The 40,680-nt window shown below is 71.6% G+C and carries 31 protein-coding genes, 1 tRNA gene and 2 pseudogenes; 14 read left to right on the forward strand and 20 right to left on the reverse strand.

Annotated elements, in window-relative coordinates:
• Positions 1-254: pseudogene (locus tag ACWDAK_RS03330) on the forward strand (IS5/IS1182 family transposase); the annotation flags it as partial.
• A gap of 15 nt (positions 255-269) precedes the next feature.
• Here the strand turns inward: ACWDAK_RS03330 and ACWDAK_RS03335 are convergent.
• Positions 270-497, reverse strand: coding sequence for a hypothetical protein (locus tag ACWDAK_RS03335; protein ID WP_449806443.1), 228 nt, complete (start codon positions 495-497; stop codon positions 270-272).
• Positions 498-778: 281 nt separating this feature from the next.
• On the opposite strand from ACWDAK_RS03335, the gene ACWDAK_RS03340 reads away from it, so the two are divergent.
• The 3 genes from ACWDAK_RS03340 (at position 779) to ACWDAK_RS03350 (ending at position 6,114) form a co-directional block, all read left to right on the forward strand.
• Positions 779-3,337 (forward strand): helix-turn-helix transcriptional regulator, encoded by a 2,559-nt coding sequence (locus ACWDAK_RS03340; protein ID WP_427394343.1) that lies wholly within the window; start codon positions 779-781, stop codon positions 3,335-3,337.
• Positions 3,338-3,709: 372 nt separating this feature from the next.
• Complete coding sequence (locus tag ACWDAK_RS03345) at positions 3,710-4,852, forward strand: serine hydrolase domain-containing protein (RefSeq protein ID WP_427394344.1); 1,143 nt, start codon at positions 3,710-3,712, stop codon at positions 4,850-4,852.
• Between the two features lie 173 nt (positions 4,853-5,025).
• Entirely contained in the window at positions 5,026-6,114 is a 1,089-nt protein-coding gene (locus ACWDAK_RS03350) for an alpha/beta hydrolase (RefSeq protein ID WP_344634505.1), read from the forward strand.
• A gap of 188 nt (positions 6,115-6,302) precedes the next feature.
• On the opposite strand, the gene ACWDAK_RS03355 is transcribed toward ACWDAK_RS03350, so the two are convergent.
• From ACWDAK_RS03355 to ACWDAK_RS03370, 4 genes are all read right to left on the reverse strand, one after another.
• A complete protein-coding gene (locus tag ACWDAK_RS03355; RefSeq protein ID WP_344634506.1) occupies positions 6,303-8,240 on the reverse strand; it encodes a multicopper oxidase family protein in 1,938 nt (645 codons plus the stop codon).
• 163 nt (positions 8,241-8,403) lie between these two features.
• Positions 8,404-9,333 carry a ferritin-like domain-containing protein gene (locus ACWDAK_RS03360; RefSeq protein ID WP_427394345.1) on the reverse strand — a complete coding sequence of 310 codons (930 nt, stop codon included), beginning with the start codon at positions 9,331-9,333 and terminating at the stop codon, positions 8,404-8,406.
• Between the two features lie 31 nt (positions 9,334-9,364).
• Complete coding sequence (locus ACWDAK_RS03365) at positions 9,365-9,913, reverse strand: gluconate 2-dehydrogenase subunit 3 family protein (protein WP_344634508.1); 549 nt, start codon at positions 9,911-9,913, stop codon at positions 9,365-9,367.
• Between the two features lie 69 nt (positions 9,914-9,982).
• Positions 9,983-11,701 (reverse strand): GMC family oxidoreductase, encoded by a 1,719-nt coding sequence (locus tag ACWDAK_RS03370; protein ID WP_427394346.1) that lies wholly within the window; start codon positions 11,699-11,701, stop codon positions 9,983-9,985.
• 244 nt (positions 11,702-11,945) lie between these two features.
• Here ACWDAK_RS03370 and ACWDAK_RS03375 point away from each other — a divergent pair, with 244 nt between their 5' ends.
• Positions 11,946-12,305, forward strand: coding sequence for a nuclear transport factor 2 family protein (locus tag ACWDAK_RS03375; RefSeq protein WP_344634510.1), 360 nt, complete (start codon positions 11,946-11,948; stop codon positions 12,303-12,305).
• 119 nt (positions 12,306-12,424) lie between these two features.
• Here ACWDAK_RS03375 and ACWDAK_RS03380 read toward each other — a convergent pair.
• The 3 genes from ACWDAK_RS03380 to ACWDAK_RS03390 form a co-directional block, all read right to left on the reverse strand.
• Positions 12,425-12,542 (reverse strand) — tRNA-OTHER (locus ACWDAK_RS03380).
• A gap of 127 nt (positions 12,543-12,669) precedes the next feature.
• Positions 12,670-13,509, reverse strand: coding sequence for a hypothetical protein (locus tag ACWDAK_RS03385; protein WP_344634511.1), 840 nt, complete (start codon positions 13,507-13,509; stop codon positions 12,670-12,672).
• 213 nt (positions 13,510-13,722) lie between these two features.
• On the reverse strand, positions 13,723-17,151 hold the full coding sequence (locus ACWDAK_RS03390; RefSeq protein ID WP_427394347.1) for a patatin-like protein: 3,429 nt from the start codon (positions 17,149-17,151) through the stop codon (positions 13,723-13,725).
• Between the two features lie 270 nt (positions 17,152-17,421).
• Here ACWDAK_RS03390 and ACWDAK_RS03395 point away from each other — a divergent pair, with 270 nt between their 5' ends.
• The 3 genes from ACWDAK_RS03395 (at position 17,422) to ACWDAK_RS03405 (ending at position 20,506) form a co-directional block, all read left to right on the forward strand.
• Positions 17,422-18,252 (forward strand): AfsR/SARP family transcriptional regulator, encoded by an 831-nt coding sequence (locus ACWDAK_RS03395; protein WP_344634514.1) that lies wholly within the window; start codon positions 17,422-17,424, stop codon positions 18,250-18,252.
• 68 nt (positions 18,253-18,320) lie between these two features.
• Complete coding sequence (locus ACWDAK_RS03400; protein WP_427394348.1) at positions 18,321-19,061, forward strand: hypothetical protein; 741 nt, start codon at positions 18,321-18,323, stop codon at positions 19,059-19,061.
• On the forward strand, positions 19,061-20,506 hold the full coding sequence (locus ACWDAK_RS03405; RefSeq protein ID WP_427394349.1) for an alkaline phosphatase family protein: 1,446 nt from the start codon (positions 19,061-19,063) through the stop codon (positions 20,504-20,506). Before ACWDAK_RS03400 ends, ACWDAK_RS03405 begins: the two co-directional genes overlap by 1 nt.
• 80 nt (positions 20,507-20,586) lie before the next feature.
• Here ACWDAK_RS03405 and ACWDAK_RS03410 read toward each other — a convergent pair whose 3' ends face one another.
• Positions 20,587-20,973 (reverse strand): hypothetical protein, encoded by a 387-nt coding sequence (locus ACWDAK_RS03410; RefSeq protein ID WP_344634517.1) that lies wholly within the window; start codon positions 20,971-20,973, stop codon positions 20,587-20,589.
• A gap of 629 nt (positions 20,974-21,602) precedes the next feature.
• Here ACWDAK_RS03410 and ACWDAK_RS03415 point away from each other — a divergent pair.
• On the forward strand, positions 21,603-22,943 hold the full coding sequence (locus ACWDAK_RS03415) for an N-acetylmuramoyl-L-alanine amidase (RefSeq protein WP_344634518.1): 1,341 nt from the start codon (positions 21,603-21,605) through the stop codon (positions 22,941-22,943).
• A gap of 78 nt (positions 22,944-23,021) precedes the next feature.
• Here the strand turns inward: ACWDAK_RS03415 and ACWDAK_RS03420 are convergent, their stop codons facing one another.
• The 3 genes from ACWDAK_RS03420 to ACWDAK_RS03430 form a co-directional block, all read right to left on the reverse strand.
• Positions 23,022-23,960 carry an AraC family transcriptional regulator gene (locus ACWDAK_RS03420; protein ID WP_344634519.1) on the reverse strand — a complete coding sequence of 313 codons (939 nt, stop codon included), beginning with the start codon at positions 23,958-23,960 and terminating at the stop codon, positions 23,022-23,024.
• 104 nt (positions 23,961-24,064) lie between these two features.
• Positions 24,065-24,988, reverse strand: a complete 924-nt coding sequence (locus ACWDAK_RS03425; RefSeq protein WP_427394350.1) for an NADP-dependent oxidoreductase — start codon at positions 24,986-24,988, stop codon at positions 24,065-24,067.
• 231 nt (positions 24,989-25,219) lie between these two features.
• A complete protein-coding gene (locus ACWDAK_RS03430) occupies positions 25,220-27,181 on the reverse strand; it encodes a glycoside hydrolase family 5 protein (RefSeq protein ID WP_427394351.1) in 1,962 nt (653 codons plus the stop codon).
• Positions 27,182-27,791: 610 nt separating this feature from the next.
• Between ACWDAK_RS03430 and ACWDAK_RS03435 the strand changes: the two genes are divergently transcribed.
• Entirely contained in the window at positions 27,792-28,283 is a 492-nt protein-coding gene (locus tag ACWDAK_RS03435; protein ID WP_427394352.1) for a YcxB family protein, read from the forward strand.
• A 55-nt stretch (positions 28,284-28,338) separates the two neighbouring features.
• Here ACWDAK_RS03435 and ACWDAK_RS03440 read toward each other — a convergent pair whose 3' ends face one another.
• Positions 28,339-29,445: a PP2C family protein-serine/threonine phosphatase gene (locus tag ACWDAK_RS03440; RefSeq protein ID WP_344634523.1), complete on the reverse strand. Its 1,107-nt coding sequence runs from the start codon at positions 29,443-29,445 to the stop codon at positions 28,339-28,341.
• A gap of 469 nt (positions 29,446-29,914) precedes the next feature.
• On the opposite strand from ACWDAK_RS03440, the gene ACWDAK_RS03445 reads away from it, so the two are divergent.
• Positions 29,915-30,700 (forward strand): HAD family acid phosphatase, encoded by a 786-nt coding sequence (locus tag ACWDAK_RS03445; protein WP_427394354.1) that lies wholly within the window; start codon positions 29,915-29,917, stop codon positions 30,698-30,700.
• A 154-nt stretch (positions 30,701-30,854) separates the two neighbouring features.
• Here the strand turns inward: ACWDAK_RS03445 and ACWDAK_RS03450 are convergent, their stop codons facing one another.
• Positions 30,855-31,193 (reverse strand): hypothetical protein, encoded by a 339-nt coding sequence (locus tag ACWDAK_RS03450; protein WP_344634525.1) that lies wholly within the window; start codon positions 31,191-31,193, stop codon positions 30,855-30,857.
• Positions 31,194-31,505: 312 nt separating this feature from the next.
• On the opposite strand from ACWDAK_RS03450, the gene ACWDAK_RS03455 reads away from it, so the two are divergent.
• Positions 31,506-33,506, forward strand: a complete 2,001-nt coding sequence (locus ACWDAK_RS03455; RefSeq protein ID WP_427394355.1) for a hypothetical protein — start codon at positions 31,506-31,508, stop codon at positions 33,504-33,506.
• On the opposite strand, the gene ACWDAK_RS03460 is transcribed toward ACWDAK_RS03455, so the two are convergent.
• The 3 genes from ACWDAK_RS03460 to ACWDAK_RS03470 all read right to left on the reverse strand — a co-directional run bounded on the left by ACWDAK_RS03460 (position 33,500) and on the right by ACWDAK_RS03470 (position 35,241).
• A complete protein-coding gene (locus tag ACWDAK_RS03460; RefSeq protein WP_344634527.1) occupies positions 33,500-34,417 on the reverse strand; it encodes a SigB/SigF/SigG family RNA polymerase sigma factor in 918 nt (305 codons plus the stop codon). The genes ACWDAK_RS03455 and ACWDAK_RS03460 overlap by 7 nt on opposite strands.
• A gap of 297 nt (positions 34,418-34,714) precedes the next feature.
• Entirely contained in the window at positions 34,715-34,972 is a 258-nt protein-coding gene (locus tag ACWDAK_RS03465; RefSeq protein ID WP_344634528.1) for a GlsB/YeaQ/YmgE family stress response membrane protein, read from the reverse strand.
• A gap of 104 nt (positions 34,973-35,076) precedes the next feature.
• Positions 35,077-35,241 (reverse strand): hypothetical protein, encoded by a 165-nt coding sequence (locus ACWDAK_RS03470; RefSeq protein ID WP_427394356.1) that lies wholly within the window; start codon positions 35,239-35,241, stop codon positions 35,077-35,079.
• A 135-nt stretch (positions 35,242-35,376) separates the two neighbouring features.
• Between ACWDAK_RS03470 and ACWDAK_RS03475 the strand changes: the two genes are divergently transcribed.
• Complete coding sequence (locus tag ACWDAK_RS03475; RefSeq protein ID WP_344634530.1) at positions 35,377-35,745, forward strand: WhiB family transcriptional regulator; 369 nt, start codon at positions 35,377-35,379, stop codon at positions 35,743-35,745.
• Positions 35,746-36,058: 313 nt separating this feature from the next.
• Here the strand turns inward: ACWDAK_RS03475 and ACWDAK_RS03480 are convergent, their stop codons facing one another.
• The gene (locus tag ACWDAK_RS03480; protein ID WP_344634531.1) at positions 36,059-38,278 is read right to left on the reverse strand and encodes an NADP-dependent isocitrate dehydrogenase; all 2,220 of its coding nucleotides are present in this window, start codon (positions 38,276-38,278) and stop codon (positions 36,059-36,061) included.
• A gap of 364 nt (positions 38,279-38,642) precedes the next feature.
• Here ACWDAK_RS03480 and ACWDAK_RS03485 point away from each other — a divergent pair.
• Positions 38,643-39,512 (forward strand): annotated as a pseudogene (locus ACWDAK_RS03485) (D-2-hydroxyacid dehydrogenase family protein); the annotation flags it as partial.
• 142 nt (positions 39,513-39,654) lie between these two features.
• Here ACWDAK_RS03485 and ACWDAK_RS03490 read toward each other — a convergent pair.
• Positions 39,655-39,831, reverse strand: a complete 177-nt coding sequence (locus tag ACWDAK_RS03490; RefSeq protein WP_427394357.1) for a hypothetical protein — start codon at positions 39,829-39,831, stop codon at positions 39,655-39,657.
• Between the two features lie 39 nt (positions 39,832-39,870).
• Positions 39,871-40,635 (reverse strand): serine hydrolase, encoded by a 765-nt coding sequence (locus ACWDAK_RS03495; RefSeq protein ID WP_344634533.1) that lies wholly within the window; start codon positions 40,633-40,635, stop codon positions 39,871-39,873.
• Positions 40,636-40,680: the final 45 nt, after the last annotated feature.

The following is a 40,680-nucleotide window of genomic DNA, read 5'->3' on the forward strand; positions in this document are numbered from 1 at the left end:
ACCTGCGCAGACGCGGAATCAGGCACGTCATTCCGGAGAAGGCCGATCAGGCCGCCAACCGGATCCGACGCGGCAGGGCCGGGGGCCGGCCGCCCGGGTTCGACAAGGACCGCTACAAGAAGCGCAACACCGTCGAACGCGCGATCAACAAGCTCAAAGCCTTCCGTGCAGTTGCGACCAGATTCGACAAGCGCGGCTACGTCTACCTCGGCACCGTCACCGCAGCCGCACTCGTCATCTGGCTTCGCTCGTGATCGCCAGGACACTGCCTAGCGGCGGCACGAAGCCGCGAGAATCAGCAACAGGAGCGCGATCGCCACCATCTGGAGGCAGCCACGGCCTCCGACCGGATTCCTCCGGTCGACCTCGACATGGCCACCAGGGGGAACACCGGGGTGCCGCTTGGCATAGTGCTCGATCTGCTGTTGCTCGCCCTGGGACTCGGTGAGCCACGGTGTCTTGAAGCTGCACTCACCGCACCAGTAGCGGTACGCCATGCTGACTCCTCGGATGTCGCCGTACGCGGTCGTCCTCTCCATCACCGGCACGCGGTGCGGCCGATCGGCGGGTGGCCACCGGACCGGGCCGGTTGCCCGACCGCCCGGGCCGTCGCCCCCACCCTCCGCGGCCCTGCAACCTGCCGCCGTCCGTGCGGCCACCCGGTCACTGATCGTGGAGTCCGCGCTGATCTGCGGACAGGCCAAGGCACCGGCCAGATGTGACCGGTCGTCACGATAGGCTCACCAGCGGCCATACTGGCGAGTAGGGAGGCGACCCGGTGACAGATCAGCTCGGCCCGCTGCTACGTCGGCTGCGCCATCAGGCGGGGCTGACGCAGGAGCAGGTGGCGGAACGTTCCGGGGTGAGCGTTCGCACCATTCGCCGGCTGGAGACCGGCAAGTCCACCGATCATCGGCTGGGAACGGTGAACCTGCTGGCGGACGCCCTCGATGTCGGGTACGAGGACCGCCGACGGCTGGCGGCCACGCTCGCGAGATCGCAGAACGAAGTGGCTTCCGGGGTACCTGAACCGGTTCCCGTACCACCCGCGTTGGTGGCCGATCCGCCCGAATCAATGGCGGTTCCAACCGAATTGGTGACTGTTTCGGCCGAACCGATGGCTGACTCGGCCGAGTTGACCACCAGTTCACCGGAACAACTCGACGAGCCTCCCCCGCCCGCGGTCCCCTCGCCATTGCCGGTGCCCGGTGCGCTCGCCGACGCCGCGCAGGAGCTGGCGAGGGAGGTCAGGCGTCGCTGGCGTCGCGAGGAGGAGCAGCGCCGGGTCCACGATCCGTTTCCGCTGCCGGTCCGGTGGCAGCAGGCGCCCGCCGGCCTGACGGACCTGCAGGAGAACATCCAGCGTCTCGGGCCGGGGGTCGTGCCGCGCCAGGTGGACCTGAGCGGTGACCTGCGGAGCGTGGCCGAGGTCTACCGGCGGATCTCCTCCGGCCGATTGGTGATTCTCGGCCGGGCCGGCTCGGGCAAGTCGATTCTCACGATCAGGTTCGTCCTGGACGTCCTCGAAGCCTCGCCCGTTCCCGGCCGGGTACCGGTCATCTTCAGTCTCGGTTCCTGGGACCCGACGGCCATCACACTCCGGGACTGGCTGATCGGCCGGCTGCTGCGCGACCACCCGCACCTGGCCCGCAGGAGCCCCAGCGGGTCGACCACGGCCTCCGCGCTGGTCGACGCCGACCTCATCCTCCCGGTCCTGGACGGGTTCGACGAAATCGCTGAAGGCCTGCGCCGGGAGGCACTCGAGGCACTCAACGCCACCTCGCTCCCACTCGTTCTCACCAGCCGGCGCGGCGAGTTCGCCGAAGCCGTCCAAGCGGCGCACGCACCGCTGGTCTGGGCTGCCGGCATCGAGCTCACCGACCTCGCCATCGACGACCTCGTGACCTACCTGCCCCGGACCGCTCGAACGGTCGGTCACGGCAACAGCAGCGGCCACGGTGGCGACCACGACGGCGACGGCGGGACCGGGGCGGTGTGGGACGTCGTCCTCGGGGAACTGCGCGCCCGGGAAACCCCGGCGAGCGCGCCCCTTGCCGAGGTGCTGACCACCCCGCTCATGGTCATCCTGGCGCGCACCATGTACAGCGAGACGCCCGGCCGGAATCCGGCCGAACTGCTGGACACCACACGGTTCCCCACCAGGAAGTCCCTGGAGGAACACCTGCTGGCGGGCTTCGTGCCGGCCGTCTACCGGCGCCGCGTCCCCGAGCAGACCGAGGGCGGCCAACGACGCCGGCAGCCGAACCGGGACTCTGACCGCGTCCGGCGCTGGCTCGGCTACCTCGCCCACCACTTGGTCCGGCTCGACCACGACCGGCAGGACCTCGCCTGGTGGCAGATCGGCGACTCGCTGCCGCGCTCGACCCGCATCATGGCCGTCGTGCTGGCGACCGGGCTGTGCATCACCCTGTCCGACTGGCTGGTCTGCCCGTTCGTCACCCGGCTCGGGATCGGCGAGATCCTGCTGCAGGGGAGCCTCATGGGGCCTGTCGCCGGACTCGCCTTCGGAGCCGTGTACGCAGTCATGATCGCGTACGGCGGCGGGACGGCCTTCGAGCCGGCGCGCGTGCGGCTGCGGCTGCCCGGCGCCCACAGCCGCATCAGCCGCCGGCCGATCCACACGTTCACCGGCCGTTTCGGCAACGGTCTGTTCGGCGGATTCGTCATGGGCGTCGGATTCGCGTGCGCCCTCGCCCTCGAGCGCGCGGTGTACCCGGGGATCCCGCTCGACAACCCTGCCGTGATCGAGGGCATCCTGATCAACATGCTGGTCTTCGGGCTGATCTTCGGCTCGGCCGCCGGGCTGGTCTTCGGGCTCACAGCCGCACTGGAGGCGCCCGTGGACGTCGCCTCCGCCGCCACACCGGTCGGCCTGCTGTCCGCCAACCGCACCACGGTCGGCCAGCAGGTCCTCGTCCTGGCGCCACTGCTCACCCTCGCGATCTCCCTCGGCGGGCGCCTGGTCGTCGACCTGCTCCAGGGCCCGCTCGGACCGCTGAACTGGGGGCTGTCGGACGGGCTCCTCATCGGTGCGGTCGGCGGGCTCGGGGGTTCGGTCTCCTACGCCCTCGCCTTCACCGCCTGGGGGCAGTGGGTCCTGCTGTCCCGTGGCTGGCTGCCGTTGACCGGCAAGCTGCCCTGGGACACGGTTGCCTTCCTGGACGACGCGTACCACCGCGGAGTGCTGCGCCAGACCGGCGCGGTCTACCAGTTCCGCCACGTCCGGCTGCAACACCACCTCGGCCACACGTTCCGCCAGCAGCAGGCCAACTACGTGCCGGCCAGATTCCCCTCCGCGCAGAGCGGACCCTCGTGACGGCAGGAGCCTGCCGTCCGCCGAGGCGGCGCAGCCACGTGCCGGGCTGACTCACCGCCCGGCACCCACCGAGCCGGCTCGTAAGACCGGTGCGTACGGCTGCCGGTGAGCCTTCCGTGACGACCGGTCATAGATGGCCGGTGCCCTGGCCTGTCCCCGGAGCCGCACGAGCACCACCATCGGAGCTACCCGGTCCGCGGCACCGGGGTCCGGAGTGACCGGCCCGGAACCGCGGACACCGCCCACGGTGTGCGGGGCCGCACAACTCCTTGCGGTTCACCAGGCGGATCACATCCGCTGCCGCCCGCTCACCTCCCCGGCGCCGCGTCAACTCACCGCAGTGCCAGGACCATCTACAGATCGAGGAGTCCGATGAAGTCCCTACGTCTGACCGCCGTCGGCGCGACGCTGGTGCTCGCCGCCCTGGCCGGTGCCGGCCCGGCGAACGCGGACGCGTCGACCGCGGCCGGCATCCTCCAGGCCGGGGCCCAGCAGGGCGTCGCCGACGGATACCCCGGCGTGATCGGCCTGGTACGCCAGGGCGACACCACCCAGTACGTGCACGCGGGTGTCGGCGACATCAACACCAGGGTGCCCGCCGATCCCAAGGCCCAGTTCCGGATCGGCAGCAACACCAAGGCGTTCACCTCCACCGTGCTGCTCCAGCTGGAGGCCGAACACCGGCTCTCGATCGACGACACCGTCGACAGGTGGCTCCCCGGCGCGGTCAACGCCAACGGCTACGACGGGACGAAGATAACGATCCGCCAGCTGCTCAACCACACCTCCGGCCTGCCCGATTACGCCAAGGACTCGGGCTTCGCCCTGACCTACGCCATCAACGCCAACCCCAACCAGCCCTGGCCGCCGCAGACCCTGGTGAACCTCGCCCTCGCGCAGCACAAGCCCACCTCCGCGCCGGGCGAGCGGTGGGAGTACGCCAACACCAACTACGTGCTGGCGGGCATGGTGATCAAGGCCGTCACCGGCAACGACCCGGCCACCGAGATCCAGCACCGGATCATCGAACCGCTCGGCCTGCACAACACCGGCTTCCCGACCGCCGATCCGGCCCTGCACGGCAACTACCTGCACGGGTACGAGTATCCGGTGATCGGCATCGTGATCAGGGATGTCACGGCCTCGGACGTCCAGACCTTCGGGGCCGCCGGAGCGATCGTGTCGACCCTGGACGACCTGGCCACCTTCTCCCGGGCGCTGCTGACCGGACAGCTCCTGCCGCCGGCGCAGGAGGCCGAGCTCAAGACCACCGTCCCGGTCGCCAGCGGCAGCACGACCGGCTACGGGCTGGGCATCATCCACGAGCAACTGCCCTGCGGGCAGTGGGCCTGGGGCCACAACGGCGCCGTGCTGGGCTACTTCAGCGACTGGCTGGCCAGCGAGGACGGCACCAAGCAGGTGGTCCGCGCCAACAACGAGTTCCACCTGCTCGCCGGGACGAAGGGCCAGCAGGACACCGGCAACGCCACGCTCAACGCCTTCTGCGCGCTCTGACCCCTGACCGGACCGAAGCCCTTCCACCCGGTGCCCCCACGCCCGGCACCGCGAGCGCGGGGGCACCAGGCACGCCGGACCGGAGTACCGGACGGCACCGGAGGACTGACGGCCCGGACGAGCGGCATCCACTCCCGCACCGTGAATGTCACCCGCGTTCCGAAAGGACGAGCATGAAGTCACTTCTACCCACCTGGCGACTGCACGCGAAAGCAGCCGTCGCCGCCGCGGCGATGTCCCTGGCCGCGTTGCTCGGGGCCGCGCCCGCACACGCGGACGCCGCCTCCGTTCCGGCGTTCACCGACGGGTTCGGCCTGACCCAGGTCGGCGCCCCCGAGGTGCACTCGAGCACCGACTTCACCATCACCGTGACCACCCGGCAGCTGTCCGGTGAGCACAGGATCCGCATCTTCCTTCCCCAGGGCTACGGAGCGGACCCAGGCAAGCGGTGGCCGGTGACGTACTTCCTGCACGGCGGAGGCGGCACCGTGGACGACGCCGCGGCCGCCCCCGCGCTGCACTCGGACTCGATGATCACCGTGGTGCCGGACGGCGGTCTGAAGGGCTGGTACGCCGACTGGGCCATGCAGAACACAGCCATGGGCGCGGCGAACTGGCAGACCTTCCACACCACCCAGGTCGTCCCCTTCATCGACGCCAACCTGCGCACCATCGCCGACCGGTCCCACCGGGCCGTCGTCGGCCTGTCGATGGGCGGCTACGGCGCACTGCGCTACGCCGAGGCCCGTCCCGACCTGTTCGGCCACACCGCCTCGCTGTCCGGCGGCATCGACTTCGGCATGGCGGAGATCCGCGCGGCCGTCCTGGCCACGGAACTCAACGTCACGGGCGCGTGGTGCGCCGTGAGCACCTCCACCCCTGCGGGTACCGGCCGGTGCACCGGTTACGGGCCCTACGTCGACAGCGACGCGATCTTCGGCTCGCCGTACCCGGTCTTCAACGCGGACCACATCTGGAACGAGGTCGACCCCGCCGCCACCGCCAACCTGGCCAGGCTCGGCGGAACCGGCATCACGCTCTACACCGGCAACCAGTGGCCCATCGACCACTTCACCGAGATCGCCTCCAACACCGTCAAGACCCGCCTGGACCAGCTCCGCATCCCCAGCCGCCTGGTCGACTACGGCAACGGCTCGTCGCTCTCCCCCACGTGCGACGGCGGCCACGACTACGGCTGCTGGGCTCCCGCACTCGCCGACTACATCCCGCGGCTCCAGGCCGCGTTCACCGCGGCGAGCTGATCCCTCCTCCGGCTGACGGATCCGCCCCCGCGCCCTGCGGTCACGAGACCGGGGAAGGCGGCGGGCCCGAAAGCCGCGAGCTGTGAGACGGCTGGCGGCCACCTCGGCCGCCGGCCGAAGGTATCGCCTCGGACGGTTCGCCGTGTGAGGCGATACCTTCGGCCTCTCGCCGGTCCTGGCAGCCGGGATCAGGCCGGTCCGATGCGGTAGGGGCGCATCATCTCGTTGTCCTCGTGGTCGAGCATGTGACAGTGCCACATGTACCGGCCCGGCTGATCGAACTTCACTCTGACCCGGGTGACGCCGTTCGGATACGTGATCACGGTGTCTTTGAAACCGTTCTCCCAGGGATCGGGAGGGCGGGCTGCCTGTCCGGCTGGTTGCCGGTCGACCACCTGGAACTGCACCTCGTGGATGTGGATCGGGTGGGCGTCCTTCGTGAGGTTGTGGAACTCCCAGATCTCGGTCGCCCCGAGCGCGGGGTCCTCCGTGATGGGACCGTCCCACCCCATGAGGACCGGCTTGCCGTCGGGCCCCAGGGTACCGAGCAGCACTGCGCGGGGGCCCACCCCGTTGAGGCGGGCGGAGTTCACCTCGTTCAGGGAGAGCTTCCGGGTGCGGCTCGCCGGGCCCAGGGGTCTGAAAGCGGGGAGGGCGAGGTGGGCGGGTGGCACGGTGGTATCCGGCGCCGTGAGCGGCCTCACGACGAACTTCATGACCTGCCCGGTGGTCCTCGGGTCGGCCGGTTCGAAGTCCGTACCCGCAGTGCCACCCTGGAACGGGGCGTCCGGGGCCTCGTTGACGAGGTAGAGCTCGGTTCCGACCGGGAGGGAGGTGAAGTCGACTATGACGTCGGCGCGTTCGGCGGGTGCGGTCAGCAGTTGGTCGCGCTGGACCGGTGCGGGCAGGAAGCCTCCATCGCTTCCGATCTGCCAGAAGGGCAGGGCCGGCGATGCCGGTCGGCGGGCCGACCGATCGGCGATGATCTTCAGGATCAGGAACCGTGAGTTGCACCCGTTGAGGAACCTGAACCGGTAGCGGCGCGGCTCCACCGAGAGCACCGGCCAGGTCCTGCCGTTGGTGACGATGGAGTTGCCGAAGAACTCCGGGTTCCAGATCGGCGCTATGTCACTGCCGGGAACGTAGGGGCCTTTGAACCCGTCGAAGAACGCTCGGCTCGTCGGATAGGACAGGCTGCCGTCGTTGTTGAAAGACCGGTCCTGAATGACCACGGGTATCTCGTAGTACCTCGTCCCCGGGGGGTCGGCCGGCTTGGGCGCGGGACCGGGAAGCACGCCCTGCGGCAGGTCGTCAGGCCCACCACGCAGGAGATAGAAGCCTGCCAGTCCGGCGTACACGTTCAGCCGGGTGACACCCAGCGCGTGATCGTGAAACCAGAGCGTGGCGGCTCGGCCACGGTTCGCGTACTGGAACACCGCCGCTCCACTGCCCCAGCCCTGCCCGAACCGCACTGCGAACTTCCTCCCGAACTCCTCGTAGAAGGAACCGACTGACGCGTAGCCTCTGGGGATGTCGCGCGCGTCGGGCAGGTACCACGCCTCCGCATAGCCGTCGCTCTCCTCCTCGTTCAGCCCGCCGTGAAGATGGGTCACGATGGGTACCGGCCCTCGGTAGGGGCCCGGAGTCGAGGTGAACGCGGGACGTGAGTCCCGTCCCGACAGCCCGCCGGGAGGATTCGCCCAGTGGAGTGTGGGATCCACCGGCAGCAGATGCGGCAGGTAGCGGCCTTGGGCGTTGCGCAGTTGGTTCATCCAGGTCACCCGCACCGCCCTGCCGAACTCCGCCTCGATGGTGAGGGCGGGGAAGCTGAAGGTTCCCCTGTGCCGGACCGATCCGTATCCCCAGACGGTTGTCGCCGGGTTCCCCGGAGGCAGTACTTGCTGCCGGAACTGCCGCACACCGATCGTGTAGCGGTCCACGTCGGCCTTCCGGTCCCGGTAGTCCCTCGGCATCACCGGGGGTATCACCAGCTCGGCGACATACTTCTCCACCTTTGTCGGGTCCAGCGCACCTGCCGCCCGCACCGGCAGTGCCGTCTCGGCAGGCAGCAACAGACACGCGCCACCGACGGCCCCCGCCTCCAGCACACGTCGCCTCGTGATCATAAGGATTCCTCCCGGGGAAAAGCAGGTGGCAGGGGCGGCGGCGAAGCGACGGCCGCGTGCGCGCGCTCGGCCCGTGGAACGGTCGGCGGTCGACTGCCTCGTACTCACCGGACCGCCTCCCGAGACCACGGAGGCGGTGCTGGCTTCCCGCCTTCTGGCGGGTTCAGGCCGATCCGTCGTCCCACCGGAACTCCGGGCGGATCCCCCGCTTGATCAAGTCCCGTCCGATCATCTGGAGTCGGAACATCGCGGCCACGTTCGGCGGTGCGCCGTTCGTCCAGCAGGTCTCCAGATCGATCAGCAGCTGCTTCAGGGTGCGGTTGAACTCGGCCGAGGGGTTCGGCCGGGCCTGGGATGACCCGAAGTCGTACACGTCCGGCAGGGTGACGGGTGACCCGCTGAAGCTCCACTTCTCACCGACCTTCACCAGCCGTTTCTGGACGTACAGCTCCTTGAAGAGGTAGTAGTGCGCATGGCCGGCCCCGTCGCCGGACGGCTCCTCGGGCGACCCCTGCGTCCCCTCCCCCTCGCTCTTGATCCGGTCGATGGTGTCGATCGCGTCGGCGACGGTTCTGATCGGGTTCGTGGCCGGCAGCTCCACCGCGTGCGCGTCCTGGTCGATGTCGGGCTTGACCGCCTGGAAGGTCGCGATGATCGTGTCGTAGAAGGCACCGATCGTCGCGGGCGGCAGCTCGGCCTGCAGCGCGATGGGCGGGAACTCGGGATACTCGATCTGCATGAACACCGCGAGCTGTTCCCTGCGCAACGGCTTGAGGTCGACCGGGAGTTCCTGCGGGATGCCGCCGGGCAGCTCACTGAGCGGATAGCTCGGCAGGAAGTCCGCGTGCGCGATCGACGGGCGGCCGCCGACCGCGGCCAGGAGGTTTCCGGCGAGTGCGAAGTGGCCCATCTCCTGACTGACGATCCGGTGCAGCACGCCCTCGGTGCGGTCCGGATCGTTCTGGACCGACCACTGCGCGCACAGATAGGGCGGGATCGTGGCGAACTCCAGTCGCATCGCCAACTGCAGGGCGCCCTTGAGGTCGTCCAGCGAGAGGATCCTCGCCTCGACGTACTCCCTGATCGTCTTCATTCGCGGCACACCCGCGGTCACCGGATCCACGTCACAGCCCCAGCTTTCTGAGTTCGTCGTCGATGATGCGCTGCGCCTCGGGCGTGACGCCCGGAAAACCGAGCAGCGGTACGTTCCCGACATAGCCGATCGCCTTGAAGCCGATGTCGGACGTGAAGTAGCCGACGAGCACCAGCGACCGGAACCTGATGAAGAACTTCCGGTCCGCCGCGGTGGTCGAAGCGATCTGGTCGACGATCGCGCGCTGTCGGGAAGGGTCCAGCTCGACGAACCCGGCCCCGAACTGGCGCTGCGCCTCCGCGTCGACCATGGCGAGACCGGCCGTGATGACCGCTCTGTGCCCCTGCTGGGTGCCGTACGGAGCGCTCACCCACTCGTCGAAGAAGTCGGTGATCCCCATCCCGCTCGGCGCCGGGTACTCGCCGGTGCCCGGCAGGATGATGTCGGCGAGAACCCCGATGAGTGCGCGCTCGCGCTCAGAGAGCGTGCGCGGCCAGGGCGTGTGCGGCGTCACCAGGTTGGGATCGGTGCCGTAGCCCGGCGGCGCGGTGCCGACCCCGGCGGCATTGTGCTGGTCCATCTCTCCCTCGGTTTCTGATCTGCCGTCATGCATGCGATTGCTGCCGGGTTTTCGGTCGGGCGCACGCGGTCACAGTCCGCCGCCCTTCATCAGTTCGAGGATCCGGGCCGAGCTTCGCGCCGCCAGCGCCAGGATCGTGAGCGTGGGGTTCTTGTCCGGGCTGGACGCGAACGCGGCGCCGTCCATGACGAACAGGTTCTTCACGTCCCAGCAGCGGTTGTAGGAGTCGAGTACGGAGTCCTGCGGCGAGGTGCCCATCCGCGCGCCGCCGACCTCGTGGATAGCCCCGCCGCCCGGCGACATCTTGAACTCGCTGCTGTCCGGCGCCCCGCCGAGCAGGGTGAAGACCTTGTTGAAGGTCTCCTGCATGTGCATGGCCTGCTGGACCTCCGAATCCCCCCACTTCCAGTGGAACTGCAGCACCGGGATGCCCCACTTGTCCTTGGCCGTGGCATGGAGTTCGCAGAAGGAGTCCTCGTTCGGGATCATCTCGCCCTCGCCGATGAGGGTGATGCTCGTACCGAACTTCCGCCGCACCTCCGCGCGCAGGTCGTCGCCGTAGGTCGCGGACCCACTGTCCACCAGACCGCCGACGCCCGTGGTCGGCATCCTGCGGCCGCCGCGCGGCTCGATGTGGTACCCGCGCGGAAAACCGAGCTGCCCCTCGGCCTGCTCCTGCAGCAGCCACCACGGCACGTAGATGTGCGGTGTGAACATGCCGTCGTCGTTCAGCACCGGCAGCTTCTCCAGCATCGGGATCTGCGACGACCGCGAGAACTCGACCGAGTCCATCAGGTACTTGCCGACCAGACCGCGGCTGTTCCCGATCCCGTTGGGGAATACGTCGCTCCTCGAGTTGAGCAGGATGCGCACCGACGAGCAGGTTCCCGCCGCCAGCACCACCACCCTTCCCGTCACCGAGAGTTCGGATCCGGTCTCCCGGTCGTTGTAGGTGACCCCGGTGGCCCGGCCGGTCGCGTCGACGTCGACCCGGGACACCATGGCGTTGCACACCACGGTGAGGTTCCCGGTGGCGCGGGCGGGCGGAATGAGGACGGTCGTGCTCTGGAAGTTGGAACGGCTGGAGCAGCCGCTCGTACACGGCGTCGCGTACAGGCACGCCGCACGTCCGTTCAACGGGCGGGTGAGAACGGCCGCCCGGATCGCCGCCACCTTCATGCCCAGGTGCTCGAACGCCCTGGTGAGGACGGCCTCGTGGGCGCGCGGGGGCGGCGGCGGAAGCTGGACGCCGGGCGGGGAGTCGGGGGCGTTCTCGATGCCGTGCGGAAGGCCGGTGACGCCGATGAGGCGTTCGGCCTTGTCGTACCAGGGCGCCAGATCGTCGTACTCGATCGGCCAGTCGAAGCCCAGTCCGTCACGCGTCTTCGGCTTGAAGTCGTAGGGGCCGAAGCGTAGCGCCACCCGTCCCCAGTGGTTGGTGCGGCCGCCCAGCATCCGCGGCCGCCACCAGCCGAACGACCGGTCGCTGTCCGGCAGGGTGCCGTCCGCCTGGGTACCGTCCGGCCGGACGTAGGGCTCATCCGGGATGGCCCAGCCTCCGCCGACGGTGGCGTCGTAGAAGCCCAGCTTCTTGTCCGACGTCACGGCCGCCCGTAGCGGCGCGGCCTCCTGGGTGTTGAACATCGGCGTCTCGGTGCCGGGGTCGTAGTCCCGGCCCGCCTCCAGCATCAGGACCCGGAGGCCCGCCGCGGCGAGTTCGTGCGCCGCCATTCCACCGGCGGCCCCGGAGCCGACGATGATGACGTCAAACGCCTGTGTATCGGACACGTGGCCCCACTCTTTCACCGGATATCGTCGCGCGAGACACGCCTGTCACCCTCGGTCATCGAGCCGTGACAATCCTCGCAGGGCCCATGGCGGGCCGCGACCCGGCAGCGGATCAGCCGGCCCGCCGGACAGCCGCACGAGCGGCTGCTGAAGTCCGAGTCCACCGGCGGTCCGGGCCCCCGGCCGCGTCCGGATCCCGGAAGTCCGGGACGCACCCCGTCCCGTACGGTTAGCATCCCCAGGTATGGATCTCGCGTTCGCACAGCACTTCGCCGAGGAGTGGGCCGCCGCCTGGAACTCCCGTGATCTGGAGCAGGTCCTGGCCCACTTCACCGACGACGTCGTCTTCACCTCGCCCAGGATCGTCCACTTCCTCGCGGACCCCTCGGGCGAGGTACGCGGCAAGGACGCCCTGCGCGCGTACTGGACCAAAGGGCTCCAGCACCTGCCCGATCTCCACTTCACCGTCGAGGACGTCCGGGCCTCAATCGACACCGTGGTCATCAACTACCGCAACGAGCGGGGCCAGGCGGTCGCCGAGGTGCTGACGTTCCGTGGGGGACTCGTCTGCCGGGGCCTCGGTGCCTACGGGCCCGAGATGTGAGACCGCCGGACCGCTCCCGCACCGATCGGCCTGCCGAGTCCGCGACCTGACGCGATCGGTGCCGGAGAGGCCGTCCGCGTGAGGGCCCGCGGCGCCGCCTGCCCGTCCTGGACGGATGCGGGAGCCGGCGGGATTCGAACCCGCGGACGGGCTCGGAGCAGGTCCGCCCCTCCCCCATCGATCGCCACCCGGGGTTCCTCCGGGTGGCGACTGCAATCGGCCGCTCTGCCACGGTCCGCATCCTGCGGGATTGCGCGGTCCCGCTGCGGCGATCGTATGGAAGCCCGCCGGGACGGCGCCACCGGGTTTACCGGGAACGGTACGGAAGGGCCGCAAACCGGTAAGCAGCGCCCGGGAGAACAGGTCACTGCAGGATGTTCACCGCGCGGGCGACCACCAGCACCACCGTCAGCAGCGAGATCGTCGACTGCGTCATCATCAGCATCTTGGCCCAGCGCGAGAGCGGCATGGTGTCCGTCGGGCTGAAGGCCGTGGCGTTGGTGTAGGCGACGTACAGGTAGTCGAGGAAGCCCGGCTCCCAGGCGGGCGGGGCGATCTCCGGCTGCTGCATCTGCGGGAAGAGCAGGTCCGGGTAGTCCGCGGTGCCGAGAGCGCGGGCGGCCGGACCGCCGCGGTCCCACTCCCAGTACCAGAGCCCGAAGGCGATGACGTTGGTCGCCCAGATCGCGCCGCCCGTGATCAGCAGCTCGGTCGCATTGGAGCCGCCGGCCCCGCTCACCAGCTCGCGCACCAGCTTCACCGCCGACCAGCCGTTGGCCAGGCTGATCGCCCCGACCAGACTGAGGTTCACCGCGCGCAACGCGCGCGTGCTGAGGTCGAGCCGGCGGTGCGGGTGCATCACCACCTGGGCGCAGAGCAGGCCCAACTCCAGTGCCGGCAGCATCCACTGCGGATGGATCGTCAGCCGGGCGGGCAGGACGAGTTGCAGGCCCACCGCCACCAGGATCACGACCGTCACCGCCCAGCGCTGCTCGGCCTCGGTCTCGGTGCGCCAGACGGGCCGGATGGCCGGCGAGGTGCCGGCCGGCGTGGAGGTGGTGGTGGAGATCAGCGCTTCGATCCGGTCGAGGCGCTGGTGGAGCGCGGCGGCGAGCTCAGGGGTGGCGCCGGGTCCGACGGGCGTGTCGGGCCCGGCGGGCTGATCGGCGTCATCATGCTGTTCGTTCGCGGGACTGGGGCTCATGACGATCATTGTGAAGTGTCCGACCCGGCCTCAGGGAGGCCCGGCCGATTCCGGTTACGGGACGGGCGCCGGCCCCCTGACCGACGACCGACCGGACTGACGTCGGGTCAACTTCCCACGACCGCTGCGGGAAGCGGACCGCCGACCGCCCGGCCCCGGCGAAGCCGCAGCAGTTGTGGTCCTCCTGCCCCCGAAGCGTCGGATGCCGGGTGGTCACGGCTGCCGTGCACTGCCCTCCGGCTCCGCCCTCCCCCGTACCCGGGTCTTCCGGGCCTCCCGTTGGGACCGGGCCACCCACCATCCGGCCAGGACGACGAGCGCGCCCACCCCGATCCTGATCAGCACGCTCTCCGCGTCCGCCGGTGAGCGGTGCACCCATTCCCAGGAGAGATAGCCCAGCGCGGCGGCGACGAGCACGGCGAGGACCGCGAGGCGCCCTCCCACCCCGCGGGCTCCCCTGGTCAGCAACGCCGCCGCGGAGGACCCGGCGAGCAGCAGGAGCACACCGGCGAGCGTGAAGGCCATCGGCAGACCGGGCACGAAGAGGGCGCACGCGAGGAGTACCCCGCCGGCGGCGACGGCGAGTTCCACCGCCCGGGTGCCGAAGCGGCTCCGACGGGTGAGGAAGGAGACCATGCCCCAGACGGCCAGGGTGTAGCCGCGGAAGGCGGCGAGGACCATGCCGACCGACTTGGTCCCGTGCGGGCCCGGGGCGTGCGCAGCGGCATGCCGGGGCTTGAGCGCGGTCACGGTGTTGGCGGCGGCCGCGGCCGCGTGGGCGATCGTACGGGCGAAGGTGTCGCTGCCCATGTCGCCCGGGATCCGCTCGCGCCCGATCGCGTCGGCGGCCCGCCACAGGTACCAGAGGTCGTCCGTCCGGAGCACGCCGCCGGTGTCCTTCTGCTTGCCGTCGTAGCAGTCCAGCCAGGTCCGGCTGGCCTCGGTGCGGTCGTCGGGGGCCTCGCCGCGGATCGAGTCCGCCAGCGCGCCGATCTCCTCCCGGAGGATCGAGGTCTGCACCGATCTGCTGACCGCCCGGACGCAGGCCGCCAGCCCGGCCGCGTCGACCGCCGCCGAACCCGGCACCGTGGCACCACCCGGGCCCAGTCGGGCAGTGTCGTCGGCGCCGCCCCGCACCTGCCCGGCGGAAGCGGAGACGGCCGGAGTGACCGAAGCGGTCTGAACCGATGGGTCCGGCGTATCCGGTGTGTCAGGCACCTCCGCTGCGTCAGGCCCGTCCGCCGCCTTCCGGGGAATGACCGTGACGACGCCCTCGATGAAGCGCCGGCACTCCTCCTCGTCCTCCAGTTCCCAGCGCTCCGCGAGCCAGTCGCGGTCGAGGGCGCCCTGCGGGCCGGTGGCGACGGCGCACTCCCGGAGGAGACCGAGCAGTTCGTCCGCGCGGCGCCGCCGCAGCTCGGAGCTCCGCTCGGGCGAGGCCGGCCCGCCGTCCGCCAGCACCGCGCCGCACTGCCGGAGCCGGTCGGGTGAGAGCAGCATCCGCACGATGTGCACCGCGCCGTCCATCCGCCCGTGCAGCCAGTCGTTGACCCGCCAGGACGGGCGGTAGAACGCGCCGAAGTGGTGGAGCTGCACGCCGGTCAGCAGTTCCGGGGCGGTCGACGAGAACTGGATCAGCTCCACCTCCTGTTCGACCTCCTGGCTCGCGCCCGCGAAGGCGAGCTGGACCACGTCGAGCCGGAGCATCCGCCGCAGTAGGTGCGGTTCCGCACCCTCGACGGGTACCGGTCCCGGCGCGAACAGGTAGTCGTGCAGGTCCGCCAGCCGCCGGCTCTCCAGACGCTGGGACTCGACGGTCCGCCCGATCGCGACCACATCGGCGATGGCGTCGCGGCAGGCCCCCAGGTGCGCGGCCACCTCGCAGGCCTGCTGGTACTGCCGCTGCCTGCGTTCACCGCTCCCGCCCTGCGTCCCCGTCCGCACCCAGCCGTCGACGACCTGGTCGAGCCAGCGCGCGAGAGCGTCCGGGGCGGTCACCGAGCCGAGCCCGTCCGGCTCGCGGGCCGGCATGGGCGGGAGGCGGCGCAGCTCGCCGTCCGGCATCTCCACCTCGCCGCCGGCCGGGGCGCCCGCCCAGTAGGCGTCCAGCGTCAGCCGGTCCCGGCGGATGCCCTCCACCGTGCGGCTCAGCCGGCTGCGGGCCGCGACGATCTCCCGGCGCTGCGCGGATCGCATCGGCGAGAGCAGGACCGCTCGCCGCAGTACGTCGACGGCCAGGTCCGCCAGCCGTTCGACCGTGGTGATGCCCCAGTCCCAGTCCGCGCCCGTCCGGGTCAGGGCGGCGTCGAAGGGGTCGGCGGGGATGAACGAGCCTCCCCCGCCCCGCTTCCGGTGGAGCAGCCCGCGCAGCGTGTCGGCCAGCTCGCGGCGGCTCCAGCCGGGCTGCCCGGGCCGCTGGCCCGCCGCGATGAGTCCAGCGATGATCCGGGCGGCGTTCTCGATCCGGACCTCGAGGTAGCCCTCCCACGCCCGTCCGGACAGGTCCTCGGCACCGCCCGTCAGCGCGGCCGCCAGCCGCTCCCTGGCCCGCCGGCGCAGGTTGACCGCCTCGTTGCGGGTCCGGATCTCGGTGAGCTCCCGCGACACCGAGTCGGTCGAACGAAGCCGGGTGAGCACGCCGAGCAGCGCGTCCCCGGCGTGCGGGAGGTTCTCCGGTGACGGCACCTCGGTGGGCAGGGTGGTGGTCTCGGTCGGGTCGGGCACCACGTACGCGAGCACCCGGCGCACCTGTACGCCCGCGGGCTGCCGGTAGACCGCCTCCAGTGCCGGGCGGATCGGCTTGTTGAGCAGTACCCCGCCGTCGAGCACGTACTGCGACTGCCCGAAGTCGGCGCCGCCGGCGGTGGACGGCCACGGTCCGCCGCCGGGAGCGGGCGGACCAGTCACCTCGACCCAGTGCGGCTCGAACGCCCCGGGGAAGGAGGACGTGCACCTGGCCGCGCCCGCGAGCTGGTCCACGACCGAGTCCTGGGCCAGGTCGCCGAGGGCGCCGGTGCCGTCGGCGGGACTGGCGAACCTGAAGGTCGCGTCGTGGTCCACCTCGGTGATCCCGATTCCCATGTCGTCGGTGAACGAGGTGGTCCGCCCCTCCCAGAGGGTGCCGGTGAGGATGAGCTCGACCGGACGTTCCGCGGCGTCCCGGGCCGGCCGGCCGGCTCCCGCAGGCGGCGGGGAGGCGAGGACCTGCCGCAGCGCGCCGGTGAGCGTCGGCAGGAAGTACTCGTCCCCCATCAGCAGGGACGGCGGGTTCTTCCGGAGCGGGCTGCGCAGCAGCCGCTCCAGGCTGCCCTCGGTGCGCCACAGGTCCCGCATGGCGGTGAGGTCCCGGTTGCGTGCGAGCCCGAGCGCGAGGAACGCGCCGTTGATGCCGCCCGCCGAGGTACCGGCGATCACGTCCACCCGTGCCTCGGACTGCAGCAGTTCGAGGAGCGGGCGATAGGCCGTCAGGTTCCAGCGACGGACCATCGCCAGGTGGTGGAGTTCCAGCGTCACACCGCTCATCCACACGGCCAGGCTCACTCCCCCGTTCAGCACCACGGCCAGGCGGATCTCCTGGCGGTCGAAGTCCGCGTCCTGGGCCGCGCCGCCCAACGGGTCAGCGCCCTCGTGCGCCGTGTCCACCACAACGTCTCCTCGGTTCGTCCTCGGACCTGCTGTTGGCAGTGTCGGCCAGGGCCGGCGGGGCCGCCGCCCCAGCACGCATTCGGCCCCTTCCCCCGGCGGCTCGAAGCCGGCTCGGGACGGCGGCGGAGCGGCCGGGGTCTCCCGGTCCGGCCGTGGTGCGCCGCTGGTCCCGGCGATTCGACACGGTCCGGCGGCGGGCGGACGATGGCTGGAGGACAGGGTCGAAGCGACCGGACCGCTGGCGTCCCCGTGGCGGAGGTCTCGCGCATGGACCGCGGATATCAGGGTGCCCGAGGGGCCGCCGAGGTGCGAGCCCGCCTTCCCGTCACGGCGCCCGGGGGTACCCGCTCGCCCGTCCGCCTCGAGTTACTCGGCGGTTTCGCCCTCCTGGTCGACCAGCAGCCGGTCAGCGTTCCGGCGGGTTCCGAGCGCGTGCTGGCGTTCGTCGCACTCCGCCGCTGCCGGGTGCCCGTGCCCAGGCGCCTGATCGCGGGGACGCTCTGGCCGGACGCGGCCGAGCACTGCGCCTACGCGAACCTGCGGGCGGCGCTGTGCCGGCTGGGCGGCGAGGGCAGACGGGCTCTGGAGATCAGTCCAACCGAGGTCGGCCTGGCCGCGGAAACCACCGTCGACCTCCACCGGGCCCGCTCGCTCGCCCGCCGGGCGCTGGACGACGCGCCGGCCCCGGCGTACGACCTCGGTCTGGCGGCCGTCGCCGACCTGTCCGCCGATCTGCTGCCCGGCTGGTACGAGGACTGGCTGCTGTCCGAGGCCGAGGAGTGGCGCCAACTGCGGCTGCACGCCCTGGAGATCCTCGCCGAGCGGTTCACCACCGCCCGGCGGCACGGCGAGGCGGTCGCGGCCGCCCACGCCGCCGTCCTCGCCGATCCGCTGCGGGAGAGCAGCCGGGCCTGCCTCATCCGGGCGCACCTGGCCGAGGGCAATCCGTCCGAGGCGATGCGTGATCTGAGGCACTACGAGCAGCTGCTCCGACGGGAGTTGGGCCTCCGGCCGACGCCGTGGCTGAACCGGCTGGTGGCGCACGCGGTCGCACCGCCGTCACACCCCGGTCACGCCGGCCGCGCAGAGTGGGAGTGACCGAGGGCCGCGGGGCGAACGCCCGGTGCGCCCGGCCGGAAGGCGCTGCGCGTACGGCTGGAGGAACGATGCCGAACGTCAAGATCGAAGTGACCAACGAGAGCAGGACGCTCACGGACGACGAGGTCAAGGCGGCCATCCCCGCGCTGCAGACCCAGGTCAGCCGGGACTTCGCGCCGGTCTGGGGGACGGATGCCCAGCTGTCGTTCGCGGCACCGGCGGCGCTCTCCGACGACTCCTGGTGGCTGGTGGTGCTGGACGACTCCGACCAGGCCGGCGCCCTTGGCTACCACGATGTGACCTCGAACTTCCTGCCGCTCGGCAAGGTGTTCGCGGGCACCGACAAGAAGTACGGCCACCAGTGGACGGTGACTGCCAGTCACGAGCTGCTGGAGATGCTCGGCGACCCCGACATCGACCTCGTGGTGTTCGACCAGCCGACCGGGACCACGGGCAGGCTGTACGCCATGGAGGTGTGCGACGCGCCCGAAGCCGAGGAGTACGCGTACAAGATCGGCGACACCCTGGTCAGCGACTTCGTCCACCCGTCGTGGTTCCAGCCGCACGCCGCCAACGGCAACGGCAACGCCGACGGCGCCGGGTTCGACCACGGCGGTTTCATCAAGAAGCCGCTCGAACTGCTGCCCGGCGGCTACATCGGCGTCTTCGACGTCTCGTCCGGCACCGGATGGACCCAGCAGACCGGATCCGAGAGCCCCGCCTACGCCAACCGGCCGCACGTCGGCAGCCGCCGTGAGCGGCGCCGCACCCCGCGCGACCAGTGGCTGCCGAGCACCCGGAGGTCCTGATGTCCGACGGTGACCCGCTGTCGGGCGTGGACCACCTCGTGGTGCTGATGATGGAGAACCGCTCGTTCGACCACATGCTCGGGTTCCTCTACCCGAACAACGTCTCCGACGCCGGACAGGAGTACGCCGGGCTGACCGGCGACGAGTCCAACCCGGACAAGGGCGGACAGGCCGTCAAGGTCCGCCGCATCGAACCCACCGACCGGCACCCCTACTTCATGCCCGGCGCCAACCCGGGCGAGGGGTACCGCCCGACCAACGCGCAGCTCTTCGGCAGCCTCACCCCTCCCACGCCGCCGGTCGCGACCATGCAGGGATTCGTGACGAACTTCGCCGACACCCTGGTGCTGCGCAAGCAGAACCCGCACCAGACCGTCCTCCCGGGCACCGTCGCCGACGACATCATGGCCTGCTTCGCGCCCGAGACGCTGCCGGTCCTGTCCGCCCTGGCCCGCGGCTACGCGGTGTGCGACCACTGGTTCGGCTCGGTCCCGACCGAGACCATGCCGAACCGGGCCTTCGCGTGCGCCGCCACCAGCCAGGGCCACCTGGACGACCACACCCACAGCTTCACCTGCCCCAGCATCTTCGGCCTGCTCAGCAAGCACCAGGTGACCTGGCGGGTCTACGGCTACCAGGACCCCCCGCTGACCAGCGGCAACTTCCCCGACATCCACAGCGCGTCCGCCGACCACTTCGGTGTCTTCACCGACTTCCAGACGGACGCCCGGACGGGGAAGCTACCCGCGTTCAGCTTCCTGGAGCCCAGCTGGCAGGCCGCCGGCAACAGCCAGCACCCCGTCCTCGACGTGGCGTTGGGCGAACAGCTGATCCAGCAGGTCTACCAGACCCTGCGCGGCGGCCCGGGCTGGAACCGGACCCTGTTCGTGCTCACCTACGACGAACACGGCGGCTGCTACGACCACGTGCCGCCCCCGGCCTGTGCGCCACCCGCGGACGGCACCGCGGGCGAGTTCGGCTTCGGCTTCGACCGCTTCGGCGTACGGGTGCCGACCGTGCTCGTCTCCCCGCTGATCGCCCGCGGCACCGTCTTCCGGGCGCCGGGCGGTGCGACACCGCTCGACCACACCAGCATCCTGCGCACCCTTGAGCAGCGCTGGTCGCTGCCGTCGCTCACCGCCCGGGACGCCGCCGCCAGTGACGTCTCGGCGGTGCTCACGCTCGGCACACCGCGCACCGACGACGTCCTCGCGGGAGTCACCGCACCGGCCGCGGCGGCCGTCAACCCCGCGGCGGGCGAGGTCACCCACCTCCAGCAGGTGTACGCCGACCTCGTCGCCCGCCGGATGATCCCGGGCCAGGCGGCCGCGCTCGACCACAGTCCGCCCACGCAGTTCACGCCCCAGGCGTACGCGGACTTCATCCAGACCCGCCTCCAGGGCGTCCCCGTCCACGGGGGCCAGGACCCAGCCCGGGGAGGCTGACGAGCCATCCTGTGACCGCCCGGCCTGCGCTCGCCCCGACCGGGCGGTCGGACTTCACCGTCGGAGCCAGACCCTCGAAGTCAGCTGCCAACGCTGCCGGGGCACCCGCTGACCGGGCTGCACTGCAGGATCACCTGGTAGGCGTGGCTCTCGACCCCCTTGCCACCGGCGCTCGTGGTGGTCCTCACGAACCGCCACTGGGAGGGCTTGGTGTGCTTGGTCGTGCCCGCCTTCTCAACCTGGACGTTCAGCGTGCGTGCGGCCAGGTCATGGGTCTCGACCAGGACCTCGCCGTCGCCCACGGGGAAGTGGTCGTGCAGCAGGACCAGGCCGAAGCGGTCGAGGTTCCCGTGCTTCTCCAGCACCGCCACGAGATCGCTCACGAACTGGCTGTCCCGCGGCCCCAGACCTTCGGCCTCCTCGAATCGAGGAAGGGCCCGCTCGGTAGTGGTCGTCCGGTTTCCCATCGACGTGCTCCTCATCATCGGCATCAGCGGCTGAGTGGCACTTGGCAGGCTAAGCGGGCCGACATACCCCTGCAATTCGGGACCTACCCCGCTGGATCCCACCAAACAGGACGGCCGCACACCAGCCGGAGCGGGCCGAGGCGGCCTGCGACGCCTCGCTGCCGGTCGGGGCACGCCCCGGATCGCCGGACACGGGACTCCACACCAACGGCCGTACGTCCACTGCCCGGTGATGGAGCCGGTCGGGAATCATCCGGCCGGAAGCCGGTGTTGGGGCCGCCGTGATCGATAGAACCGACATCTCCTTCGGCCCTGACTCCCGCAACCGCCTCTCCGAGACTGCCGATCCGTCAGCCGTTGGAGCGGAGGCCGCCCTTGAGTCGTTCCCTCCCCGGCGACGGCCGGCAGCCGCCGTGCCGGCCGGGCGGATCCGGCTGATCGCCGATCGGGGCCGGTGGAGGGCAACGGTCGGCCGCCGGACCGCGTCCTTCACCGTCGGGCGGTGCTCGTACGCGCCGGCGGCCACCGCGCCGAGAGGGCCCGGAATCGGTCCCGGCACCTACAATCCGTTCCGGAACCCGATCCGAAGCGAGCCGTGATCCTCCCAATCCACCCACAGGACGGCTGCCATGACGACCAAGCACCGGATCGGTACCGCACTCGCCCTCACCGCCGCCGGTGCCCTGTGCCTCGCCACGTTCGGCCCGGCGGCGTTCCCGGGTCCGGCGAGCGCGACCGGGCAGAGCACCGACTGCCCGCGCTCCCTCCGCTGCGACTGGGTTCCGGCGGCCTACCAGCAGAACGGTGACCTGGGCGACAAGCGGGCCTACGGCAACTACGACCTCTCCGACCGGCCGTACACCAACAGGATCAGGTACCTCGTGCTGCACGACACCGAGGAGCGGTACACGGCCACCCTGAGGATCTTCCAGGACCCGGCCCGGTCCGCCTCCGCGCACTTCGTGGTCCGCTCCCGGGACGGCCACACCACCCAGATGGTGCGGACCGGGGACATCGCCTGGCAGAGCGGCAACTCCTACGTCAACGCCCACTCCGTCGGCATCGAGCAGGAGGGCTACGCCACGGCCGGCGCCGGGTGGTTCACGCCTCAGATGTACCGTTCGACGGCCGCGCTGGTCCGCCACCTCGCCGACGAGTACGGCATACCGCTCGACCGGCGGCACATCCTCGGGCACGACAACGTGCCGCCCACCTCCACCGCCGGCACCAAGGCGATGCACTGGGACCCGGGACCGTACTGGGACTGGAACCGCTTCATGGCCCTGGTCGGACGGCCCACCGTCCCCACCGCCGCACCCGACAGCCGGCTCGTCACCGTCAACCCGGTGTTCGCGCAGAACCTGCAGGCCTTCCGCGACTGCGAGAAGCACACCGACCTGCCGCTCCAGCCCAGCAGCGCAGTCCCGCTGTACACCGAACCGTCCACCGCCGCACCGCTGTTCGCCGACCCGGCGCTCCACCCGCCGGGCGAGGCGGGCACCGACTGCGCCGACGACTGGGGCGACAAGGTGAGTGCGACCCAACAGGCGGTGATGGCCGAGCGCAGACCCGGCTGGACCGCCATCTGGTGGTACGGCCAGAAGGCCTGGTTCCAGACCCCCGGCGGCACCCGCACCACCACCCCGACCGCCGGAACCGTGGTGCGGCCCAAGGCGGGGCGCAGCGAGGTCCAGGTGTACGGGGTGGCCTACCCGGAGGCCGCCGACTACCCGGCCGGCTTCACCGAGCCGCGCACCGGCGCGCCGCTCCCGTACACCATCAAGGCCGGCCAGTCCTACCCCGGCGGCGGCGAGGCGCCCGCCGGGTACTACTACGCGCCGACCTTCGACTCCTCACTCCCCTACGACCACACGTACTTTCCGGGCCGCACCGGGTACGTCACCGTGCAGATCGGTCACCGGGTGGGCTTCGTGAAAGCGTCGGACGTGGACGTCGTCCAGGTCGGCTGAGCCCGGGTGCGCGGGCGCCGGACCCGGCGCGGATCCCTGCGCCGACTCCTCCGGCCCGCCCCGGGCCCGCCCGAAGCGTCAGGCCGCCTGGGCCTGGCGGCGGTAGTGGCCGGGGGCCAGGCCGTACTCGCGTTTGAAGGCCTTGCCGAAGGCGAACTCGGAGCCGTAGCCGGCCTGGGACGCGATGGCGCTGAGGGGGACGTCGGCCTCACGGAGGAGTCTGGCGGCCGTGGTCATCCGCCAGCGCTTGACGTAGGCCAGCGGCGGTTCCCCCACCATGGTGGCGAAACGGCGGGCGAAGGCAGCACGGGAGAGTCCGGCCCGGGTAGCCAGGGACTCGACGGTCCACGGAGCCGACGGGTCGTCGTGGATGGCCGCGAGCGCGGGTGCGACCGCCGGATCGCCGAGCGCGGCGGCCCATCCCCGGGCGGCAGCGGCGGGCTGCTCCTCGAACCAGGCCCGCAGGATGTACAGCAGCAGTGAGTCGATCAAGGTCGGCACGATGCCCTCCGAGCCGATCCTCGGATTGTCGAGCTCCGCGCCGAGCAGTTGGACGGCGGCGGCGAGTTCGGGGTGCCGGCCGTGCCGCGCCGGGAGGTGGATCAGCTCGGGCAGCTGGCGGACCAGCGGGTGCGGCCGGGCCTGGTCCAGGTGGTAGCTGCCGCAGAGCAGGCTGGTGAGCGGCCCGTCTCCGCCGATCGACAGTGATCCGATCGGCGGTGCCTGGCGGTACTGCTCCGGCCGGGCCCTGGTGGGTGGTGTGGCGGGGTCGTCGGCGAGCACATGGCCGCTGCCGTCCCGCAGGAAGACCACGTCGCCGGGCCCCAGGGCGACCGGCCCGAAGCCGGCCTCGGACTCCTCGGCCGGGATCAGCCAGCAGGTCCCGTGCAGCACCACGTGGAACCCCGCCCCGGCCACCGGCGGCAGCTGCAGCCCCCAGGGCGCCCGGCCGTCGGTGCGGACCGACGCCGGGTGACCGGTCCGCATCGATGCCAGTGCCTCGGTCAGGACGTCCATGCTCCGCTCCCTCACTCGCTCGCCACGGGGCGGTGCGGGCCGCCCGTCCCCTGAGGGCCCGCACCCTCGCGCCGGCGGGATCAGCCCCCTGGGGCCCGGCAGGTTCAGACCGTCAGGACGATCTTCCCCTGAGTACGCCCCGACTCGACCCGCGCGTGGGCCTTCGCGACCTCGGCCAGCGGGAAGGTCTCCTCGACGTAGGGGCGGATCCGGCCGGCCTCGACGAGTTCCGCGATCGTGGCGAGCGCGGCGCCGTCCGGCTCGACCGAGATCCCGGCGAACCGCCGGCCGGCCGCCTCGCTCCTGGCCCGGAGCGCGTCGTCCCGGTGCTCCAGGATGGTGACCAGCACACCGCCGGGCTTCAGCACGGTGAGCGAACGGTCGCCCTGGGCGGTCGAGTCGAGGACCACGTCCACGTCCCGTACCGCCTCGGCGAAGTCCACCGCCCGGTAGTCGATGACCTCGTCGGCACCCAGACCGCGGACGAACTCGTGCCTGGCCGCGCCGGCCAGCGCGATCACCTGGGCGCCGCGCGCCTTGGCGATCTGCACGGCGAGGTGGCCGACTCCGCCGGCCGCGCGGTGGATCAGCACCCGGTCCCCGGCCTTGACCCGGGCCCCGTCCACCAGTCCCTGCCAGGCGGTGAGGGCGGCCAGCGGGAGCGCCGCGGCGTGCACGTGGTCGAGCGGGGCAGGCTTGCGGGCCAGCTGCGACGCCGGCGCGGTGACGTACTCGGCGTAGCCGGAGGCGGCGCGCGGGAAGAACGGCATCCCGAACACCTCGTCACCGACCGCGAACCCGGCCCCGGGCCCGGCCTCTTCGACCACCCCGGAGATGTCCCAGCCGAGCCCGAACGGCGGTTCCCCGAGCAGCGGCAGCATGCCCGAGCGCACCGCGATGTCCACCGGGTTCAGCGCGCTCGCGTGGACCCGGACGAGGACTTCACCCGCCCCCGGCCGCGGCCGCTCGGTCTCCACGACCTCGAGCACCTCGGGGCCGCCGAACGAATTCTGGACCACTGCGCGCATGGGACTCTCCCTTGTTCCTTCGCGGTTGACGTGATCAACCCTAGGAAGGCCGGGCGAGACGCAGAATGGCCTGAAGTCTCCCGTACATGTCCAGGCGTCTTCTCTTCGGGCACTCCCGGGCAATGGGACTCTGACGCTGGCGAACGGCCGGCCTGCCGACCGCTCGCGAGCGGTTGCGCGCCCTGCCGGCCGGCGCCCGGGTGTGGGCCCGGCCGGCAGGGCGCAGCGGGGTCAGCGCAGCGGGCGGCACAGCAGGGCGTCGGGCACCCCGCCGTGCAGCCACTTCCAGGTGTAGGCGACTCCCGCGACGTACTCGTTGTCGGCGCACTGGCCCTTGTAGTAGCCGGGGGCCCAGTCGCTGGCGACCGAGCCGCCGGTGGCGGGACGGTTGTCGCCGTGGTCGAACCAGACGTTGCGGCCCGAGGCGGGCAGCGCGGTGCTCGACGGCGCGCAGAGCAGCGCTGACATGGCGTTGCCGCGCACGCTGTAGCCGACCGCGAAGGAGTTGTCCGGGCACTGCAGCTTGTTGTAGCCGGGTGCCCAGTCGCCCTCCGTCACATAGCGCTCATCGGTGACCGGCAGGTAGGCGCCACCGGACTGCGCCGGCTCGCCGGAGTCCGTGCACAGGCCGCGGCTGTCGCTGCGGCCGAGGCCGATCAGTCGCTGGCCGTCCGGGCAATTGCCCTTGCGCGCGCCGGAGTCCCAGTCGGGCTGCCCGAGCATCCGGGCGGAGGCGTTGTAGTCGGCGTGGTCGAGGTTGAGCATGTTCCAGCGGGCGGTGGGTGCGACCGGGCCGGTCAGGCTCGGCGCGTTCACCAGCCGGTTCCAGTCGGCGGCCCGCCAGTCGCCCGGGTCGTTGATGCTGAGCTGGTTGCCGTGCTGGTCGTAGTCGAGCAGCGCCCAGTTGTCCAGCGGAACGCCGTTGTCGGTCCAGCCGACCAGCGGCCAGATCGCGAAGTCGGTGTCATTGGCGGCCAGGACGTCGGTGAAGCTGTGGAGCCAGGCCTGCTCCTTGGCGTCGGTCGATCCGCGACCGGCCGCGCCGAACTCGCTGACCCACACCGGCGCGGTGAAGTGCTGCCCGGACTGGGTGACGAACAGCGCCTCCTCGTTCACCACCTGGGCGAGCTGGGCGGGCGTGAAGTCCTCGTAGCGAGGGTCGCTGGTGGCCCCGAGGCCGCTGCCCGCGCCGCTGTTGGCCGGGCCGGTGTAGGCGTAGAAGTGCGCCGCGTAGACCAGCTTGTCCGAGCGGATCAGGGTGTTGGAGAGGTTCTGGACCGGCGTCAGCATCGGCCGCCCGTGCGGCAGTCCGTTCAGCGGTATGCCGTACCAGTTGATGCCCTCCATGATGACCAGCATGTCCGGGTCGGCCTGGAGGATCCGGTTGCCGGCCTCCTCGAAGGCGGCGTTCTCGTCGTGGCCGTCGCCCAAGCCCCAGTTGGGGTCGTCGAAGGTGTCACGGCGCACCTCGTTGCGCAGGTCGGCGCCGACGACGCGCTTGTTGTCCTGGTAGCGCTTCACCATGAACAGCCAGTCGTCCTCCCACTGCGCGGTGGACTGGCCGCTGTTCCAGCGCTCGTTGCCGTCCAGGCCGCAGCACCAACGGGACGTGGTGGTGTGGTTGTTGAGGATCACGGCGAACCCGTCCGCGGTGAGCGCCCCGACCACGGCGTCGTACACCTGCAGCGGAGTGTCACCGCGCAGCTGCGGGTTGGCCGCGACGGCCGAGTCCGGCACCGGTGTGGTGTTGTGGACCATCGCATTGGAGAAGGGCAGCCGGATGCTGTTGATGCCGAGACTGTGGAACCCGGCCAGGATCCCCGCCATCGGGGCGCGGTCCAGCCCCAGCGGCATGTCGTGGGCGGGTTCGCCGTGCGCGTGGTTCGCCGGGTCGGCGGGGTCGCCGCTTCCGGTCCAAGTCCCCTGGGCACCTTCCCAGTTGCCGGACTTCAGCTTGAACCGCTCGCCGTTCGCGTCCACGACGTAGCGTCCCCTGGTACTGAGCGGCCCGGTCCAGGACGCACTGAGCTGAGTACCGGTCAGCACGTTCGCGGCGGGGCTCGCGGCGGGCGTGGCCGCGACCGCCGCACCGCCGCCGGCCGCACCGACGACCAGGGCGAGCGCTGATCCGGCGACCACCAGAGCACGGGCGAACAGTCCCCCGGGGACCGGGCCTGGCCTGCTGTCTGTCACTACTTCTCCCTCGGAGGGTGGGTGTTGCGAGGAGGTAGGTGGGCAAGGCTGGTGCCGGGACGGCATGCCGCTGCCCCGTCGAGCCGGATGCATCCTGCCATGTACGGGATAACGGAACGGACTTGCGTGCTGGATAGCTGCTGAACAGCCGTGTGCGGGGCGGGCGCCGCCCGCCGCCCGGAACCTGCCACCCGCCGCCCGCCGCCTGCGTTCGGGTGGCGCGGACAGCCATCCACCGGAAGAAGATCATTTGATTTGCTGTCAGGTTGTCCGGAAACTACTGGCCTTCGGCGCTGAGGCACCGCGGCCCAACCCGACACGGAGGATCGACGGAGCCACCCTGATCGCTGAACCCGACCACCTCCGGACAGCCGCCGCGTCAGACGAAATCCTGGCTCCGCACGACCGTCTACCTGACGATGGGATCGGTCCGCCGCCCTGCGGAAACCCGCTGGACAGTCCCGGCACCGGGGTAGGATCTTGAAGATCATGTAATGCCCCGACAGCACGGCGGGCCACCCGCGCGACGGCGGGCCGCGCTTCTGCGGAGCCGGGCCCGTACGACCGTCCGCCGGCCGGGCGCGACACCGAGAGAAACCAGCAACTCCTGATGGACATCACCGCGACCTTCCGGCTGAGCCAAGCCGACCTCCGCAGAGCGATACGCAACAGCCCGGGCATCCGGACGATCTCGATCTTCTGTGTGCTGCTCTTCCTGCTGGGCCTGTTCGACCAGGCCTTCGGCTCCAAGCCGGAGATCTGGCTGCTGATCGCCGGACCCGCGCTCCTGGCGTTCATGGAGCTGGTCGGCGTCCGACTGGCCGCCAAGAAGAGCGCGTCGCTGCTCGCGACGCCCTGGACCGTACGGATCACCGAGGAGAACTTCACCCTCCACACCGGCACGAGCCGCGCCGAGGTCGATTGGAGCGCCTACCGCCAGGTGACCGCACGGTCCGGCTTCTGGTACCTGCAGCAGACCAACAAGGCTGTCGCCTTCGTCCCGCAGCGGGCCTTCGACGAGGCGCGGCTCGCCCAGGTCTCGGCCTTCTTCGCCCACCGGCTGCCCCCGCTGAAGCGCCCCTGGTACCGCCCCTTCGGCTGATCCCGCCTCTTCGCCCGCCCTGCGCGCCACCCGTCGGAGCCCCGCCCCAAAACCATCATGACTGCACGTCAGGGGCTTCGGTGCCGTCCGGGGTGATGGCCAGGGCGGCGACGTCGTCGTGCAGGACGCCGGCGTGGCGGGGCAGGTCGGTGTCCAGGAAGTCGATGACCTCGGCGGGGCTCGGGGCCGGCCGGCCGCCGAAGCGCTGGCGCAGCCGGTCGAGGAGCGGGTAGAAGACTCCGGCCGGGTCGCGGGCCTCGACCAGCCCGTCGGTGCAGAGCAGCAGGACGTCGCCGCGGGCCAGTCGGCAGGTGTACGCGACGGGCTGCTCGGCGAGCAGGGCGCCCAGGCCGAGCGGGAGGGCGGGCGGTCCGGTGACCAGGTCGACCTCGCCGCCGGAGATCAGGACGGGCTCGACATGGCCGTGGTTGATGATCGTCACCTGCTGGGCGCCGGAGTCGTACTCGACCAGGGCCGCGGTGACGAACAGTTCGGAATCGGGGGTCGACTCGACCTCGCGGGTCATCCGGCGTTCCATCCCGGCAGCCACCTGCCGCAGGTCACCGGCCTCGTAGACGACCTGGCGGAAACTGCCGAGGATGTCGGCGACGGTACCCACGGCCCGCAGTCCCTTGCCGCGGACGTCTCCGATGATCGCGCGTTCGCCCGCCGGGGTGGCGCAGATGTCGAAGAGGTCGCCGCCGACCAGGCTGCCGACCACCGCCGGGCGGTACAGGGCGGCCGCCAACAGACGGCCGACCCGGGGCGGTACCGGTCTCAGCAGGGTGCGCATCAGTGCCTCGGCGACCGAGTTGGCGTTGACCAGGTGGGCTTCCTGGCGCTTGCGGTGGGTGGCCAGGACGGCACCGAGTAGGCCGACCAGTGCGGTGGAGATGTAGGAGGCCACGTAGTGGCGCTCCCACAGGTCGTGCGAGACGCGGCCGGCGCAGCAGGGGGTGCCGGCCAGGACGGCTTCGAACCCGACGGCGAAGGCCGTGACACCGGCGACGCCGACCGGGCCCCAGGTGAAGGCGGCGATCACCGGCACGGCGATGAGCAGGAAGCTCACCGGCCACTGGACCGGGGTCACGGGCTCCAGGATCAGGACGCCCGCGACGTAGGCGGCCGGCAGCCAGCGCACCCAGGCCGGCGGAGCGGGCACCTCGAGGCCGGTGGCGCTGAGCCTCGCCGCCGATCGGCGGGCGGCCCGGCGCCTCACCACCGGCTCCGGGGCCGCGACGAAAGCGGGTGGAGATCCAGGCAGAAGATCCGCTCACGCGACCTGTACACACGGGCTCCCGAACCGACCGTGATCAAGGCTCACAGCCTGACGCGGCCGGACATTGCGTCCCGGCCATTACGCCGAACGCGGCATGCCGCAGACAGTCGGACAAGATGGCTCCCGCCGTCGGTGCCGCCGGACACGGCCATCGGTCGTGGCCGCACGTCGTGCTCGCCGAGCTTGGCCGCCGGTACGGAACCGCGCGCAGACGACGCGCATAGACGACGCGCATAGAGCGCCTTGACCTGCCGAGTTACCCAACAGTAGGTTCTGGGGCGCCGTATCCGGACGACCAGCGACAGGCGGACCACGCCGTCGCGGCCCGGCGGTAGAAGGAGCATCAACCACTATGGCAGGAAAGACCCTCAACGGCCGTTCCCGGACCCTCGCCACCCTCGCGGTCGGCGTGGTCGTCGGCGGCGCGGTGGCCGGCGGCGGCTTCGCGGTCGCCGACTCCTCGGTGCCGAAGACGGACCGTCAGATCACCAACATGACCGACGAGGTCAGCAAGATCAAGGCGTACTACGGCGACACCGTCGACGCCAAGGGCGAGCACTGGGCCTCGCCGGACAGCAACTACGCCATCCAGGTCCGGGGCATAGAGAACAAGGCCCAGAAGTACCTGGAGAGCAAGGCCAAGCACGAGCGCGGCGTCAAGAAGGCGATCGTGCTCGACGTGGACGACACCTCGCTGTCGACCTACAACTACGAGTTGGAGACCACCTTCGTCTACAACCCGGCCGGCAACGCGCAGTACATCGCCACCAAGACCATGCCGGCCGTCTTCGGCATGAACACCCTGGCGACCTGGGCCGAGCAGCACGGCTACACCGTGTTCTACGTCACCGGGCGTCCCGAGACCCAGCGCGCCGCCACCGCAGCCAACCTCGCCGCGGTCGGGTTCCCGAAGGCCGACGAGGCGCACCTGTTCCTGAAGAACACCGTCACCCCGCCGTCGTACCTGCCCTGCGGCAAGACCTGCACGGTGATCCAGTACAAGTCCGGCACCCGCGCGCACATCGAGAGCCTCGGCTACCGGATCGTCGCCAACTTCGGTGACCAGTACAGCGATCTGTCGGGCGGTTACGCCGAGAAGACCTACAAGATCCCCAACCCGATGTACTACCTGCCCTGACGCAAAGTCAGCCGCAGTAGGCGGTTCCGTCCGCCCCGCCCGGAGGCACGGCGCCCCCGGGCGGGGCGTGCCCCCCGCGCGCCCCGGGCCGGGGGACGACCGGCCGCGCAGCCCTCGATCCCTGCGCCTCGCGGCAACGGCCGGTGCGTGCGCGTCAGTCCGTCCACTCCTCGGCCCTCGGCGGTTCACCGAAGGCACGAGCGACCGCCTCCCGGGCCGCCCGCTCGCCGCCGGCGTAGAAGGAGAACTCGCCGGAGTCGATCGGGTGGGCGCGCGCCGCCCGCAGCACCGCGCGCACGGCGACGGCCATCCGGTACGCCTCGTGGCCGAGTTCCTCCCTGACGCCCCTGGCCAGCGCGGAGAAGAACCTCGGCAGGTCCTCGGGCCACTCCCAGTCCGCGAGTATCCCGTCCTGCACCTCGAACTCGAATCCCTCGTCGGCGGGTTCGAAGTCAAGGGTGACGTCGATGAACGGACCGCATCCCCGTGACACCTTGTAAATCCGCACACCTCGGACCGGATGCGGTGGAAAACGTCGAAGTTCGATCACTGGGTCAACCTATCTCCGTCATCCGGTCGGCCTCGGGGCGGTAGCCGCCCTGCCGCCTCCGGGCGGTCCCCCGACACGGCGCCGGGGCCGGCATCACCCGTAAGGCTGACCGGGGCCGCCGGTCCGCATCCGCCCGCCGGGCCAGGGCGTTGGTCCCCGGTGACGAACGGGCGGTGAGCCGATGCGGTCCGGCTGGGGGCGGGACGGGCGCGCAGTGCTGCCCGCAGCTCTCCCGTCCGACTGCCGAGGTTCGCCGTGCCGCTTGCCGCCGCCGAGACCACCGACCGATCGAGGAGCGCCGAATCCCGAACCGAGCGGCGGCGGACCGCGCGCCCGGCGGCCCGGTGGTCCACCGTTCTGACGCTGTACCTCACCGAGGTGGCCTTCCGGCTGTTCCTGATCAGACACCGGGTGGTACCCAGGGTCCACCCGGACGAGGACGCCTACCTGGTACTCGCCCGGGCGCTCGCCGGCGGCCGGGCCACGGCCAGCCCGGCCGGGGTGGTCGTGCCCGGCGGCTATTCGCTGCTGGTAGCGCCGGCTCTGGCCCTCGCGCACGATCCGGCGACGGCGTACCGGCTGGTGCTGGCGGTGAACGCGCTGGTCGCCGCCTCGGTGCTGCCGCTGGGCCTGCTCGCGCTGCGGCGCACCGGAGTTGCGGACCTACCGGCCCTCGCAGTGGCGGGCACCGCGTCCCTGCTGCCGCCGGCGGTGTTCTACTCGCAGTTCGCGCTGACCGACGCGATCCTGCCCGCCCTGCTACTCGGCTGGCTGCTCTGTCTGCACTCCCTGCTCCGTGACGGCCCGCTGCGGCGAAGGACGGCCGGCGGAGCGGGCCTCGGCCTGCTGGCGGGCTACGCGATCTCGGTGCACGACCGGGGCGTGGTGCTCGCCGTGGTGACGGCGGGCGTGCTGCTCCTCGCCCTGGTACGCGGCTGGACTCCGCGGGCGGCGACACTGCTCGCCGGTGCGGCACTGGGCGCCTCGGCGACGGCCGCCGTGCTGCTGGCCCGATATCTGCAGGACCGGTTCTCCGACGCTCCGCCGTCCTCGGTCGGCTCGCAGGCGCTGACCGGGATGCTGAACACCGCTCTGCTCGACCGCACTTGTGGCCGGGTGCTGGGCCAGCTCTGGTACCTCACCGTCTCGACCTGGGGCATCGGCGGGATCGGGTTCACGGCGTGTGCCGCGCTGCTGATGCAACGTCACATCCCCCTGGCAGAGCGGGTGGTGGCCGCCGTGATACTGATCACGCCGGTACTCGTCGCAGGTGGTGCGGCCACCGCCCTGCCGGAGGACCACCGGCTCGACGACAACGTCTACGCCCGCTACCTCTCGCTCTTCGCCCCCGCGCTGTTCCTGGTGGGCAGTGCCGCGCTCCACCGGCTGCCCAGGCCGTCCCTGCTGCGCCACACGGCCGCGACCGTCGGGCTGGTCGGGCTGTGCGGCTCGGGTGTGCTGGTCCTGGCCGGCCACCGGCTGCGCACCGAACAGTTCCTGCTGTGGGCCCTGCCGGACTCCTCCTTCCTCGCGGGCGACTGGCACGCCTTCCACCTGCTGCGCAGCACCGCGGCGGCACTCGCCGTGCTGGCCCTGAGCGTCGGACCGGTCGCCGCGCCGGGACGGCGCGCCGTCCCGTACGTGACGGCGGCGCTGGCCGTCTGGGCGGTGACGGCGACCTGCGTGATCACCGTCCGGGTCTCCCAGCCGGGGCTCGAACCGCGCTGGCCGGTCACCGGGTTCCCGCGCGCGGCCGGTCTGCGGCCCGACGACCTGGTGGCGCTCAGCAGCTCCCTCCCCCGTGCGGTGCAGTGCGCGCAGGCCTTCCAGATCGACCGGGGCCGGGTCTGGTACGTGGACTTCGCCCGGCAGTCCGCACCGTCCGAAGCGAACGTTGCCGTTCTGCCCACCCCGCGCCACGGTCCGCCCACCGCGAGCTGGCCCCGGGCACCGCGCGGCTGGAGCGTCGTTCGGTCCGACCCGGCCAACCGCCTCGTGGTCTGGCGCCGCGACGCCTCGCGCAGCCCGCAGGCGAGCCCGGCCATCCGGGCGATGCCGGCCATTCCCCCGGCACCGGGCACCACCGCCCGGCCGGCTGGGACGGCAGGCGCCCCGGGCCCGCCCGGCCTGGTACTCATCCGGTCCGACCCGGTCGCGCCACCGTCGTCCATACCGCCCCCGTTCTCCGAACTACCGTTTCGCACCAGGGCTATAACGCGCGTGGTGGGAGAGGGACGCCGGCCCGGCACTCACTGATCGGCGAGCAGGGCGGTGCGCAGCCCGGCGAGCGTTCGGTTGAGCAGTCGGGAGACGTGCATCTGGGAGAGCCCGAGTTCCCGGCCGATCTCGGCCTGGGTGAGTTCGGCGCCGAAGCGCAACGAGAGGATCCTGCGCTCGCGCTCGGGCAGCAGGGCGATCAGCGGTTTGAGCGTGTGCAGGTCGAGCACCGTCTCGAAGGCCGGCTCCTCGACAGCGAGTTGGTCGGCCACCGGCTGGCCGGAGTCGGCGGTGCCGGTGGGCAGGTCCAGGGAACGTGCGGACTGGGCCCGGGAGGCGGTCAGCCCCTCGGTCACCTCGGCCTCGGTGAGCCCGAGCCGGTCGGCGAGTTCGGCGGCGGTCGGTGCGCGGTCCAGCAGTTGCGCCAGCTCGTCCGAGGTCTTGGCGAGGGTGAGCCGCAGGTCCTGCAGCCGGCGGGGGACGTGCACCATCCAGCCGGTCTCACGCAGGAAACGCTTGATCTCACCGGTGATGGTCGGGATCGCGAAGGTGGAGAACTCGACCTGGTAGGAGAGGTCGAACCGGTCGATGGCCCGCAGCAGACCGATCGTGCCGACCTGGACGAGGTCCTCGACCGGCTCCGCGCGGTGCCGGAACCGGCTCACCGCGAGGTTGACCAGGGTCATGTTCAACTCGACCAGGGTGCCGCGGACATAGGAGTACTCGGCGGTGCCCTCCCCCACCGCACGCAGCCTGGCGAGGAGCGCCCTGGAGAGGTCGCGCGCGTCGGCCGGGCTCACCTCCGCCAGGTCGTCCGCCCTGATTCCGAGACCCGTCGCGAGCGCGGCGAGCTCCTCCGCCCCGGTGATCGCGCTCGGTGCCCCTCGCTCCCCGGGAGGGGCCTGGTCGAAGCGCGCGGCGGGCGTGGGGCTGGTGACGGTGGCCGGCATGTTCTCTCCTCTGGCGACGGTGCGCTCGGTTCGGACACGACACGGATTCGGGTGCCCCTCCCCGGCCAGGCCACTCATCGGGGCACGGGGGCTTCACCGAATCACCGTCAGCTGTCACGGTGGCGGCGCGAAATGCGCACAGCCTCCCGCCCGAGCCCGAGGCCGAGCCCGGGGAGCGGGCTCGGGGAGCGGGCTCGGGGAGCGGGCTCGGGGAGCGGGCTTGGGCGGCCACAGCCCGGCGCGCAGTGGATACCCGGACCTCCTCGTCGCCGCGCGGGCGCCGGGGCGCGTACGCGGTCAGCGGCGGTCGAGGTAGGCGGGGGCGACCGCGGCGATCATGGCAGCCGCGACGCCCACCTGGAGCAGGTGCCTGGTCCAGTCGATGCCGTCGGTGTGGCGGACCCCGGCCACGGAGGCCAGCGCGTTGCCGATCAGTGCCCCCACCATCCCGAGCAGCACGGTCAGCCAGAGCGGTATCGACCGGCGGCCCGGCAGCACGAGCCTGGCGAGCAGGCCGACCACCAGGCCGGCGAGAAGAGCCCAGAGGATCGCCATCGGTTTCTTCCTCCCGTTCGGTGTCCAGGACCGGAGTACTCCGGCGCGAGGGCCGTCTGCCCGTCGGTCCCGGCTTCATGCACCCCGGTCGGACAGAGGCGCCGTCAGTCCGGCCTGTCCACGGTGATCCTGGGCAGCGACTCCGGAAGCCGCTCCCGTAGGTAGGGGATCAACCGCTCCCGGATCCGGCAGCGCAGCTCGAAGGCGTCCGAGGCGTTGCGCGCCGTCATCAGCGTGCGCACCACGATGGTGCTCGGCGTGGTGTCCACGACCTACCCGCCGGAACGCATGGCTCCGACCGGCGGGGGTAGACGGGCGGCGCTCGGCCCGGACTGCGCGACTCCGGTCCACCGGTGCCCGCTGAGCCAGGGCCGGGCGACCCCGCTCGTACGCAAGGAGATCCCATGTCCGACGCATCCCGTCTGCCCGGTGCCTTCGAAGACCGCTGGGAGTGGCAGTACCGAGCCGCATGCCGCGACGCCGACTTCCGCCTGTTCTTCCACCCGCCCGGAGAGCGCGGCCCCGCCCACGACGACCGGGACGCGGCCGCGAAGAGGGTCTGCGCCCATTGCGCCGTTCGAACAGCCTGCCTGGAGTACGCGCTCGACTCCCGGGAGGCCCACGGCGTCTGGGGCGGCCTGACGGTGGAGGAGCGCCGCGCCGCACTGCGCACCCGGCAGCGCACGCAGGGCCCCGAGCGTCGTCGGGCGGCGTCGGGCATGACGCGGGGAAGCCGGTCCGGCCGTCGGCAGGCGGGGCGGCGGAGCCCGTGACGTCCGGCCCGCGCGGCAGGTCTGTCCGGCACGAGAGGGTTTGATCCCGCGCTTCGCGGTGAGACGGTGTCCGTGGGCCCGGGCCGGTGCGCGGTTCCCCCCTCCCGCGCCGCCGGCCGCTCCCTCCGCCCGGAGCAGGTCCCGCACACCGGTCCCCGGGTCCGCGGCCTTCGGGCACGGGGACCGGCACCGGGCGATGGGCCTCCCCCGCCGGCAGGGCGGCGAGGCCGACGGGAAAGGCCCCCGGATCCGCCGGCCGCACAGGGCGGCGAGCTGGATCCGGGGGCCTCCCCCGTCGGTACTACGGCGCGGATCAGGCGAGGGTCGCGATGGCCTCGTTGAAGATCTGCGACGGGCGCATCACGGCAGCGGCCTTGGCCGGCTCGGGCTGGTAGTAGCCGCCGATCTCGGCCGGCGAGCCCTGGACGGCGATCAGCTCGGCGACGATGGCCTGCTCCTGCTCGGTCAGGGTCTTGGCGAGCGGCGCGAAGGCCTCGGCCAGCTGGACGTCGTCGGTCTGCTCGGCCAGCTCCTGGGCCCAGTACATGGCCAGGTAGAAGTGGCTGCCGCGGTTGTCGATACCGCCAAGGCGGCGGCTCGGCGACTTGTTCTCGTCCAGGAAGGTGCCGGTGGCGCGGTCGAGCGTGTCGGCGAGGACCTGGGCGCGCGCGTTGCCCGTGGTCTGCGCCAGGTGCTCGAAGCTGGCCGCGAGCGCGAAGAACTCGCCCAGGCTGTCCCAGCGCAGGTAGTTCTCCTTGACCAGCTGCTGGACGTGCTTGGGGGCGGAGCCGCCGGCACCGGTCTCGAACAGGCCGCCGCCGTTCATCAGCGGGACGACCGAGAGCATCTTGGCGCTGGTGCCGAGCTCCAGGATCGGGAACAGGTCGGTCAGGTAGTCACGCAGCACGTTGCCGGTGACCGAGATGGCGTTCTCGCCGCGGCGGATGCGCTCCAGCGAGAACTCGGTCGCCTCGACCGGCGACTTGATCTCGATCTGCAGGCCCTCGGTGTCGTGCTGCGGCAGGTACGCCTTGACCTTCTCGATCAGGGCGGCGTCGTGCGCGCGGTTCTCGTCCAGCCAGAACACGGCCGGGTCGCCGGTGGCGCGGGCGCGGGTGACGGCGAGCTTGACCCAGTCCTGGATCGGCAGGTCCTTGGTCTGGCACATCCGGAAGATGTCGCCGACGTCGACCGGCTGCTCCAGGACGACGTTGCCCTCGGCGTCGACGACCCGGACGGAACCGGCGGCCTGGATCTCGAAGGTCTTGTCGTGGCTGCCGTACTCCTCGGCCTTCTGCGCCATCAGGCCGACGTTCGGCACCGAGCCCATGGTGGCCGGGTCGAAGGCGCCGTGCGCGCGGCAGTCCTCGATGACGGCCTGGTAGACGCCCGAGTAGCTGCTGTCCGGGAGGACGGCGAGGGTGTCCGCCTCCTGGCCGTCCGGGCCCCACATGTGGCCGGAGGTGCGGATCATGGCCGGCATCGAGGCGTCGACGATGACGTCGCTCGGTACGTGCAGGTTGGTGATGCCGCGGTCGGAGTCGACCATGGCCAGGGCCGGGCCGTCCGCCAGCTCGGCGTCGAAGGATGCCTTGATCTCCTCGCCCTGGGGCAGCGCCGCCAGGCCGTTCAGGATGGCGCCGAGGCCGTCGTTCGGGCTCAGGCCGGCCGCCGCGAGGACCTCGCCGTAGGCGGCGAAGGTCTTCGGGAAGAAGGCGCGGACCACGTGGCCGAAGACGATCGGGTCGGAGACCTTCATCATGGTGGCCTTCAGGTGGACCGAGAACAGCACGCCCTCGGCCTTGGCCCGGGCCACCTGCGCGGCCAGGAACTCACGCAGCGCGGCGACGCGCATCACGGAGGCGTCGACGACCTCGCCCGCCAGCACCGGCACCGACTGGCGCAGCACGGTGGTGCTGCCGTCCTCGGCCACCAGCTCGATGCGCAGGGCGCCGGCCTCGGCGACGACGGCGGACTTCTCGGTGGAGCGGAAGTCGTCGGCGCCCATGGTGGCGACGTTGGTCTTGGAGTCGGCCGTCCAGGCGCCCATCCGGTGCGGGTGCTTCTTGGCGTAGTTCTTCACCGAGCCGGGGGCGCGGCGGTCCGAGTTGCCCTCGCGCAGCACCGGGTTGACGGCGCTGCCCTTGACCTTGTCGTAACGGGCGCGGATCTCCCGCTCCTCGTCGGTCTTCGGGTCGTCCGGGTAGTCCGGCAGCGCGTAGCCCTGCGCCTGCAGCTCGGCGACCGCGGCCTTGAGCTGCGGGATGGAGGCCGAGATGTTCGGCAGCTTGATGATGTTGGCCTCGGGGGTCTTGGCCAGCTCACCGAGCTCGGCGAGGGCGTCGCCCATGCGCTGGCCCTCCTCCAGCCGCTCCGGGAAGCTCGCGATGATGCGCCCGGCCAGGGAGATGTCGCGAGTCTCCACCTTGACGCCCGCCGTCGCGGCGTACGCCTGGACCACCGGCAGGAACGAATACGTGGCCAGGGCAGGGGCCTCGTCGGTGTGCGTGTAGATGATGGTCGAGTCAGTCATCGGTGCTCCGCTTCACGGCTACAACGTCTTGATATCAAGATATCTCGTGATCGCCCCTCCACCACAACCGCCCCCCGCGCGGCGGCGGCCGTCCGCACCCGCCCGAGAGCCCGTCCGGCCCCGAGCGCCCGCCCGAACGGGTGGACCTCCACCGTAGGCCCCACCCCCGAACGGCGCCGCTCACCGCGGCGGCGACGGGGCTCGGCCCTCACGGCGGCCGGAAAAAGGCCGGCGGCACCGGCGACGCGGTCGGGACGGGGGATGTCGTTCAGATCACGGACGCCGTTCGGGCCAAGCCGCCGGGACTGGGAAGGAAGTACCAAGCCTTGCCGAGTACGCCTCAGGAGTATGCGGCCCGCAGGCCGTCCGGCTTACGCCTGGACCGGACACTGGTGAGATCACTGGCGCCGTCGGCGACTGCGAGATCGTGGTCGTCATGCGGGAGAGGACCCCCTTCCCCGCCTCGCTCCTCGCCCGGCTCCCCCGGCTGAGGCTGCTGGTCACCAGCGGCGTGCGCAACGCCTCGATCGACCTGGCCGCGGCCGCCGCGCACGGCGTGACGGTCTGCGGCACGACGAGCTCCTCCACGCCCCCGGTCGAGCTGACCTGGGCCCTGATCCTGGGTCTGGCCCGCAACCTCACCATCGAGGGCGCCGCGCTGCGCACCGGCGGCCCGTGGCAGAGCACCATCGGCACCGACCTGTCCGGCCGCAGGCTCGGCCTGCTCGGCCTCGGCAAGATCGGCAGCAAGGTGGCCGCCGTTGGTCCGGCCTTCGGGATGGACGTGGCCGCCTGGAGCGAGCACCTCACCGAGGAGCGCCGCGAGCAGGTCGGCGTCCAACTGGCGCCGTCCACGGAGGAGTTTCTGGCGAGCAGCGACTTCGTCTCGATCCACCTGGTGCTCGGCGACCGGACCAGGGGCCTGGTCTCGGCCTCCGGACTCGCCCTGATGCGCCCCTCGGCCCATCTGGTCAACACCGCACGGGCCGCCATCGTCGACCGCACCGCGCTGATCGCGGCGCTGTCCGAGCACCGCATCGCCGGCGCCGGCCTGGACGTCTTCGACACCGAGCCGCTTCCGGCCGACGACCCGCTGCGCACCCTCCCCAACGTGCTGGCCACCCCCCGCCTCGGCTATGTCACCGACGCCAACTACCGCACCTACTTCACCGAGGCGGTCGCCGACGTCACTGCCTACCTCGACGGCACCCCGATCCGCACCCTGACCGCCTGAGACCGGCCCGCGCACCGCTCTCCCACGGCCTGTGGGGCCGCCTGCGGCGTCCACCGTGTGCGCACCGGGAACCGCCCGTGCGGCGGCCCCGCCCCCGGCGAACCTTCCCGCTCACGGCACCGGGCCGTCCACCAGCAGCCCGTCAGGCGTGCTCCAGGACCAACACCGCCCTGGTCCCGGGCTCCAGGGCCTCGAAGACGTGCGGAAGGTCGCCGGGGTAGGCGATGTGGTCGCCGGGGTGGAGTTCGACGGCCTCACCGGCCACCCCGACCAGGGCGCGGCCGGTGGAGAGCAGGACGTGTTCGACCACGCCGGGCATGTGCGGGTCGGAGGCCGGCCGGCTCCCGGAATCGTCGAGTCACGAGGCCAGTTGGTGCCGCCGTTCCCAGACCTGGGCCGAGATCCGCGCCAGCAGCCCGGCGGCCGGGTCGAGTTCGTCGTGCCCCGAGGCCAGCGGACCGGTGTAGCAGACCGCGAGTGCGTACGGCGGGGCGTCCTCGGGGCGGACGACGGCCGCGCTGTGCCGCACGCCCTCGAACCAGCCGTTCTTGAAGGCGATCCGGGTGCCCGGCGGCAGCCCGGCCGCCAGGTCCACCCGCCAGGTGTTCCGCTCCAGCAGTTCCAGCGGCTCCGGCTCCAGCGACTCCAGCAGCCGTACCAGGTCGAGCGCGGTGACCCGGTTGTGCACCCCCGCCTCGCGGGCGGCGTAGTCCTCGATCCCGCGCGGGCTCGCGCTCCGGGTGGCGTTCGCCCGCCGCCACGCCTCGGCCACGGCCGCCTGGCCGACCTGCGCCAGGCAGAGGTTGGTGGCCAGGTTCGAGGAGTGCGTGATCATCCGTTCGGCGAGCCAGCGCAGCGTCGCGGTGGGCGGTTCCGGCGCGCCGCTCTCCAGCAGCCGCCAGGGCTCGGGATCGCTGTCGTACGCCTGGTCGTTGGCATAGGTGCCGCCCACCGCCGAGGTGAACTCGTTGACCACCGGTACCGCGGCGTCCAGGTCGAGACCGCTGCGGTACACCGCCGCGAGCACGGCCATCTTCATGGTGCTCGCCGCATCGTGCGGCACCTCGGCGTTCCGCAGTACGACCGGCGCCCCGCGCCAGGGCCCTACGACGACAGACAGCATGCCCACTCCGATCCGCGACCGCTTGCGAGTCCCCCGCGTCTCCGG

The organism is Kitasatospora sp. NPDC001175, from assembly GCF_053598215.1.

Coding starts and splice junctions, on each gene's coding strand:
- ACWDAK_RS03465 (WP_344634528.1), bottom strand. CDS start 34,972: ATGGCGATCCTCTGGGCTCTTCTCGCCGGCCTGGTGGTCGGCCTGCTC.
- ACWDAK_RS03375 (WP_344634510.1), top strand. CDS start 11,946: ATGGATCTCGCGTTCGCACAGCACTTCGCCGAGGAGTGGGCCGCCGCC.
- ACWDAK_RS03335 (WP_449806443.1), bottom strand. CDS start 497: ATGGCGTACCGCTACTGGTGCGGTGAGTGCAGCTTCAAGACACCGTGG.
- ACWDAK_RS03405 (WP_427394349.1), top strand. CDS start 19,061: ATGTCCGACGGTGACCCGCTGTCGGGCGTGGACCACCTCGTGGTGCTG.
- ACWDAK_RS03350 (WP_344634505.1), top strand. CDS start 5,026: ATGAAGTCACTTCTACCCACCTGGCGACTGCACGCGAAAGCAGCCGTC.
- ACWDAK_RS03385 (WP_344634511.1), bottom strand. CDS start 13,509: ATGAGCCCCAGTCCCGCGAACGAACAGCATGATGACGCCGATCAGCCC.
- ACWDAK_RS03355 (WP_344634506.1), bottom strand. CDS start 8,240: ATGATCACGAGGCGACGTGTGCTGGAGGCGGGGGCCGTCGGTGGCGCG.
- ACWDAK_RS03395 (WP_344634514.1), top strand. CDS start 17,422: ATGGACCGCGGATATCAGGGTGCCCGAGGGGCCGCCGAGGTGCGAGCC.
- ACWDAK_RS03460 (WP_344634527.1), bottom strand. CDS start 34,417: ATGCCGGCCACCGTCACCAGCCCCACGCCCGCCGCGCGCTTCGACCAG.
- ACWDAK_RS03435 (WP_427394352.1), top strand. CDS start 27,792: ATGGACATCACCGCGACCTTCCGGCTGAGCCAAGCCGACCTCCGCAGA.
- ACWDAK_RS03345 (WP_427394344.1), top strand. CDS start 3,710: ATGAAGTCCCTACGTCTGACCGCCGTCGGCGCGACGCTGGTGCTCGCC.
- ACWDAK_RS03415 (WP_344634518.1), top strand. CDS start 21,603: ATGACGACCAAGCACCGGATCGGTACCGCACTCGCCCTCACCGCCGCC.
- ACWDAK_RS03360 (WP_427394345.1), bottom strand. CDS start 9,333: ATGAAGACGATCAGGGAGTACGTCGAGGCGAGGATCCTCTCGCTGGAC.
- ACWDAK_RS03425 (WP_427394350.1), bottom strand. CDS start 24,988: ATGCGCGCAGTGGTCCAGAATTCGTTCGGCGGCCCCGAGGTGCTCGAG.
- ACWDAK_RS03400 (WP_427394348.1), top strand. CDS start 18,321: ATGCCGAACGTCAAGATCGAAGTGACCAACGAGAGCAGGACGCTCACG.
- ACWDAK_RS03480 (WP_344634531.1), bottom strand. CDS start 38,278: ATGACTGACTCGACCATCATCTACACGCACACCGACGAGGCCCCTGCC.
- ACWDAK_RS03495 (WP_344634533.1), bottom strand. CDS start 40,635: ATGCTGTCTGTCGTCGTAGGGCCCTGGCGCGGGGCGCCGGTCGTACTG.
- ACWDAK_RS03410 (WP_344634517.1), bottom strand. CDS start 20,973: ATGGGAAACCGGACGACCACTACCGAGCGGGCCCTTCCTCGATTCGAG.
- ACWDAK_RS03365 (WP_344634508.1), bottom strand. CDS start 9,913: ATGGACCAGCACAATGCCGCCGGGGTCGGCACCGCGCCGCCGGGCTAC.
- ACWDAK_RS03475 (WP_344634530.1), top strand. CDS start 35,377: ATGTCCGACGCATCCCGTCTGCCCGGTGCCTTCGAAGACCGCTGGGAG.
- ACWDAK_RS03420 (WP_344634519.1), bottom strand. CDS start 23,960: ATGGACGTCCTGACCGAGGCACTGGCATCGATGCGGACCGGTCACCCG.
- ACWDAK_RS03490 (WP_427394357.1), bottom strand. CDS start 39,831: ATGCCCGGCGTGGTCGAACACGTCCTGCTCTCCACCGGCCGCGCCCTG.
- ACWDAK_RS03445 (WP_427394354.1), top strand. CDS start 29,915: ATGGCAGGAAAGACCCTCAACGGCCGTTCCCGGACCCTCGCCACCCTC.